General features: G+C 66.0%; 65 protein-coding genes (1 of these 65 running past the window's edge). 56 read left to right on the forward strand and 9 right to left on the reverse strand.

What is annotated here, in order from left to right:
- From E3N86_RS09960 to E3N86_RS10080, 25 genes are all read left to right on the forward strand, one after another.
- Positions 1-86, forward strand: partial view of a hypothetical protein gene (locus E3N86_RS09960; RefSeq protein ID WP_134511890.1) — the final stretch only. Its footprint begins 715 nt before the window's first position; 86 of the gene's 801 nt are visible here — the last part of the coding sequence; its start codon lies off the left edge, out of view; it ends in the stop codon at positions 84-86.
- Positions 87-620: 534 nt separating this feature from the next.
- Positions 621-929, forward strand: coding sequence for a 30S ribosomal protein S10 (rpsJ, locus tag E3N86_RS09965; RefSeq protein WP_035834607.1), 309 nt, complete (start codon positions 621-623; stop codon positions 927-929).
- A gap of 8 nt (positions 930-937) precedes the next feature.
- The gene (gene rplC / locus E3N86_RS09970) at positions 938-1,597 is read left to right on the forward strand and encodes a 50S ribosomal protein L3 (RefSeq protein WP_134373318.1); all 660 of its coding nucleotides are present in this window, start codon (positions 938-940) and stop codon (positions 1,595-1,597) included.
- Positions 1,598-1,601: 4 nt separating this feature from the next.
- Entirely contained in the window at positions 1,602-2,252 is a 651-nt protein-coding gene (gene rplD / locus E3N86_RS09975; protein ID WP_134373320.1) for a 50S ribosomal protein L4, read from the forward strand.
- Entirely contained in the window at positions 2,252-2,554 is a 303-nt protein-coding gene (rplW, locus tag E3N86_RS09980; protein ID WP_104100968.1) for a 50S ribosomal protein L23, read from the forward strand. The genes rplD and rplW overlap by 1 nt, the downstream gene beginning before the upstream one ends.
- 25 nt (positions 2,555-2,579) lie before the next feature.
- Positions 2,580-3,419, forward strand: coding sequence for a 50S ribosomal protein L2 (gene rplB / locus E3N86_RS09985; RefSeq protein WP_104100967.1), 840 nt, complete (start codon positions 2,580-2,582; stop codon positions 3,417-3,419).
- A 9-nt stretch (positions 3,420-3,428) separates the two neighbouring features.
- Entirely contained in the window at positions 3,429-3,710 is a 282-nt protein-coding gene (gene rpsS / locus E3N86_RS09990) for a 30S ribosomal protein S19 (RefSeq protein WP_104100966.1), read from the forward strand.
- A gap of 26 nt (positions 3,711-3,736) precedes the next feature.
- Positions 3,737-4,102 carry a 50S ribosomal protein L22 gene (rplV, locus tag E3N86_RS09995; RefSeq protein WP_104100965.1) on the forward strand — a complete coding sequence of 122 codons (366 nt, stop codon included), beginning with the start codon at positions 3,737-3,739 and terminating at the stop codon, positions 4,100-4,102.
- Positions 4,102-4,863 (forward strand): 30S ribosomal protein S3, encoded by a 762-nt coding sequence (gene rpsC, locus E3N86_RS10000; RefSeq protein ID WP_104100964.1) that lies wholly within the window; start codon positions 4,102-4,104, stop codon positions 4,861-4,863. The genes rplV and rpsC overlap by 1 nt, the downstream gene beginning before the upstream one ends.
- A gap of 2 nt (positions 4,864-4,865) precedes the next feature.
- Entirely contained in the window at positions 4,866-5,285 is a 420-nt protein-coding gene (gene rplP, locus E3N86_RS10005) for a 50S ribosomal protein L16 (protein WP_104100963.1), read from the forward strand.
- A complete protein-coding gene (gene rpmC / locus E3N86_RS17720; protein WP_134342141.1) occupies positions 5,285-5,623 on the forward strand; it encodes a 50S ribosomal protein L29 in 339 nt (112 codons plus the stop codon). Before rplP ends, rpmC begins: the two co-directional genes overlap by 1 nt.
- 2 nt (positions 5,624-5,625) lie before the next feature.
- Complete coding sequence (gene rpsQ / locus E3N86_RS10015; protein ID WP_104100961.1) at positions 5,626-5,925, forward strand: 30S ribosomal protein S17; 300 nt, start codon at positions 5,626-5,628, stop codon at positions 5,923-5,925.
- 33 nt (positions 5,926-5,958) lie between these two features.
- Entirely contained in the window at positions 5,959-6,327 is a 369-nt protein-coding gene (rplN, locus tag E3N86_RS10020; RefSeq protein ID WP_104100960.1) for a 50S ribosomal protein L14, read from the forward strand.
- A 3-nt stretch (positions 6,328-6,330) separates the two neighbouring features.
- Positions 6,331-6,690: a 50S ribosomal protein L24 gene (gene rplX, locus E3N86_RS10025; RefSeq protein ID WP_104171759.1), complete on the forward strand. Its 360-nt coding sequence runs from the start codon at positions 6,331-6,333 to the stop codon at positions 6,688-6,690.
- Positions 6,690-7,292 carry a 50S ribosomal protein L5 gene (gene rplE / locus E3N86_RS10030; protein WP_134511891.1) on the forward strand — a complete coding sequence of 201 codons (603 nt, stop codon included), beginning with the start codon at positions 6,690-6,692 and terminating at the stop codon, positions 7,290-7,292. The genes rplX and rplE overlap by 1 nt, the downstream gene beginning before the upstream one ends.
- A 118-nt stretch (positions 7,293-7,410) precedes the next feature.
- Positions 7,411-7,809: a 30S ribosomal protein S8 gene (gene rpsH, locus E3N86_RS10035; RefSeq protein WP_104100957.1), complete on the forward strand. Its 399-nt coding sequence runs from the start codon at positions 7,411-7,413 to the stop codon at positions 7,807-7,809.
- Positions 7,810-7,815: 6 nt separating this feature from the next.
- Positions 7,816-8,352 carry a 50S ribosomal protein L6 gene (rplF, locus tag E3N86_RS10040; RefSeq protein ID WP_104100956.1) on the forward strand — a complete coding sequence of 179 codons (537 nt, stop codon included), beginning with the start codon at positions 7,816-7,818 and terminating at the stop codon, positions 8,350-8,352.
- Positions 8,353-8,354: 2 nt separating this feature from the next.
- Positions 8,355-8,726: a 50S ribosomal protein L18 gene (gene rplR / locus E3N86_RS10045; protein WP_134342143.1), complete on the forward strand. Its 372-nt coding sequence runs from the start codon at positions 8,355-8,357 to the stop codon at positions 8,724-8,726.
- A 35-nt stretch (positions 8,727-8,761) separates the two neighbouring features.
- On the forward strand, positions 8,762-9,439 hold the full coding sequence (rpsE, locus tag E3N86_RS10050; protein WP_134511906.1) for a 30S ribosomal protein S5: 678 nt from the start codon (positions 8,762-8,764) through the stop codon (positions 9,437-9,439).
- Positions 9,439-9,621 (forward strand): 50S ribosomal protein L30, encoded by a 183-nt coding sequence (rpmD, locus tag E3N86_RS10055; protein WP_174235710.1) that lies wholly within the window; start codon positions 9,439-9,441, stop codon positions 9,619-9,621. The genes rpsE and rpmD overlap by 1 nt, the downstream gene beginning before the upstream one ends.
- Positions 9,621-10,178, forward strand: coding sequence for a 50S ribosomal protein L15 (gene rplO / locus E3N86_RS10060; protein WP_104100954.1), 558 nt, complete (start codon positions 9,621-9,623; stop codon positions 10,176-10,178). Before rpmD ends, rplO begins: the two co-directional genes overlap by 1 nt.
- A gap of 98 nt (positions 10,179-10,276) precedes the next feature.
- Positions 10,277-11,599, forward strand: coding sequence for a preprotein translocase subunit SecY (gene secY / locus E3N86_RS10065; protein ID WP_104171762.1), 1,323 nt, complete (start codon positions 10,277-10,279; stop codon positions 11,597-11,599).
- Complete coding sequence (locus E3N86_RS10070) at positions 11,596-12,255, forward strand: adenylate kinase (RefSeq protein WP_134511892.1); 660 nt, start codon at positions 11,596-11,598, stop codon at positions 12,253-12,255. Before secY ends, E3N86_RS10070 begins: the two co-directional genes overlap by 4 nt.
- 55 nt (positions 12,256-12,310) lie before the next feature.
- Positions 12,311-13,141, forward strand: a complete 831-nt coding sequence (map, locus tag E3N86_RS10075) for a type I methionyl aminopeptidase (RefSeq protein WP_134511893.1) — start codon at positions 12,311-12,313, stop codon at positions 13,139-13,141.
- A gap of 468 nt (positions 13,142-13,609) precedes the next feature.
- A complete protein-coding gene (locus E3N86_RS10080) occupies positions 13,610-13,939 on the forward strand; it encodes a PTS sugar transporter subunit IIB (protein WP_134511894.1) in 330 nt (109 codons plus the stop codon).
- 13 nt (positions 13,940-13,952) lie between these two features.
- Here the strand turns inward: E3N86_RS10080 and E3N86_RS10085 are convergent, their stop codons facing one another.
- Positions 13,953-15,875: a BglG family transcription antiterminator gene (locus E3N86_RS10085; protein ID WP_134511895.1), complete on the reverse strand. Its 1,923-nt coding sequence runs from the start codon at positions 15,873-15,875 to the stop codon at positions 13,953-13,955.
- A gap of 181 nt (positions 15,876-16,056) precedes the next feature.
- Between E3N86_RS10085 and E3N86_RS10090 the strand changes: the two genes are divergently transcribed.
- The 10 genes from E3N86_RS10090 (at position 16,057) to E3N86_RS10135 (ending at position 23,725) form a co-directional block, all read left to right on the forward strand.
- Positions 16,057-17,532, forward strand: a complete 1,476-nt coding sequence (locus E3N86_RS10090; protein ID WP_104171766.1) for a PTS mannitol transporter subunit IICB — start codon at positions 16,057-16,059, stop codon at positions 17,530-17,532.
- Complete coding sequence (locus E3N86_RS10095) at positions 17,529-17,969, forward strand: PTS sugar transporter subunit IIA (RefSeq protein WP_104171767.1); 441 nt, start codon at positions 17,529-17,531, stop codon at positions 17,967-17,969. Before E3N86_RS10090 ends, E3N86_RS10095 begins: the two co-directional genes overlap by 4 nt.
- Entirely contained in the window at positions 17,966-19,117 is a 1,152-nt protein-coding gene (locus E3N86_RS10100) for a mannitol-1-phosphate 5-dehydrogenase (protein ID WP_134511896.1), read from the forward strand. Before E3N86_RS10095 ends, E3N86_RS10100 begins: the two co-directional genes overlap by 4 nt.
- A gap of 155 nt (positions 19,118-19,272) precedes the next feature.
- A complete protein-coding gene (gene infA, locus E3N86_RS10105; protein ID WP_055965022.1) occupies positions 19,273-19,494 on the forward strand; it encodes a translation initiation factor IF-1 in 222 nt (73 codons plus the stop codon).
- 66 nt (positions 19,495-19,560) lie between these two features.
- Positions 19,561-19,674 carry a 50S ribosomal protein L36 gene (rpmJ, locus tag E3N86_RS10110; RefSeq protein ID WP_035834639.1) on the forward strand — a complete coding sequence of 38 codons (114 nt, stop codon included), beginning with the start codon at positions 19,561-19,563 and terminating at the stop codon, positions 19,672-19,674.
- Positions 19,675-19,825: 151 nt separating this feature from the next.
- A complete protein-coding gene (gene rpsM, locus E3N86_RS10115) occupies positions 19,826-20,200 on the forward strand; it encodes a 30S ribosomal protein S13 (protein ID WP_134363338.1) in 375 nt (124 codons plus the stop codon).
- A 44-nt stretch (positions 20,201-20,244) separates the two neighbouring features.
- The gene (gene rpsK / locus E3N86_RS10120; RefSeq protein WP_022883249.1) at positions 20,245-20,643 is read left to right on the forward strand and encodes a 30S ribosomal protein S11; all 399 of its coding nucleotides are present in this window, start codon (positions 20,245-20,247) and stop codon (positions 20,641-20,643) included.
- 184 nt (positions 20,644-20,827) lie between these two features.
- A complete protein-coding gene (locus E3N86_RS10125; protein ID WP_104100945.1) occupies positions 20,828-21,817 on the forward strand; it encodes a DNA-directed RNA polymerase subunit alpha in 990 nt (329 codons plus the stop codon).
- A 46-nt stretch (positions 21,818-21,863) separates the two neighbouring features.
- Positions 21,864-22,379 carry a 50S ribosomal protein L17 gene (gene rplQ, locus E3N86_RS10130; RefSeq protein ID WP_104171770.1) on the forward strand — a complete coding sequence of 172 codons (516 nt, stop codon included), beginning with the start codon at positions 21,864-21,866 and terminating at the stop codon, positions 22,377-22,379.
- A 131-nt stretch (positions 22,380-22,510) separates the two neighbouring features.
- Entirely contained in the window at positions 22,511-23,725 is a 1,215-nt protein-coding gene (locus E3N86_RS10135) for a GNAT family N-acetyltransferase (RefSeq protein ID WP_134511897.1), read from the forward strand.
- Here E3N86_RS10135 and E3N86_RS10140 read toward each other — a convergent pair.
- Positions 23,610-25,520: an acyltransferase family protein gene (locus tag E3N86_RS10140; protein ID WP_241980698.1), complete on the reverse strand. Its 1,911-nt coding sequence runs from the start codon at positions 25,518-25,520 to the stop codon at positions 23,610-23,612. The genes E3N86_RS10135 and E3N86_RS10140 overlap by 116 nt on opposite strands.
- A gap of 196 nt (positions 25,521-25,716) precedes the next feature.
- Here E3N86_RS10140 and E3N86_RS10145 point away from each other — a divergent pair, with 196 nt between their 5' ends.
- The 4 genes from E3N86_RS10145 (at position 25,717) to glmM (ending at position 29,084) form a co-directional block, all read left to right on the forward strand.
- A complete protein-coding gene (locus E3N86_RS10145; protein ID WP_134373367.1) occupies positions 25,717-26,550 on the forward strand; it encodes a tRNA pseudouridine(38-40) synthase TruA in 834 nt (277 codons plus the stop codon).
- A gap of 169 nt (positions 26,551-26,719) precedes the next feature.
- Complete coding sequence (rplM, locus tag E3N86_RS10150; RefSeq protein ID WP_104100940.1) at positions 26,720-27,166, forward strand: 50S ribosomal protein L13; 447 nt, start codon at positions 26,720-26,722, stop codon at positions 27,164-27,166.
- Between the two features lie 49 nt (positions 27,167-27,215).
- Positions 27,216-27,701 carry a 30S ribosomal protein S9 gene (rpsI, locus tag E3N86_RS10155; RefSeq protein ID WP_104100939.1) on the forward strand — a complete coding sequence of 162 codons (486 nt, stop codon included), beginning with the start codon at positions 27,216-27,218 and terminating at the stop codon, positions 27,699-27,701.
- A 21-nt stretch (positions 27,702-27,722) separates the two neighbouring features.
- Complete coding sequence (gene glmM, locus E3N86_RS10160; protein ID WP_104100938.1) at positions 27,723-29,084, forward strand: phosphoglucosamine mutase; 1,362 nt, start codon at positions 27,723-27,725, stop codon at positions 29,082-29,084.
- A 307-nt stretch (positions 29,085-29,391) separates the two neighbouring features.
- On the opposite strand, the gene coaA is transcribed toward glmM, so the two are convergent.
- On the reverse strand, positions 29,392-30,348 hold the full coding sequence (gene coaA, locus E3N86_RS10165) for a type I pantothenate kinase (RefSeq protein WP_104100937.1): 957 nt from the start codon (positions 30,346-30,348) through the stop codon (positions 29,392-29,394).
- Between the two features lie 33 nt (positions 30,349-30,381).
- On the opposite strand from coaA, the gene glmS reads away from it, so the two are divergent.
- The 10 genes from glmS to E3N86_RS10215 all read left to right on the forward strand — a co-directional run bounded on the left by glmS (position 30,382) and on the right by E3N86_RS10215 (position 38,352).
- On the forward strand, positions 30,382-32,232 hold the full coding sequence (gene glmS / locus E3N86_RS10170; protein ID WP_104100936.1) for a glutamine--fructose-6-phosphate transaminase (isomerizing): 1,851 nt from the start codon (positions 30,382-30,384) through the stop codon (positions 32,230-32,232).
- Between the two features lie 59 nt (positions 32,233-32,291).
- A complete protein-coding gene (locus E3N86_RS10175) occupies positions 32,292-32,648 on the forward strand; it encodes a holo-ACP synthase (protein WP_104100935.1) in 357 nt (118 codons plus the stop codon).
- Complete coding sequence (alr, locus tag E3N86_RS10180; RefSeq protein WP_134373339.1) at positions 32,645-33,823, forward strand: alanine racemase; 1,179 nt, start codon at positions 32,645-32,647, stop codon at positions 33,821-33,823. Before E3N86_RS10175 ends, alr begins: the two co-directional genes overlap by 4 nt.
- Positions 33,823-34,344 carry a tRNA (adenosine(37)-N6)-threonylcarbamoyltransferase complex ATPase subunit type 1 TsaE gene (tsaE, locus tag E3N86_RS10185; RefSeq protein WP_104100933.1) on the forward strand — a complete coding sequence of 174 codons (522 nt, stop codon included), beginning with the start codon at positions 33,823-33,825 and terminating at the stop codon, positions 34,342-34,344. The genes alr and tsaE overlap by 1 nt, the downstream gene beginning before the upstream one ends.
- A 155-nt stretch (positions 34,345-34,499) precedes the next feature.
- The gene (gene tsaB / locus E3N86_RS10190; protein WP_134373341.1) at positions 34,500-35,132 is read left to right on the forward strand and encodes a tRNA (adenosine(37)-N6)-threonylcarbamoyltransferase complex dimerization subunit type 1 TsaB; all 633 of its coding nucleotides are present in this window, start codon (positions 34,500-34,502) and stop codon (positions 35,130-35,132) included.
- Between the two features lie 47 nt (positions 35,133-35,179).
- Entirely contained in the window at positions 35,180-35,644 is a 465-nt protein-coding gene (gene rimI / locus E3N86_RS10195; RefSeq protein WP_241986014.1) for a ribosomal protein S18-alanine N-acetyltransferase, read from the forward strand.
- Entirely contained in the window at positions 35,641-36,753 is a 1,113-nt protein-coding gene (tsaD, locus tag E3N86_RS10200; RefSeq protein ID WP_134511900.1) for a tRNA (adenosine(37)-N6)-threonylcarbamoyltransferase complex transferase subunit TsaD, read from the forward strand. Before rimI ends, tsaD begins: the two co-directional genes overlap by 4 nt.
- 139 nt (positions 36,754-36,892) lie before the next feature.
- Positions 36,893-37,261, forward strand: a complete 369-nt coding sequence (locus E3N86_RS16850) for a DUF4190 domain-containing protein (RefSeq protein ID WP_166785071.1) — start codon at positions 36,893-36,895, stop codon at positions 37,259-37,261.
- 97 nt (positions 37,262-37,358) lie between these two features.
- Complete coding sequence (locus tag E3N86_RS10210; RefSeq protein ID WP_134511901.1) at positions 37,359-37,922, forward strand: DUF4190 domain-containing protein; 564 nt, start codon at positions 37,359-37,361, stop codon at positions 37,920-37,922.
- A 19-nt stretch (positions 37,923-37,941) separates the two neighbouring features.
- On the forward strand, positions 37,942-38,352 hold the full coding sequence (locus tag E3N86_RS10215; RefSeq protein ID WP_134511902.1) for a DUF4190 domain-containing protein: 411 nt from the start codon (positions 37,942-37,944) through the stop codon (positions 38,350-38,352).
- 25 nt (positions 38,353-38,377) lie between these two features.
- Here E3N86_RS10215 and E3N86_RS10220 read toward each other — a convergent pair whose 3' ends face one another.
- Positions 38,378-39,577, reverse strand: coding sequence for a methyltransferase domain-containing protein (locus tag E3N86_RS10220; RefSeq protein WP_134511903.1), 1,200 nt, complete (start codon positions 39,575-39,577; stop codon positions 38,378-38,380).
- Positions 39,578-39,704: 127 nt separating this feature from the next.
- Here E3N86_RS10220 and groES point away from each other — a divergent pair, with 127 nt between their 5' ends.
- The 4 genes from groES (at position 39,705) to E3N86_RS10240 (ending at position 43,231) form a co-directional block, all read left to right on the forward strand.
- A complete protein-coding gene (groES, locus tag E3N86_RS10225; RefSeq protein WP_066597535.1) occupies positions 39,705-40,001 on the forward strand; it encodes a co-chaperone GroES in 297 nt (98 codons plus the stop codon).
- A gap of 101 nt (positions 40,002-40,102) precedes the next feature.
- Entirely contained in the window at positions 40,103-41,032 is a 930-nt protein-coding gene (gene rarD / locus E3N86_RS10230; RefSeq protein WP_134342991.1) for an EamA family transporter RarD, read from the forward strand.
- 46 nt (positions 41,033-41,078) lie between these two features.
- Positions 41,079-41,810 carry an ABC transporter substrate-binding protein gene (locus tag E3N86_RS10235; protein WP_134511904.1) on the forward strand — a complete coding sequence of 244 codons (732 nt, stop codon included), beginning with the start codon at positions 41,079-41,081 and terminating at the stop codon, positions 41,808-41,810.
- A gap of 125 nt (positions 41,811-41,935) precedes the next feature.
- The gene (locus E3N86_RS10240) at positions 41,936-43,231 is read left to right on the forward strand and encodes an ABC transporter substrate-binding protein (protein ID WP_104100924.1); all 1,296 of its coding nucleotides are present in this window, start codon (positions 41,936-41,938) and stop codon (positions 43,229-43,231) included.
- Positions 43,232-43,450: 219 nt separating this feature from the next.
- Here E3N86_RS10240 and E3N86_RS10245 read toward each other — a convergent pair whose 3' ends face one another.
- Genes E3N86_RS10245 through E3N86_RS10260 form a run of 4 tightly spaced genes read right to left on the reverse strand, consistent with a single transcriptional unit; the run spans position 43,451 to position 47,394 of the window.
- The gene (locus tag E3N86_RS10245; RefSeq protein ID WP_104171787.1) at positions 43,451-44,221 is read right to left on the reverse strand and encodes an ABC transporter ATP-binding protein; all 771 of its coding nucleotides are present in this window, start codon (positions 44,219-44,221) and stop codon (positions 43,451-43,453) included.
- The gene (locus E3N86_RS10250; protein WP_104100922.1) at positions 44,218-45,132 is read right to left on the reverse strand and encodes an ABC transporter ATP-binding protein; all 915 of its coding nucleotides are present in this window, start codon (positions 45,130-45,132) and stop codon (positions 44,218-44,220) included. The genes E3N86_RS10245 and E3N86_RS10250 overlap by 4 nt, the downstream gene beginning before the upstream one ends.
- Positions 45,122-46,102, reverse strand: a complete 981-nt coding sequence (locus E3N86_RS10255) for a branched-chain amino acid ABC transporter permease (RefSeq protein ID WP_104101024.1) — start codon at positions 46,100-46,102, stop codon at positions 45,122-45,124. Before E3N86_RS10255 ends, E3N86_RS10250 begins: the two co-directional genes overlap by 11 nt.
- Positions 46,103-46,116: 14 nt before the next feature.
- Entirely contained in the window at positions 46,117-47,394 is a 1,278-nt protein-coding gene (locus E3N86_RS10260) for a branched-chain amino acid ABC transporter permease (RefSeq protein ID WP_134373349.1), read from the reverse strand.
- A 277-nt stretch (positions 47,395-47,671) separates the two neighbouring features.
- On the opposite strand from E3N86_RS10260, the gene guaB reads away from it, so the two are divergent.
- Complete coding sequence (gene guaB / locus E3N86_RS10265; RefSeq protein ID WP_134373351.1) at positions 47,672-49,174, forward strand: IMP dehydrogenase; 1,503 nt, start codon at positions 47,672-47,674, stop codon at positions 49,172-49,174.
- A gap of 16 nt (positions 49,175-49,190) precedes the next feature.
- Here guaB and E3N86_RS10270 read toward each other — a convergent pair whose 3' ends face one another.
- Positions 49,191-50,333 (reverse strand): MalY/PatB family protein, encoded by a 1,143-nt coding sequence (locus E3N86_RS10270; protein ID WP_134342992.1) that lies wholly within the window; start codon positions 50,331-50,333, stop codon positions 49,191-49,193.
- A gap of 63 nt (positions 50,334-50,396) precedes the next feature.
- On the opposite strand from E3N86_RS10270, the gene E3N86_RS10275 reads away from it, so the two are divergent.
- Positions 50,397-51,515, forward strand: coding sequence for a GuaB3 family IMP dehydrogenase-related protein (locus E3N86_RS10275; protein ID WP_104100918.1), 1,119 nt, complete (start codon positions 50,397-50,399; stop codon positions 51,513-51,515).
- A gap of 87 nt (positions 51,516-51,602) precedes the next feature.
- Positions 51,603-53,333, forward strand: a complete 1,731-nt coding sequence (locus E3N86_RS10280; protein ID WP_104100917.1) for a glycerol-3-phosphate dehydrogenase/oxidase — start codon at positions 51,603-51,605, stop codon at positions 53,331-53,333.
- Positions 53,334-53,857 lie beyond the last annotated feature (524 nt).

The following is a 53,857-nucleotide window of genomic DNA, read 5'->3' on the forward strand; positions in this document are numbered from 1 at the left end:
CGGTCGGGATGAGTCAGAGTCGGCTGCGCACTCGGCTGCTGCAGTTGGGGCTGCCGTTCGGGCGCCCGCGAATCCAGTTTCGGTGAGGTGCCGGTGGTGCGCGGGTGTTGCGCCGCTGCGCTGGTGGCGTGCCCCGCGCGGAGCGGCGCAGCACTCGCGCGAGGCGTGAATGGCGGCGGCGACGCGCCCGGGGCGAGAGCCGACCGAGCCGCGGAACGACGCGGATGTGGCGACACGCCGCCCGCGACACGCCCGGGTTGCACAATGACCCAACCCTGTGGCAGACTCTTCTAGTTCAACACTTTCGACTGCCGCGCTGCACGCGGTGTCGGGATCACTGCCAGGCAGTGCATAGCTTGTGCCGTTCGCCGTAAAAGGCGCCAGGTGCACAGTTAGGCCGCGGGTAGCAGAACATAGCTCAAACCAACAGCCGGGACAGCTGGGTAAATCCATGCCTTCCCCCACGCGCGAGTGTGGAGAAGCGGGTTGGCTCGGCATGACCGCTCCGCGGCCTTGCCGAAATTGACAGATGAACAGTGGTGCGACAGCAGCAGTGCTACTACGGCGTCCAATGCAGCCCCTCGGGATGTACGAAGCCTTGACAAGAAAGCGAGTTCGACATGGCGGGACAGAAAATCCGCATTCGACTTAAGTCGTATGACCACGAGGTCATCGACATCTCGGCGCGCAAGATCGTCGACACAGTGACCCGCGCGGGTGCGACTGTCGTCGGCCCCGTGCCGCTTCCGACCGAGAAGAACGTGGTGTGTGTCATCCGTTCCCCTCACAAGTACAAGGACAGCCGGGAGCACTTTGAAATGCGCACCCACAAGCGTCTGATCGACATCATTGACCCGACCCCGAAGGCTGTCGACTCGCTCATGCGTCTCGACCTGCCGGCCGACGTCAACATCGAGATCAAGCTCTAGGGCCCGCGATGTCTTACTCAGATACCAAGACCACCAAGGGTCTCCTCGGCAAGAAGCTCGGCATGACGCAGGTGTGGGATGAGAACAACAAGCTCGTTCCCGTCACCGTCATCGAAATCTCGCCCAACGTTGTCACCCAGATCCGCAGCAAAGACATCGACGGTTACGCCGGCGTCCAGATCGCTGCCGGGGCCATCGATCCGCGCAAGGTCAACAAGCCTTCCGCCGGACACTTCGAAAAGGCAGGCGTCACGCCTCGCCGCCACCTCACCGAGCTCCGCACTGCGGATGCCGCTGACTACGCCCTGGGCCAGGAACTCACCGTTGACGGTGTGTTCGCTGCCGGTACCAAGGTCGACGTCATGGGCACCAGCAAGGGCAAGGGTTTCGCCGGTGTTATGAAGCGTCACAACTTCAAGGGTGTTTCCTCCTCTCACGGTTCGCACCGCAACCACCGCAAGCCCGGTTCCATCGGTGCTTCCTCGACCCCGAGCCGTGTCTTCAAGGGCATGCGCATGGCCGGTCGTATGGGTGGCGAGCGCGTCACCGTGCTGAACCTCAAGGTTCACGCCGTGGATGCCGAGAAGGGCCTCCTGCTGGTCAAGGGTGCCGTTCCCGGCGCCAAGGGCCGCCTCGTATTCGTCCGCAATGCAGTGAAGGGAGCCTAGTCGTATGACTACCTCACTCGATCTCATCGACGCCAAGGGTAAGAAGGCCGGCTCCGTTGAGTTGCCCGCCGAAATCTTTGACGTTCAGACCAACATCCCGTTGATCCACCAGGTCGTCGTCGCGCAGCTCGCTGCCGCACGTCAGGGAACTCACAAGACCAAGCGTCGTGGCGAGGTTTCCGGTTCCGGCCGCAAGCCGTTCAAGCAGAAGGGAACCGGTCGCGCTCGTCAGGGCTCGATCCGCGCCCCTCAGATGACCGGTGGTGGAATCGTTCACGGACCGACCCCGCGTAACTACGAACAGCGCACCCCCAAGAAGATGATCGCGGCAGCACTGCGCGGATCCCTTTCTGACCGCGCCCGTGGCGACCGCCTGCACGTCGTGACCGCACTCTTCAGCGCCGAGACGCCCAGCACCAAGGGCGCCATCGAGCTGCTCAGCCAGATCGCCAGCAGCAAGCACGTGCTGGTCGTCCTGGAGCGCACCGACGAACTGACGCTGCGCAGCATCCGCAACCTGCCGACGGTGCACGTTCTGCCGTGGGACCAGCTGAATGCCTATGACGTTCTCGTCAGCGACGACATCGTCTTCACCAAGGGCGCGTTCGACGCGTTCGTGGCGAGCAAGACCAAGAAGGAAGAGGTGTCCGCATAATGGCTACCCCGATCAACAAGGATCCCCGCGACGTCATCATCGCTCCGGTCGTCTCTGAGAAGAGCTATGGCCTGATCGACGAAGGCAAGTACACCTTCATCGTGGACCCGCGCTCGAACAAGACCGAAATCAAGCTCGCGATCGAAAAGATCTTCAAGGTGGAGGTCGCTTCGATCAACACCATGAACCGCATCGGCAAGACGCGTCGCACGAAGTTCGGTCAGGGCAAGCGCAAGGACACCAAGCGTGCCATCGTCACGCTCAAGTCCGGTTCCATTGACATCTTCACGGCCGTCGGCTAAGCGGCGCGGACTAGAGGAATAAGAAATGGCTATTCGTAAGTTCAAGCCCACGACTCCCGGTCGTCGCGGTTCATCTGTTGCAGACTTCGCAGAGATCACCCGCTCCACGCCGGAGAAGTCCCTGCTTCGCCCCCTGTCCAAGACCGGTGGCCGTAACAACCAGGGTCGCATCACCACCCGTCACATCGGTGGTGGACACAAGCGCCAGTACCGTCTGATCGACTTCCGTCGTAACGACAAGGACGGCGTCAACGCCAAGGTTGCTCACATCGAGTACGACCCCAACCGCACGGCGCGCATCGCGCTCCTGCACTTCATGGACGGCTCCAAGCGCTACATCATCGCCCCGAACAAGCTGAACCAGGGCGACATCGTAGAGTCGGGCGCCGGCGCTGACATCAAGCCCGGCAACAACCTGCCGCTGAAGAACATCCCGACCGGTACCATCATCCACGCGGTCGAACTGCGTCCGGGCGGTGGCGCCAAGATGGCCCGCTCCGCCGGATCATCCGTTCGCCTCGTTGCGAAGGATGGCATCTACGCCCAGCTGCGCCTGCCGTCCGGAGAAATCCGCAACGTCGACGCCCGCTGCCGCGCCACGATCGGCGAGGTCGGCAACGCCGAGCAGTCGAACATCAACTGGGGTAAGGCCGGCCGGATGCGCTGGAAAGGCGTTCGCCCGACCGTTCGTGGTGTCGCCATGAACCCGGTCGACCACCCGCACGGTGGTGGTGAGGGTAAGACGTCCGGTGGACGTCACCCCGTCAGCCCTTGGGGCCAGAAAGAAGGGCGTACCCGCCACCCGAACAAGGAAAGCGACAAGCTCATCGTTCGTCGCCGTACCGTCGGCAAGAAGCGTAAGTAGGAGTAGACGATGCCACGCAGTCTCAAGAAAGGCCCGTTCGTTGACGACCACCTGCTTCGCAAGGTTGTCAAGGCGAACGAAGCCAGCAGCAAGAACGTAATCAAGACCTGGTCGCGCCGTTCGATGATCATCCCCGGCATGCTCGGGCACACCATCGCCGTGCACGACGGACGCAAGCACATCCCGGTGTTCGTCACCGAGAGCATGGTCGGGCATAAGCTCGGCGAGTTTGCGCCCACCCGCACCTTCCGTGGACACGTGAAGGACGACAAGAAGGGCCGTCGCCGCTAACGCGGGGACGTGAAGGAGGATAAGAAATGGTGGAGTCGATCGCACGCGTGCGTCACATCCGCGTTACCCCCCAGAAGGCTCGTCGCGTTGTCAACCTGATCCGCGGCAAGCAGGCCTTCGAGGCCCTGGGAATTCTGAAGTTTGCGCCGCAGGGCGCGAGCGACCCGGTGTACAAGCTGGTTGCCTCGGCAATCGCCAACGCGCGAGTCAAGGCTGATGCAGCCAACACCTTCCTCGACGAGCAGGACCTGTTCGTCAGCCAGGCGTTCGTTGACGAGGGTACGACCCTCAAGCGTTTCCAGGCCCGTGCACAGGGTCGCGCATTCCAGATCAAGAAGCGCACGAGCCACATCACGGTTGTGCTCGCCACTCCTGAGGAGGGTACGAAGTAATGGGTCAGAAAGTAAACCCCTATGGCTTCCGTCTGGGAATCACGACCGACCACGTGTCGCGTTGGTTCTCTGACAGCACGAAGCCGGGCCAGCGTTACAGCGACTTCGTCGCTGAAGACGTCAAGATCCGCCGCCTGTTGAGCACCAGTCTCGACCGCGCCGGCGTGTCCCGCATCGAGATCGAGCGCACTCGTGACCGCGTTCGCGTCGACATCCACACCGCCCGTCCGGGCATTGTGATCGGTCGCCGCGGCGCGGAGGCTGAGCGCATTCGCTCCGACCTCGAGAAGCTCACCGCCAAGCAGATCCAGCTGAACATCCTCGAGGTGAAGAACCCCGAGGTCGACGCTCAGCTGGTCGCTCAGGGCATCGCCGAGCAGCTCTCCGCTCGCGTGGCATTCCGCCGCGCGATGCGTAAGGGCCTGCAGGGTGCCCAGCGCGCCGGAGCCAAGGGTGTTCGCATCCAGGTCTCCGGTCGCCTGGGTGGCGCCGAAATGAGCCGTTCGGAGTTCTACCGCGAAGGCCGTGTGCCCCTGCACACTCTGCGCGCGAACATCGACTACGGGTTCTACGAAGCCAAGACCACCTTCGGCCGCATCGGCGTGAAGGTCTGGATCTACAAGGGCGACATCACCAACAAGGAACTCGCTCGCGAGCAGGCCAACGCTAAGTCGACCCGCCCCGAGCGTCGTGACGACCGACCGCGTCGTGCGCCCCGCGCAGAGGCAGCGGCACCGGTTGCAGCAGGAGTTGAGGCATAACCATGTTGATTCCACGCAGAGTCAAGCACCGCAAGCAGCACCACCCGGGCCGTACCGGCCACGCAACCGGTGGTACCGAGCTGTCGTTCGGTGAGTACGGCATCCAGGCCCTCACGCCCGCCTATGTGACCAACCGTCAGATCGAGTCCGCTCGTATCGCGATCACCCGTCACATGAAGCGCGGCGGCAAGGTCTGGATCAACATCTACCCGGACCGCCCGCTCACCAAGAAGCCGGCCGAAACCCGCATGGGTTCCGGTAAGGGTTCCGTCGAGTGGTGGGTTGCCAACGTCAAGCCCGGTCGCGTGCTTTTCGAACTCAGCGGTGTCACTGACATCGTCGCAAAGGAAGCGCTGACCCGCGCTATCCATAAACTGCCCTTGAAGGCACGCATCATCAAGCGCGAGGAGGGCGACGCATAATGGCGATCGGATCCAAGGAGCTCGCCTCAGTCGAGCTCGACACTTTTGAAAACGAGCGGTTGTTCGATGAGCTGAAGAAAGCGAAGGAAGAACTCTTCAACCTTCGCTTCCAGTCGGCCACCGGCCAGCTCGAGAGCCACGGCCGCCTCCGCGCGGTCAAGCGCGACATCGCTCGCATCTACACGGTTCTCCGTGAGCGCGAGTTGGGCATTCGTCCGACTCCCGCACCAGTCGAGGCTCCGGCCAAGGCTGAGAAGAAGACCAAGAAGGCCAAGCCTGCAGTGGAGTCCGTTGACGACTCCGCTGCGGCCGACGCCGCCCAGACGAAGGAGGCCTAGTCATGGCGAAGACTGACGAAAAGGTCGTCGCTGCCGAGGCTGAGGCTCTCGTTCGCGGCTACCGCAAGACGCTGCGTGGTTACGTGACCAGCGACAAGATGGACAAGACCATCGTTGTCGAGGTCGAAGACCGCGTGAAGCACCCCCTGTACGGCAAGGTCATCCGCCGTACGTCCAAGCTGAAGGCTCACGACGAGGCGAACATCGCCGGCGTCGGCGACCTGGTCCTGATCAGTGAGACCCGTCCGCTCAGCGCTTCCAAGCGCTGGCGCCTGGTCGAGATCCTCGAGAAGGCCAAGTAAGCCTCGCGCTTACTTGATAGAAGGGTATAAAAAGTGCTTCAGCAAGAATCACGACTCAAGGTTGCCGACAACACGGGTGCCAAGGAGCTGTTGACCATTCGCGTGCTCGGCGGCTCCGGCCGTCGCTACGCAGGCCTCGGCGACACCATCGTCGCCACGGTCAAGGACGCGATCCCGGGCGGCAACGTCAAGAAGGGCGACGTCGTCAAGGCCGTCGTCGTTCGCGTCAAAAAGCAGACCCGTCGTTCAGACGGTTCGTACATCAAGTTCGATGAGAACGCCGCAGTGATTTTGAAGAACGAAGGTGACCCCCGCGGCACCCGAATCTTCGGACCGGTCGGTCGCGAGCTTCGCGACAAGAAGTTCATGAAGATCATCTCGCTGGCACCGGAGGTTATCTAAATCATGGCCAGACTCAAAAAGGGTGACCTCGTAGAGGTCATCACCGGCCGCACCCAGGCCCGCGGCGGAGACCGTGGCAAGCAGGGCAAGGTCATTGCCATCCTGGTGGAGAAGAACAGGGTCCTCGTTGAGGGCATCAACTTCGTCACCAAGCACGTTCGCGTGGGCCAGACCCAGCGCGGCACCAAGACCGGCGGCATCGAGACCATGGAGGCGCCGATTCACGTGTCCAACGTGGCCCTCGTCGACCCGGAGACCAAGAAGCCGACTCGCGTCGGATTCCGCCTCGAAGAAGTAACGAAGGACGGCGTCACCAAGACGGTCCGCATCCGTTACGCCAAGAAGTCAGGGAAGGACCTCTGATGACCGACACTTCAGTTGCAGCAGCAGAAGCGCCCGTTGAGGCCGCCCTGCCGCGTCTCAAGCAGAAGTACCGCGATGAGATCATGGCCCAGCTCAGCAAGGACCTCGGCTTCACCAACGTTCACCAGATTCCGAACCTGGTCAAGATCGTTGTGAACATGGGTGTCGGCGAGGCAGCACGCGACGGCAAGATCATGGATGGCGCCGTCTCCGACCTCACCAAGATCACCGGTCAGAAGCCGCAGGTCACCAAGGCCCGTAAGTCGATCGCGCAGTTCAAACTGCGTGAAGGACAGCCCATCGGCACGCACGTCACACTTCGTGGCGACCGCATGTGGGAGTTCCTCGACCGGCTCCTGAGCCTGGCGCTTCCGCGCCTCCGCGACTTCCGTGGTCTGAGCGACAAGCAGTTCGATGGCAGCGGTAACTACACCTTCGGTCTCACCGAGCAGGTCATGTTCCACGAGATCGACCAGGACCGGATCGACCGTATCCGCGGTATGGATATCACGGTTGTGACGACGGCCAAGAACAACGAAGAAGGCCGCGCGCTGCTCAAGGCGCTGGGCTTCCCGTTCAAGACGGCCGAAAACACCAAGTAAAGTAGCTCTTTGGCTCTTGTAGTACAAATCCGGGGCTGGACAACCGTCCAGCCCCACCACGACCAAGGTCGTCACCCGTGTAACGGATGAACGAAACCAGGCGAGAAAGGCACCACAAATGACAATGACAGATCCGGTCGCAGACATGCTGACCAGACTGCGCAACGCTAACTCGGCGTTCCACGACACCGTGTCCATGCCGCACAGCAAGCTCAAAGCGAACATCGCAGACATTCTCAAGGCCCAGGGTTACATCTCGGCGTGGGATGTCAAGGATGCAGTGGTCGGCAAGACCCTCACGCTCAACCTCAAGTTCGGTCCGAACCGCGAGCGTTCCATCGTCGGCATCAAGCGGGTTTCCAAGCCCGGCCTGCGCGTGTACGCGAAGTCGACCGAAATCCCCACCGTTCTCGGTGGTCTCGGCGTTGCCATCCTGTCCACCTCCAGCGGTCTGCTCACCGACCGCCAGGCTGAGAAGAAGGGCGTAGGCGGAGAAGTTCTCGCCTACGTGTGGTAGCCGACAATGTCACGTATTGGAAGACTTCCCATCCCGATTCCCGCGGATGTCACGGTCGCCACTGAAGGCCAGCGCGTCAACGTCAAGGGTCCGAAGGGCGAGCTCGCGCTCACCGTCGCGAACCCCATCGAGGTCAAGATCGAGGACGGCCACGTCGTCGTCACGCGCCCGAACGACGAGCGCAACTCGCGTTCGCTGCACGGACTGACTCGCACGCTGATCGCAAACCAGATCATCGGGGTGACGGTGGGTTACACCAAGTCTCTCGAGATCGTCGGTACCGGTTACCGCGTCGCCCAGAAGGGCAGCTCGATCGAGTTCGCCCTCGGCTTCTCGCACCCGGTCCTCGTCGAGGCACCTGCCGGCATCACCCTCACCGTGGAGAGCGTCAACCGCCTCACGGTCGGTGGCATCGACAAGCAGGCTGTCGGCGAGGTCGCCGCCAACATCCGTAAGATTCGCAAGCCGGAGCCCTACAAGGGCAAGGGTGTGCGTTACGCCGGCGAGATTGTTCGCCGCAAGGCCGGAAAGAGTGGTAAATAACCATGGGTCTCGGAACTAGAGGTAAGAGCAAGGCCGCTGCCCGCGGACGCAGGCATGCACGTCTTCGCAAAAAGATCGAGGGGACCGCGCTTCGTCCGCGTCTCGTCGTGACCCGTTCGGCTCGCCACGTGTTCGTGCAGGTCGTCGATGACAGCAAGGGTTTCACCCTTGCTTCGGCGTCCACGCTCGAAGACGGTCTGCGCACCTTCGATGGTGACAAGACCGCCAAGGCCCGCAAGGTCGGCGAACTCGTCGCCGAGCGTGCGAAGGCCGCCGGCATCGACGCTGTCGTATTTGACCGTGGCGGAAGCAAGTACGCAGGACGCGTCGCTGCGATCGCCGATGGAGCTCGAGAGGGTGGATTGAACCTGTGAGCACTGAAACCGCTAGCACAGCAACCAAGGAGACCGTGGTGGCCGCAGAGGCACCCGTCGAAACCGCTGCCTCAACGGCACCTGCCCAGAACGAGCCTCGTGAGGCTCGTCGTGGCGGTCGTGAGCGCAACCCGAACAAGGACCGCGGAAGCCGCGATGCCGACAAGAGCCAGTTCCTGGAGCGCGTCGTCACCATCAACCGCGTTTCCAAGGTGGTGAAGGGTGGTCGTCGCTTCAGCTTCACCGCTCTCGTCGTCGTCGGTGACGGAAACGGCCTCGTCGGCGTCGGATACGGCAAGGCCCGCGAGGTGCCGACCGCCATTTCCAAGGGCGTCGAAGAAGCGAAGAAGAACTTCTTCCGCGTTCCCCGCGTCGGTCTGACGATCCCGCACCCCGTGCAGGGTGAAGCCGCAGCCGGCGTCGTCCTGCTGCGTCCCGCCGCCGCCGGTACCGGCGTTATCGCCGGTGGCCCGGTGCGCGCCGTTCTCGAGTGCGCGGGCATCCACGATGTCCTCAGCAAGTCGCTCGGTTCGTCGAACACCATCAACATCGTTCACGCCACGGTCGAGGCCCTGCACCAGCTCGAAGAGCCGCGTGCAGTTGCGGCTCGTCGTGGCCTCGCGTACGAAGACGTCGCTCCGGCGCGCTTCCTGCGTGCCGACGCCGCCGCAGCAGCAGCAGCAGCTGCAGCGGCAGCAAAGGCAGGTGCCTGATGGCTCGCCTCAAAGTGACACAGATCAAGTCCAAAATTAGTGAGAAGCAGAACCAGCGCGACACGCTTCGCAGCCTGGGTCTCAAGCGCATTGGCGCAGTCACGATTCGCGAGGACAACTCGCAGAACCGTGGCTACGTCAACACCGTTGCTCACCTCGTAAAGGTCGAGGAGATTGACTAATGGCTGACGAGAAGGAAGCTGCCACGGCAGCCGCTAAGCCCGCCACTGCACAGAAGGCAGCCCCCAAAAAGGCTGCCTCCGCCAAGGTCGCAGTGAAGGCTGCTCCGACCGAGAAGCGCGAGCAGGTTCTGAAGGTTCACCACCTTCGCCCCGCCCCCGGAGCCAAGAAGTCGCGCATGCGTGTCGGTCGTGGTGAAGGATCCAAGGGTAAGACCGCCGGCCGTGGAACCAAGGGTACGAAGGCGCGCTACAACGTGCGCATCGGGTTTGAGGGTGGCCAGATGCCGCTGCACATGCGTACTCCGAAGCTGCGCGGGTTCAAGAACCCGTTCCGCGTCGAGTACCAGGTCGTCAACCTCGAGAAGCTCGCCGAGCTTTACCCGAACGGCGGCGATGTAACCATCGCCGACCTGGTCGCCAAGGGTGCCGTTCGCGACAACGAGAAGGTCAAGGTTCTCGGCAATGGTGACATTGCGGTTAAGCTGAACATTGCAGTGGATAAGGTCTCCGGCTCAGCAGAGCAGAAGATCGTCGCTGCGGGTGGCTCAATCAAGTAAGTCCGTAGACGCTGAGCGAGCTTGTCGAGGCCACCAATCGAAATCTTTCGATGCTGGTCTCGACAAGCTCGTTTTTCACGTTATTAACTGGAGGCATTGTGTTCAGCGCCATCGCGCGGATATTCCGCACACCCGACCTGCGCAGGAAAATCGGGTTCAGCTTGGGTATCGTTGCCCTGTTCCGACTGGGCTCGTTCATCCCTGCCCCCTTCGTCGACTTCGGAAACGTTCAATCGTGTCTGGCGGCGAACCAGGACGCCAGCGGCCTCTATGAGCTCGTCAACCTCTTCAGCGGCGGCGCGCTGCTGCAACTGTCGGTCTTCGCGCTCGGCATCATGCCGTACATCACGGCCTCGATCATCGTGCAGCTCCTGCGCGTGGTCATCCCACATTTTGAGACACTGCACAAGGAAGGCGCGTCCGGACAGGGCACGCTCACCCAGTACACTCGGTACCTCACCATCGCCCTCGCGATCCTTCAGTCGACGACGCTGATCACGGTGGCCCGCAGCGGAGCGCTCTACGGCACGTCCGCCAGCGCCGAGTGCTCGCAGCTGCTCACCAACGACGCCTGGTACGCCATCATGCTCATGGTCATCACCATGACCGCCGGCACCGGCCTGATCATGTGGATGGGTGAGCTCATCACCGAGCGCGGCATCGGCAACGGCATGTCACTGTTGATCTTCACCTCGATCGCAGCCCTCTTTCCGGGATCGCTCGCCTCCATCGGGCAGCAGAAGGGCCTCGACATCCTCATGATCGTGATCGCGGTCGGTCTGGTCGTGGTCGCCGCGGTGGTCTTCGTCGAGCAGTCCCAGCGTCGCATCCCGGTGCAGTACGCCAAACGGATGGTCGGACGCCGCACCTACGGCGGGAACAACACGTACATCCCGATCAAGGTGAACATGGCCGGCGTCGTGCCCGTCATTTTCGCGTCGTCACTGCTGTACCTTCCGGCCCTGATCGCGCAGTTCAACCAGCCGGCGGCCGGACAGGCGCCGGCAGCGTGGGTCACCTGGGTCACCAACAACCTCACGCAGGGCAACGATCCGCTCTACATGGCGCTGTACTTCCTCCTCATCGTCGGATTCACCTACTTCTATGTCGCGATCACCTTCAACCCCGAAGAGGTCGCCGACAACATGAAGAAGTACGGCGGATTCATCCCGGGCATCCGTGCCGGTCGTCCGACTGCCGAGTACCTGGACTTCGTTCTCACCCGGGTGACGCTGCCCGGTGCCCTGTACCTGGGCCTGATCGCCCTGCTGCCGCTGATCGCGTTCTCCGCGATCGGAGCCGACCAGAACTTCCCGTTCGGTGGCGCCAGCATCCTGATCGTGGTCGGTGTCGGACTCGAGACGGTCAAACAGATCGACGCGCAACTCCAGCAGCGCCACTACGAAGGGCTTCTCCGATGACCCGTTTGCTGCTGATCGGCCCGCCCGGCGCGGGCAAGGGAACTCAGGCCGAGCGCCTGTCCGAGGCCTTCGACGTTCCGGCCATCTCCACCGGTGACATCTTCCGCTTCAACGTGAAGAACGACACCGAGCTGGGTCTTCAAGTCAAGGCGTTCATGGATGCCGGCGCGTACGTGCCCGATTCCCTCACCAACGCGATCGTGTCCGATCGGTTGCAGCAGCCCGACGCCACCGAGGGATTCCTGCTGGACGGCTACCCGCGCACGCAGGAGCAGGTTCTGGAACTGGACCGGTTGCTGGAGGCCGACGGTGACGCACTCGACGCCGTCGTGCTTATCGTCGCCGACACCGAAGAGGTCGTCGCCCGACTCCTCAAGCGTGCCGCCGAGCAGGGGCGTGCGGACGACACCGCTGACGTCATCCGGCACCGCCTCTCCGTCTACGAGGAGCAGACATCTCCTCTGATCGACGTTTACTCTTCCCGCGGTCTCGTGGTCACGGTCGACGGCCTCGGTGCCGTCGACGAAGTGACCGGGCGCATCCTTGCGGCTCTGACCAAGCGCGGACTCTCCGTGCCCGTCACCAGCGTGCCCGTCACTAGCGTGCCCGTCACCAGCGTGCCCGTCACCAGCGGAGACGCAGCCAGCGCCTCCTAACCCGGTCGTGCACGCCCAGCGTGCGCGTCCTCAGCAGTTTGCAGAGATCTTCACGATGAGCCTTCGACGATCCATCTACAAGTCGCCGGCGCAGATGCGGTTGATGATCGCGCCCGGACTGGCCACGGCCGCATCCCTGGATGCGGCCCGGGCGGCCATCCGGGTCGGTGCGACCACCCTCGAGCTCGACGCGGCCGCCGAGGCGGCCATTGTGGCTCGAGGCGGCCTGCCGAACTTCAAGCTGGAGCAGGGCTACCACCACACGGTCTGCGCGTCCGTCAACGAGGATGTCGTGCACGGCATCCCGGGGGCTCGCGTGCTCGCCGCCGGCGACATCGTGTCGATCGACAGCGGCGCCATCATCGACGGCTGGAACGGCGACGCGGCCTTCTCCTTCGTGATTCCGGACCCGGCCCGGCCCGAGGTCGTCGCCGAGCGCGAGAAACTGTCGCACGTCACGGAGAAGTCGCTGTGGCACGGGATCGCCCGGCTCGCGGTGGCGCGTCACCTCAACGAGGTCGGCGATGCCATCGAGGACTACGTCGAGTCTCAGGGCGACTACGGAATCCTCACCGACTACGTCGGCCACGGCATCGGCCGGTCCATGCACGAGGCCCCGCCCGTGTTCAACTATCGCGTTCGCCAGAAGGGTCCGGACGTGAAGCCCGGTCTCGTGATCGCGATCGAGCCCATGGTCGTCATGGGATCTATCGAGACGTTCGTGCGCGACGACGACTGGACCGTCGCCACCAGCGACGGCCTGGCCGCCGCGCACTGGGAGCACAGCGTGGCCGTGCACAAGGACGGCATCTGGGTGCTCACCGCCGCCGACGGCGGCGCTGCGGGGCTGGCCCCGCTCGGCATCACGCCCGTTCCGCTCCCGTAGCCGCACACGGCCCGAACCAGCCGCACACGGAACGTCGGATCTCACCGCACTGCGTGGACGCCGTTCCGCACGCGCAACGTCGTGCCCGATGCCAAACCAATTCGACGGAGATTTTGGGTTAAACACCCGTTTTCGTGCCCGAAAGCGGTGTTTTGGGCAGAATCTCCGTCGAATTCGTTCGGGGTGAGTCGACCCCGGGCTCCGGACTCGTACGAGACGGCGGTTGCAGCGCGCATCCACCCCGCGCTGCGGTCAACTTCTCGCCTGTCCGAGAAATGGACCAATCGCCACTCACCCGCCACCCGCGATCGCTCCTCACCCGCGGCAATCGGAACCCGCTCCCGGAGCCGCACACGGCCCGAACCAGCCGCGCTCGGGGGAGGGGATCTGGTCTCTCCGGGACTCCGGAGGCGGGAGGATGGAGAAGAGGGCAAACCGTCCGTCGCGGCTCAGGGAAAGAGCGATTCCATGAAGATTCTCATCGTCTGCGGTGCTGGCGCCTCCAGTGCCTTTGTTGCACATCGGGTTCGGCACACCGCCGCGGCCCGCGGTCTGGATGTCCACGTCTTCGCGGGGAGCGAATCGGATCTGCCGGCCTCCCTCGGCCCGGTCGACGTGCTTCTGGTGGGTCCCCACCTGGCACCCCGGTTTGAGAAGATCCGCCTTCAGGCCGTGCACGCCGGGGTCGGCATCGCCCTGCTGGAGGAGAGCGTCTTCGCCTCGCAGAACGGCGACGAAGCGCTCGATGCCGCGATCTATGCGTACAAGACGCGTGACTGGGCTGAAACGAAGAAGTAGCCCGACTGGTGGCCTACTGGTCCATCAGGTGCACGAGCTCGTCGATGAAGGATGCGAAGTCCACCGACCGCTTGACCAGCCGCTGCACGTCGGCCCGGTCTGAGAAGACCTCCACGAACTGGTCGAAGACGGTCTGGAAGCTCTTGCGCCCGGCGGCGCTGAAAGCGACCATCGCCACCACGTTGACGCGGTTCTCGCCCCACGCCATGGGAGTGTCGTTGATCACGACGGCGATCGAGGTACGGATTGCCGTCATCGACATCGAGTGCGGCACCGCCACGTTGTCCGTGAACGCCGTCGACGACATGAGCTCGCGCTCGATCGCGCCGTCGATGTAGCTCTCGTCGATATCGCCGTGTGCGATCATCCGTTCGCCGAGAGCGCGGATCATCGCGGTCTCGTCAGCGGCGTGGAAGTTGTGCGCGAACAGAGACTCGTCGAAGAACTGCAGCAGCTCGTCCTTGAGATCGGCGCGACGGCGAAGACGACGGATGCGGCTGGCGGCCTTCCGCACGCGGTCGATGTCGGCCTCGGTCAGGAACGGCTGGATCACGATGACGGCCTCGGCCGGCGACTGCGGTTCGATGGTGGAGAGCACGAGTTTCGCATCCAGGGCCTTCCAGTCGACGTCGCTGCGGGTGACCACCGACACAACTTCGAGCTCGTCACCGAGGACCCGCTCGATCCGTTCGCGCAGCAGCACGTGCATGTCGTAATAGTTCGGGCAGATCAGAGCGCACGTGACCAGCTCCTCGCGCCGGGACTGCTGCTGAAGGTGGGCACCGACGTGCATCGCGATGTACGCGATCTCATCGTCGTTGATCACGATCTGCTCCTGCCGCTGCAACTGGCTGGCGATGTAGACGGCGACCTCATAGATCATCGGGTAGGACGTCTTGATCGACCTGGTGAGCGGGTTGTGCGAGTACGAGCGGTCTGTCGCCCGGTTGATCAGGTTGCGCACGTGCAGCGTGAGCCTCACGATGAAGTTCTCCTCCGCGAGGTCCAGCAGGAACTCGTCCCCGGCCTGGCCGACGATCCGGCGCACGGCGTCGAGATCTTCGGGGCGGACGAAGCTCTCGATCAGAACCTGCGCCGGCTGGTCCTGCCCGGGTGTGATCACCCGGGTCTTGAGCAGGAGTGCGATGTAGTCGAGGTCACCGACACCCAGTTCGACGTGGAAGTGGCGCACGATCAGCCCGGAGAGGGCGAGGGTCATCGCGTCGGGGGAGCCGACGGATGCCGCGGTCTCGGCCACCACGGGTGAGGTGCGCCTCGTGACCCGGTCGATGGCGATGGCGACATGGAGTAGAACGTCGTTGGTGCCGTACTCGTTGACGAAATACCCCTGCGAGTCGAGCATCGCGATCAGATCCGTCTTGAACTCTCCGAGGCTCTCGGAGGCGAACTCGCGCTGGATCGCCTGGAGTTCGAGCAGACCGCGCGAACTCTCCTCGCGGAACAGCCGGCTGAGCAGCCTCCGCCGGTCGGTCTCGGAGCCGGCGAGCGTGACCACGCTGCCGTGGCGGGTGAGCGTGAGCCCGGTGGCGGGCAGTAGCTGCCGCACCTTGGTCAGGTCGGAGTCGATCGTGGAGTCGCTGACGAACAGCTCGGCGGACAGAGCGTAGACGTCGAGCCCCTCGTGGGACTCCGTGAGCCGGCGCACCAAAGCGTAAAGGCGATCCGTCGGGGTCTCGGCTTCGTCCGAGGGAATGCGCCCCCTGGCGCGGAACACGGCGAACGCCTCGAGGTCCAGCCGGTACCCGGCCGGCCCCGACTCGATGATCTCGAGCGGCCCGGCTGCCAGTTTCAGGTTCGTGACGTAGCTGCGCACGGTTCGGGGCGTGACGCCCAGGAGGTCGGCAAGCTCGCCGGCGGTAACCCAGGCCGGTGTCTGCGACAGAAAATCCAGCATCCGTGTCTGTTTGTCGCTCATCGCATGAAACTCCCAAGTAAAAAGCAAGTCTCCCACGCCGCTCCTGGCCGGATCTCTGCCACGAGATTTCCGGGGGTGCGGAAAAGTCTCTGGTGGCCCCGCACGACCACCTTGGTCAGACTTGAATAAGTCGCAACGTGACGGGGTAACTCCTCATCGCATCCCTACGAAAGGCAGAGAAATGACGACGACGTCAGCTACCAAGACCAAGAGCGGAGGAACCCGTGTGCACGTTCAGCGCTTCGGAACCTTCCTCAGCGGAATGGTCATGCCCAACATCCCTGCATTCATCGCGTGGGGATTGATCACCGCATTCTTCATTCCGACCGGTTGGACCCCGAACGCGACCTTGGAAACGCTCGTCGGACCGATGATCGTGTACTTGCTGCCGCTCCTGATCGCCAACACCGGTGGCCGGATGGTCTACGGAACGCGTGGTGCGGTCATCGCCTCGATCGCGACCATGGGTGTCATCGTGGGCAGCGAGATCCCGATGTTCATCGGCGCCATGATCGTCGGCCCGGGATCCGCGTACCTCCTGAAGAAGCTTGACAGCCTCTGGGCCGGCAAGATCAAGCCCGGGTTCGAGATGCTGGTCGACAACTTCGCGTCCGGCATCCTCGGAATGATCCTCGCGCTGGGTGCGTTCTTCGGAATCGCCCCGCTCGTGACCGGGATCAGCAATTTCCTCGAGATGATCGTCGACTGGCTCGTCTCCAACAGCCTGCTGCCCATCGCCAGCATCTTCATCGAGCCCGGCAAGATCCTGTTCCTCAACAACGCCATCAACCATGGCGTGCTCACGCCGATCGGTGTGCAGCAGGTTGCTGAAAACGGCCAGTCGGTGCTGTTCCTGCTCGAGGCGAACCCCGGCCCCGGCTTGGGCATCCTGCTCGCCTTCTCCTTCTTTGGAGTCGGCATCGCACGGGCAAGCGCACCGGGCGCCATCATCATCCACTTCTTCGGCGGCATCCACGAGATCTACTTCCCGTACGTGCTGATGAAGCCGGCACTGCTCCTCGCCGCAGTCGGCGGCGGCATGACCGGTGTCGCCATCAACGTGGCCTTCGCAACCGGCCTGCGCGCCCCAGCCTCACCCGGCAGCATCATCGCTATCCTGATCCAGACCGCCCCGGGCAGCTATGTCGGCGTCATCCTCTCCGTCATCGGCGCCGCCACGGTGTCATTCCTGATCGCAGCCGTCATCCTCCGTGCCAGCCGCAAGCGCGACCTGACCGCGGGCGATACCGGTGACATGGCCGAGGCCATCGCCAAGACCGAAGCAAACAAGGGCAAGGCCAGCACCATCCTCGGCGGCCTCGGAGCCTCCGGCACTTCGGCCACCACCGCTCGCCGTGTCAAGAACATCATCTTCGCGTGCGACGCCGGAATGGGCTCCAGCGCCATGGGCGCTTCGGTGCTGCGTAACAAGATCAAGAAGGCCGGTCTCGACGGCATCACCGTGACCAACCAGGCGATCGCGAACCTCGACGGCACGGCCGACCTGGTCATCACGCACCAGGACCTGACCGCCCGGGCCCAGTCGAAGTCTCCTGACTCGACGCATGTCTCGGTCGAGAATTTCATGAACAGCCCGAAATACGATGACGTCGTCGCCCTGATTCAGGGCCAGGCGGCCGAGGAGGTAGCGCGATGACCGACCGCATTCTGGAACTGGGCAACGTCGTGGCCGCGGGGTCGGCCACCACGAAGCTCGACGCAATCCGTGAGGCCGGCGCCCTGCTCGTCACCGCAGGCGCCGTGCGCGAAGACTACGTCGACTCGATGTTCGACCGCGAAGCCAGCGTGTCGACCTACATGGGAAATTTCCTGGCGATCCCGCACGGGACCAACGACGCCAAGGAGTCGATCGTCCGGTCGGCCCTGTCGCTCGTGCGTTACGCCGAACCGATCGATTGGAACGGCCAGCAGGTGCGTTTCGCCGTCGGGATCGCGGGGCTCAACAATGAGCACCTCGAAATCCTGCAGAAGATCGCGATCGTCTTCTCGGACGAGGACGAAGTGCAGAAATTGATTGACGCCGTCACAGCAGAGGACATCTTCATGCTCCTCGAGGAGGTAAACGCAGAATGAAGGCCATTCACTTCGGTGCAGGGAACATCGGCCGCGGATTTGTCGGCCTCCTGCTTCACGATGCCGGATACGAGGTTGTCTTCGCCGATGTGAATGTCTCCCTGATCGACGCATTGCAGGCTGCCGGCAGCTACGCCGTGCACGAGGCAGGGGAAGTGTCGACCACCCGCGTGGTCGACACTTTCCGGGCCATCAACAGCGCCACGGATGAGGCCGCACTGATCGACGAGATCGCGACGGCCGATATCGTCACCACCGCGGTCGGCCCCACCGTCCTCCGCTTCGTGGCACCGGTCATCGCGGCCGGACTGGGGCGGCGGTCGGCCGAGTTGCCGCCCCTGGCCGTGATGGCGTGCGAGAACGCCATCAACGCCACGGATGTCATCGCCGAACAGATCTGGGCCAACGTGCCGGAGCCGGAGCGAGCGGCTGTGGCCGAGCGCGTCGTCTTCGCCAACACGGCAGTCGACCGCATCGTGCCCGGCCAGGCCGAGAGCGACGGCATCGACGTAACCGTCGAGGCCTTCTACGAGTGGGTCATCGAGCAGGGCGCCTTCAACGGCGCCGTGCCGGTCATCCCGGGTGCGACTTTCGTCGACAATCTCGCGCCGTATATCGAGCGCAAGCTGTTCACGGTGAACACCGGACACGCGACCGTCGCCTACCTCGGCGGTGTCGCCGGGGCTTCCAAGATCTCCGACGCGCTCCTGGTGCCGGCGGTGCTGGACGGCGTCCGAGCGGTGCTCGAGGAAACCTCGGCCCTGCTCGTGGCCAAGCACGGCCTCGACGTAGACGCCCAGCGCGCCTATCGGGAGAAGATCCTGGTGCGCTTCGCCAACCCGTCCCTGCCCGACACGGTAGAGCGCGTCGGCCGCCAGCCGCTGCGCAAGCTCAGCCGCCACGAACGGTTCATCGGCCCTGCCGCCGAGATCGCCGAACACGGCACCCGCCCGGTCGCGCTGCTCGCAGCCGTCGAAGCCGCACTCCGGTTCGACGTCGCCGACGATGAGCAGAGCGCCCTGCTGCAACGGATGCTGCGCGACGAGACAGCCGAATCGTTCACCGCGTCGGTGTGCGGCCTGGACGCCGCGCATCCGCTGTTCGCCGACGTGGTCCTGGTCGTGGCCGCGGTGCAGAAGGCCCTCTGAGCGGAGAATCCCCCGAGGGATTATAGGGAAGAATTGCCAAAAGGCAACTCCGTACCATAGAGTAAATCCTTGGTGTCTTGTGCGCACGTATGCGGCGTATCAGTGCACCACAATCCACGCACGACCAGCAATCAATACCCTAGCGATAGTGAGTTATGGCCAAAAAAGACGGTGTCATCGAAATCGAGGGCGCGGTAGTCGAAGCTCTTCCCAACGCGATGTTTCGCGTCGAGTTGAGCAACGGCCACAAAGTTCTTGCCCACATTTCAGGCAAGATGCGTCAGCACTACATCCGTATTCTCCCTGAGGATCGTGTGATCGTGGAGCTGAGCCCGTACGACCTGACTCGCGGCCGGATCGTTTACCGCTACAAGTAGAGAGTGCTGTAAGTAACGGCCCGAGGCGTTCCTGGGGTACGAAGACAGCGAATACAAGGACACACCATGAAGGTCAAGCCCAGCGTCAAGAAGATCTGCGACAAGTGCAAGGTCATCCGCCGTAATGGCAACGTGATGGTCATCTGCGAGAACCCTCGTCACAAGCAGCGTCAGGGCTGATCTCGCCAGGCTCGATCACGGTCGAGTCGGTCGAGATGCAACTGAATACATAAAATAGCAGTGCCGGGAACCCTTCGGGGGGACACCATCGGTTGGAGGCCGATGAACAGGCACTGTCACAGACCTCCACTCATATACAGGAGAAGCCACAATGGCACGTCTAGCCGGCGTTGATATTCCTCGCGATAAGCGCGTGGAAGTTGCACTGACTTACATCTTTGGTGTTGGCCGCACGAGGGCACTCAAGACCCTCGCCGACACTGAAATCGATGGAAACATCCGAGTCAAGGACCTGAGTGACGATCAGCTCGTCGCCCTCCGTGACTACATCGAAGGAACCTTCAAGGTTGAGGGTGACCTCCGCCGTGAGGTTGCCGCTGACATCCGCCGCAAGGTCGAGATCGGCAGCTACGAGGGCATCCGCCACCGCAAGGGCCTGCCCGTTCGTGGCCAGCGCACCAAGACCAACGCTCGCACCCGCAAGGGCCCGAAGCGTACCGTAGCCGGCAAGAAGAAGGCGCGCTAGGCCTCGGCCTGGCCCGTCTCGCCTTTAGGATTCAGGAGAAATTCATGGCAGCACCAAAGTCGGCCGTTCGGAAGCCGCGCAAGAAAGAAAAGAAGAACGTCGCTGTGGGCCAGGCCCACATCAAGAGCACCTTCAACAACACCATCGTCTCGATCACTGACACCACCGGTGCGGTCATCAGCTGGGCGTCCTCGGGTGGAGTCGGCTTCAAGGGTTCGCGCAAGTCGACCCCGTTCGCCGCGCAGCTGGCTGCCGAGTCGGCTGCCCGCCAGGCGCAGGAGCACGGCATGAAGAAGGTTGACGTCTTCGTCAAGGGACCGGGATCGGGCCGCGAGACCGCGATCCGTTCGCTCCAGGCCGCCGGCCTCGAGGTCGGTTCGATCAACGACGTCACCCCCCAGGCGCACAACGGATGCCGTCCGCCCAAGCGTCGTCGCGTCTAACCAACCGGCATCTCGCCATCGGCCGGGCCCGTCACAGGACGGGCCCGGCTGTGGCGGGTCGTGGGGCATCACCCCTCCCTCGTTCGACGATGTGCTCGATTGTCGGGCTTGTCGAGAGACACACAACTCAAAACCTCGCCACGCAGGTGTCATATAGCGGACACTTAGCCGAAAGGAATCAACAGTGCTTATTGCACAGCGCCCCACGCTCACCGAAGAGAACATCTCGGAGTTCCGATCCAGGTTCGTCATCGAACCTCTTGAGCCTGGTTTCGGTTACACACTCGGCAACTCGATGCGCCGCACCCTCCTATCATCGATCCCCGGAGCCGCTGTCACCAGCATCCGGATCGACGGTGTGCTGCACGAGTTCAGCACCGTTCCCGGTGTCAAGGAAGACGTCACCGAGATCATCCTCAACATCAAGGGCCTCGTCATCTCCAGCGAGCACGACGAGCCCATCACCGCGTACCTGCGCAAGCAGGGTGCCGGCCAGGTCACGGCCGCCGACATCTCGGCTCCGGCCGGTGTCGAGGTGCACAACCCCGAGCTGGTCATCGCCACGCTGAACGACAAGGCCAAGTTCGAACTCGAACTGACCATCGAACGCGGCCGCGGCTACGTGTCGGCGACCCAGAACCGCAACGAGTACTCTGAGGCCGGCCAGATTCCGGTCGACTCGATCTACTCGCCCGTGCTCAAGGTCACCTACCGCGTCGAGGCAACTCGTGCCGGTGAGCGCACCGACTTCGACCGCCTCGTCGTTGACGTGGAGACCAAGTCGGCGATTTCGCCTCGCGACGCCATCGCATCCGCCGGTCGCACGCTGACCGAGTTGTTCGGTCTGGCCCGTGAGCTGAACACCGCCGCCGAGGGCATCGAAATTGGCCCCGCGCCGGTCGATGTCGTGCTGTCGACCGAGCTGTCGATTCCGATCGAAGACCTCGATCTGTCGGTTCGCTCGTACAACTGCCTCAAGCGCGAGGGCATCAACAACGTCAGCGAACTGGTCGCCCTCTCGGAGACCCAGCTGATGAACATCCGCAACTTCGGACAGAAGTCGGTGGATGAGGTCAAGGACAAGCTCGTTGAGCTCGGCCTGTCCCTGAAGGACTCGGTGCCCGGATTCGATGGCGCCCACTTCTACAGCGGCTACGACGAAGAAACCATCTAAAGCAGTCGTTCAGACTGACTTTCGACTTTGATACTGGAGATAACCAATGCCTACGCCCACTAAGGGAGCCCGCCTCGGAGGCGGACCGGCCCACGAGCGCCTCATGCTCGCCAACCTGGCCGCATCCCTATTCACCCACAAGTCCATCAAGACGACCGAGACGCGCGCCAAGCGCCTGCGTCCGGTCGCCGAGCGACTGATCACCTTCGCAAAGAAGGGTGACCTGCACGCCCGTCGTCGCGTGCTTGCCACTATCGGCGACAAGACCGTTGTGCACGAGCTCTTCACCGAGATCGCACCTCAGGTTGCCCTTCGTGAGGGCGGTTACACCCGCATTACGAAGCTCGGCTTCCGCAAGGGCGACAACGCTTCGATGGTGCAGATGGAGCTCGTTCTCGAGCCCGTCACCCCGAAGGTCAAGCGCTCCTCCGCCAAGGCTGCTTCCAAGCCTGCCGCGGCAGCGCCCGTTGCCGAGGCTCCGGCCGAGGTCGTCGTCGAGGATGCTGCTGTCGAAGCTGACGTCGTCGAGGATGATGTCGCTGCCGCTGAGGAATCCAAGTAAGCACCAGCGCTGTATCGGCTCAGCTGAATCGCTGTGTTGAATTGAGAGGGGCCCGACTTCGGTCGGGTCCCTCTCTTTGTGCCCCGGCGACGGGCTAGCGCCCACGCGGGGCCCCGGCTACGATGTCGGCCATGGAACGCCCGACCGGAACCCAGAATCAGGGCCCGCGGCGGCGTGCAGCCCTGACGCCCGACGCGCCGGGGCCCGCCCACCCTGAGATCGCCCGGTGGCGTCCGGCAACGGTGTCGGACGCCGACGATCTGTGGCGGTTCACCCGAGCGGTCGGCAAGGCGGACCATCCATACCACCTGACGACGCGGGAGGGAATCGAGCGGGATTTCGGTCTGTCGTACTTCCATCCGGAGCGGGATTCCCTGATCGGGTTCGCCGCCGACGGCACCCTCGTGGCGATGGGAATGGTGATGGCGCCGCCGCGCGAGACGCTGGCCCGCGCGATCCTGGTCGGCGGGGTGCACCCCGACTACCGCGGACGCGGAATCGGCCGCGAGCTGCTCGCGTGGCAGCTGGGCCGGGCCGAGCAGCAGCTCGCCACCGACGATCCCTCGGTTCCACGCTGGATCCTCGCCTACACCGACGAGACCGCGTACCGCAGCACCCGTCTGTTCCGGCGCCTCGGCATGGAATGCGCCCGATACTTCCAGTCCCTCGAGCGGCGCCTCGACGAGCCGATCCCCGAGATCGACCTTCCGGTTGACATCCGCGTCATCCGGTATACCTCGGAGCTCTCTGCGGCCGTTCACGAAGCGCGCGACTCGTCGTTCCGGGATCACTGGGCCAGCCAGCCGATGAGCGACGATGCTTGGGACTCCTTCGTGACGAGTCGCAAATTCCGCCCCGACCTCTCATACCTGGCCCTCGCGGCCGGCCCCGACGGCACCCCGAAGGTCGTGGGCTTCACCCTGGCCACGGTCAACGAGGACGACTGGCTGAACCAGGGCTACACCGGCAGCCACGTTGACCTCGTCGGCGTCATCGACGGATGGCGGGGTAAACACATCGCCCTGACCCTGCTCGGCACGCATCTGCATGCCGCACGCACCGAGGGTCTGGCCCGGGCGACCCTGGTCGTCGACTCCGAAAGTCCGACCGGCGCGCTGAACCTGTACCTCGGCATGGGTTTCACGCCCACCACCCGCAGTCTCGCCTTCACCATTGAGCTCAAGTCCCACCCGGGACCCGCACCCGCCGACCCGGCCGACCCGGCCTTGGTCACGGCAGCAGCGGCGGCCGGAAAGAGGGTGACCCGGCAGGGTCGGGCAGGCGATACGCCTCGAGGCCCGGCTGCGGCGGCGGCTCGGCGAGCCGTTCCAGAGCGGCCCGGATGACGTCGGCATAGATCCGACCGCCGGCCGGACCGGGATGGATGTTGTCGTTTGCGAGCACATCCGTGTGCGAGGCGATCGCCGTGCTCCAATCGGCCAGCTCGACCGTGCGGTGCCGGGCAGCGTACTCGGCCAGGCTGGCGTTGACCCCGGCCGTCCAGTCACGTTCGGCGAAGGCGGTGATCAGGATCAGCTCCCGGTCCGGGCCGATTACCGCGCGGATGGCCGCCAGCTGACTCGAACGGATCGGCCCGTTGGTGCCGAGGCCCACGACGACCACCGGCCGGAGCGTGCCGGCCTCGGCTTGGGTGGCCAGGATGTCGGGGGCAGCCCCCATGCCCCGTGAGACGGTGGCATCGATCGCGATCCCCGGGAAGCCGGCCTGCAGCTCGGGGACCGAGGCGAGCATCACCGAGTCGCCCACGGCCGTGATCAGGTCCCCGGGCGCCGCGCGTTCAATGGCGCTGACGGCCGGCCGGGACGCGCGCCGTGCGTTCTGCACGGCCTGCCGCTGCGCAGCATCCAGTGCCTTCTGGCCGCGTTCGATCTCGCTCTGGGCGCTCGTCTGGGCGGGAGCGGTGAGCAGCGCCGCGGTCGTGCCGGTCGCCAGAAACAGCGCGGCGGCGCCGAACAGGCCGAACCAGACGAGCCTGCCGGGCATGCGGATCGTGCGCGCACCGCTCGTGCTCTGCCGCAGGCGACGGATGCTGCCGCGCACCCCCTTCGTGCGCACGGGAAGTTCCAGCCAGCGGTACGATCCACCGGCCGCCAGCAGCGTCAGCGCGCCCGCCAGCACCCCGACTCCGATGCTCGTCAGCACGGTCGGCGACGCGGCGGCCGCCGGCCACGCCCCCTGGGCGAGCACGAGCACCGGCCAGTGCCACAGATAGATGCCGTAGGAGCGTTCACCCAGGTAGCGCAGCGGCGCGGTATCCAGCGCCTGGCCGAAGCCTGGCCCGCGCACGGCCGCCCAGATCACGACCGCGGTCAGCAGGCTCACCAGCATCAGTCCGCCTCGATAGGTCGCCAGGCCGGTGTCGGGCAGGGCGAACGCCGCCGCCAGAACCCCGGCCAGGGCGAGCCGACCCAGCCACGGCCGCCAGCGGTCGCGCAGGGCGGCGAGGCGGGGTGCCGTGCCGCCCGGGAGGCCCGAACGGCGCAGCAGCAGCGCGAGCGCGGCACCGGTGAAGAGCCCGAAGCTGTGCGTGTCCGAGCCGTAGTACACCCGGGTGGGGTCGGCGGGGTCGTACAGTAGCCCCATCCAGACGGCAGAGGCCAGGGCCAGGCCGGCGACGAGTGCCAGGCGAAGCCGGCCGCTCCTCACCAGCAGCAGGCCGAGGAGAGCGAACGGCCAGACCAGGTAGAACTGCTCCTCCACCGCCAGCGACCACAGGTTGCGGAACAGTTCCGGCGCCGTGGCGCTGAAGTAACTCGCCGACCCGGCGATCGATACCCAGTTGTAGCCGAAGGTGATCGCGCCGAGCAGCTGCCAGCCGAGGCCCACCAGCACGTCGCCGCCGATCAGCCAGGCGGCAGTGCACAGGATCAGCACCAGCGGGACCAGTGGCGGCACCAGGCGCAGCGCCCGCCGTTTCCAGAATCGACCGAGCGCGATCCGCGAGGTTTCGTCCCGTTCGGTGATGAGGAGGCCCGTGATCAGGAACCCGCTGATCACGAAGAAGACGTCGACCCCGATGAATCCGCCGGGAAGGACCGCGGGGAAGAAGTGGAACACCACGACCAGAACGACGGCGATGCCACGCAGGCCGTCGAGACCGGCCAGGCGTTTGGTGGGCACGTTCACGGAGTCCGGATGAGGGTCAGAGGGCGGGGGCGGCAGATTTTCATGACAGGTGGGGACCGAAGTCCGGGTTCTACGATAACCCGGACCGGACCGTACACTTACCTCCGTGATTCTTCCCCCGGCGCCCGACGAGACCCAAGCAGCGGGCACCACCCGGATCAGGCTCGACATCGCCTATGACGGCACCGGCATGAGCGGCTGGGCGACGCAGCCGGGCCTCCGCACCGTGCAGGGTCAGATCGAGGCCGGGCTGGCCGGCATCCTGCACAGCCACCCGCCGACCCCGATCCTGACCGTGGCCGGGAGAACGGATGCCGGTGTGCACGCGACCGGGCAGGTCGCCCACTTCGATCTGAACCCCGACCAGGCCGACGGCCTCGTGCGCATCTCCCGCGGCAAGGGGCGGCCCCCGACGCCCCTGGCGGTCATGGTGCAGCGGCGGCTCAGCGGCATCCTCGTCACCCAGCCCGAAATCGTGATCACATCCTCCGTGCTCGCCCCGCCCGGGTTCGACGCCCGGTTCTCCGCGCTTTACCGGCGCTACGAGTACCGGATCGCCGACTCCGTCGTCGGGCACGACCCGCTGCAGCGGTTCCGCACCACCTGGCACGGCTTCGCTCTCGACGTGGACGCTATGGACGCGGCTGCCGCGACGCTGATCGGCCTGCACGACTTCGCCACCTACTGCAAGCCGCGGCCCGGGGCCACCACGATCCGCACCCTGCAGGAGTTCCGCTGGTACCGCGATCCGGATGGTGTGCTCGTCGCATCCGTTCAGGCTGACGCCTTCTGCCACAGCATGGTGCGCGCGCTGGTCGGGGCCTGCGTCGCGGTGGGGGAGGGGCGGCTGTCCGGGGACCGCCTCGTCGACCTCCGGATCGAGCGGGCCCGCACCAGCGAGTTCAAGGTGATGCCCGCCCAGGGTCTCACGCTGCTTCAGGTCGGCTATCCGGCCGACGAACTGCTCGCCGTGCGGGCCCGCGAAACGCGCGCGCGCCGGGAGCTCATCGACGACACCGAGTAATGGTTGAATTGCGCTGCCGGGCCGACGGCGTTAGTGTTATTCCTTGGTGTCTGTGCGTTGCAGCCAGACACACGAACGTGAGCCCTCCATCGATCGTGTTCCCTCTCTGGGAACACACCCGGAGCGGGATTCACGAACACCTCCGTTCGAACAAGAAAGCAGCTCAATAGTGACGCGCACTTACACTCCCAAGGCAAGCGAAGTCCAGCACGACTGGGTCGTCATCGACGCCACAGATATCGTGCTCGGTCGTCTTGCCAGCCACGCCGCCATTCTCCTTCGCGGGAAGCACAAGGCAACGTTCTCTCCCCACATGGATATGGGCGACTTCGTCATCATCATCAACGCCGAGAAGATTGCCCTTACCGGCAAGAAGCTCGACCTGAAGATGGCGTACCGCCACTCCGGTTACCCGGGCGGCCTCACGGCCACCAACTACTCGGAGATGCTCGAGAAGCACCCGACCCGCGCGGTCGAGAAGGCCATCCGTGGCATGCTGCCGAAGAACACGCTCGGCCGCGCCCAGCTGGCCAAGCTCAAGGTCTACGCCGGCCCGGAGCACCCGCACGCCGCGCAGCAGCCGAAGCCGTACACCCTCGCCCAGGTCGCTCAGTAGCGCCGGCCCCCAGACTTTTCGATTCTAAGAAAAAAGGATTCACACCATCGTGGCGAAAATCGCAGATCAGATTGACCAGGCTCCGGAGAGCTACTCGACCGAGACTCCGACCGAGACTGTAACCAAGGCGCCCCGCGCCATCCTCAATGTCCCCGGCGCAGCCGTCGGACGTCGCAAGCAGGCCATCGCCCGCGTGCGCATCGTCCCCGGCTCCGGCACGATCACCGTCAACGGCCGCGAATTCGGGGACTACTTCCCGAACAAGCTGCACCAGCAGCTCATCAACGACCCGTTCAAGGTGCTCGACCTCATCGGCAGCTACGACGTCATCGCCCGCATCACCGGTGGTGGCCCCTCCGGCCAGGCCGGTGCCCTGCGTCTCGGTATCGCGCGTTCGTTGAACCAGATCGACGAAGAGAACAACCGCGCCATCCTCAAGAAGGCCGGCTTCCTCAACCGTGACGCTCGCGTCAAGGAGCGTAAGAAGGCCGGACTCAAGAAGGCCCGTAAGGCTCCTCAGTTCTCCAAGCGTTAAGTCGATTGGCACCGTAGAAAAATGCCTCGACTATTTGGCACGGACGGCGTCCGGGGTCTGGCCAACCGTGATCTCACGGCTGGCCTGGCTCTGGCCCTCGCCCAGGCCAGTGCGGCGGTCCTCACTCAGGGCCGCCGCGCGGAGTTGCGTCGCGCAGAGGGCCGTCGGCCCGTTGCGGTGCTCGCCCGGGATCCTCGGATCTCCGGTGAATTCATTTCGGCCGCGGTCGCGGCCGGACTGGCGAGCTCCGGTGTGGACGTGCTCGACGCGGGCGTCATTCCGACGCCCGCCGCGGCTTTCTTGATCGCCGATATCGGCGCAGACTTCGGCGTGATGATTTCCGCCTCGCACAACCCCGCTCCCGACAACGGCATCAAGTTCTTTGCCTTCGGGGGAACCAAACTTCCCGACGACGTTGAGGACCGCATCGAAGAGCACCTGTCGCTCGACATGCTCACGCCGATCGGCGGAGACGTCGGTCGCATCAGCCGCTTCGCGGACGCCGAGGACCGCTATGTCGTGCACCTGCTCGGAACGCTGCCGCACCGCCTGGATGGCATCCACGTCGTGCTCGACTGCGCGCACGGCGCCGCCGCCGGCGTATCGCCGCAGGTCTTCACGGATGCCGGTGCCACGCTCACGGTCATCGGAGCCGACCCCGACGGCAACAACATCAACGACGGGGTGGGCTCCACCCACCTCGACAATCTCTCCCGTGCCGTCCTCGAGGCCGGTGCCGACGTCGGAATCGCCCACGACGGCGACGCGGACCGGTGCCTGGCCGTCGACCGCGACGGCAACATCATCGACGGTGACCAGATCATGGCGATCCTCGCTGTCTCCATGGCCGAGCGCGGGGTTCTGAAGGACCGCACGCTCGTGGCCACGGTGATGAGCAATCTCGGTTTGCGTAAGGCCATGGCGGCCAACGACATCCGCATGATTGAGGCCAAGGTCGGCGATCGGTACGTGCTCGAAGAGCTCAACGTCGACGGGCTGTCCCTCGGCGGCGAACAATCCGGTCATGTGATCATGACCAAGTTCGCCACGACCGGTGACGGCATCCTGACCGGGCTGCACCTGGTCGCCGAGATGGCACGCACCGGCAAGACCCTCGCAGAGCTCGCCTCGGTGATGACGGTCTACCCGCAGATCCTGGTCAACGTGCGCGGCATCGACCATCACGGGCTGAAATCGAACGAGGTCATCGCGGAGGCTATCCGTGCCGCTGAGGCCGAGCTCGGGGACACCGGACGGGTGCTGCTGCGACCGTCGGGCACCGAGCCCATGGTGCGCGTCATGGTCGAAGCGGCTGATCAGGGCACCGCCGACCGGCTCGCGAACGAGCTGGCCGACATCGTGCGCCTGCAGCTCGCCCTCTAGAGAGTTCTCGCCGCGGCCGCACCCGCGGCCGCACCCTCGTTCTCGGCCGCGGGCCCCGCGCCCTCGTTTTCGGCTGCGCCCCGCGCGCCCGCTCCGCCCCGCGCCCCTGACGAATTCGACGGAGATTGTGGCCGAATCGTTCCGAAACAGCCAGAGAAACCGGCTTTTCGCCAAAATCTCGGTCGAATTGGTTCACGGCCGGAGTGCCCGGACGTCGAGGGTGCCCGGACGTCGAGGGTGCCCGGACGTCGAGGGTGCCTGTGCGGTGACACCCGGCGGAGCGCACTGTGCGGTGACACACGGCGGGTCACACCTTGCGCAGCAGCACCTTGGAGACGGAGTGGTTCGGATCCTTGCGCAGCACGAGGGTCGCCCGAGATCGGGTCGGACGGATGTTGCGCAGCAGGTTCGGTTCGTTGATCTCGGTCCAGATTTCCCGGGCCCGGCTCCGCGCCTCGGCCTCGGTCATACTCGCGTACCGGTGGAAGTACGACTTCGGATTACTGAATGCGCCGCGCTGCAGCTTGAGAAAGCGCTCCTCGTACCAGCGAGCGATGTCCTGCGTGCGGGCGTCCACGTATACGGTGAAGTCGAAGAGGTCGCTGACGGCGAGGCCGTGGCCCGGTCCGGGCGGCTGCAGCACGTTGAGACCCTCGACGATCAGGATGTCCGGCTGCCGCACCACGATCTGGGCGTCGGGCACGATGTCATAGCTGAGGTGTGAGTAGAACGGCGACCGCACTTCGGCGGCACCGCTCTTGACCGCGGCCACGAAGCGTAGCAGGGCCCGCCGGTCGTAGGACTCGGGGAACCCTTTTCGGTCCATCAGGCCCCGGCGGGTGAGTTCGGCGTTGGGCAGCAGGAAACCGTCGGTGGTCACCAACTCGACCCGCGGGGTGTCCTCCCAGCGGGCCAGCAGCTCCCTCAGCAAGCGGCCGATGGTGGACTTGCCCACCGCGACCGATCCGGCGACCCCGATCACGAACGGCGTGCGCTGGGCGCGCTCCCCGAGGAAGTCGCTCGTGGCGCGGTGCAGCTGCCGTGCACCGGCGGCGTAGAGGTTGAGCAGGCGGCTGAGCGGCAGGTAGACATCCGTCACCTCACTGAGGTCGAGCGGCTCACCCAGCCCCCGCAACTGCACGATCTCCGTCTCCCGCAGCGGAAGCCGGGTGGTTGGCGCGAGGGCGGCCCAGTCAGCCCGGTCCAGTTCGACGAAAGGAGTGCTGTGGCCGTTGTTCCAGGGACTCGCAACCGGATCGGACATTTCACCGAGCTTACTCGGACTAATATCGCAGTCATGTGTGGAATCGTTGGTTACGTCGGAGATAACAAGAGCGTTCAGGTCCTGATGGGAGGTCTGCGGCGACTCGAGTACCGGGGGTACGACTCCGCGGGGATCGCTGTCATCGACAGCGAGGGTGCTCTCAATACCGCTAAGCGAGCGGGCAAGCTGGCCGTTCTGGCCGCCGAGCTTGAGGCGAACCCGATCAATAATGGGAACACCGGGATCGGACACACTCGGTGGGCCACCCACGGGGCGCCGAATGACGTGAATGCGCACCCGCACCTGGGTGACAACGGCAAGCTGGCCCTTATTCACAACGGAATTATTGAAAACTTCTCCGTGCTCAAGGACGAACTCCTCGCCGAGGGATTCACCTTCGAGAGTGAGACCGACACCGAGGTCGCCGCGATCCTGCTTGGCCGGGAATACCAGCGCGTCGGCGACCTGGGCGAAGCGTTCCGCGCTGTCGTCTCCCGCCTCGACGGTGCCTTCACCCTGCTCGCCGTCCACCAAGACCAGCCCGGCATCGTCGTCGGCGCCCGCCGCAACTCCCCGCTCGTGATCGGCCTGGGCGACGGAGAGAACTTCCTCGGCTCCGACGTCGCCGCTTTCGTCGAGTACACCCGCCGCGCGGTCGCCATCGGCCAGGACCAGATCGTCACGATCACGCCGGACCTCGTCACCGTGACCGACTTCGACGGCAACGCCGTCGAAGTGGAAGAGTTCGACATCGCCTGGGATGCCTCCGCGTCCGAGAAGGGCGGCTGGTCCAGCTTCATGGCCAAGGAGGTCTCCGAGCAGCCGGATGCCGTGCGCAACACCCTGCGCGGGCGCATCCATGAGGGCCAGGCCGTCGTTCCCGAGCTGACCGAATTCGGAGACGACGTGCTCGCCGGCATCCGTCGCATCGTGGTCGTCGCCTGCGGCACCGCGGCGAACGCCGGCTACGTCGCCAAGTACGCCATCGAGAAGTGGACCCGGGTTCCGGTCGACATCGAACTCAGCCACGAGTTCCGTTACCGCGACCCGGTGCTGAACCCCGAGACCCTGGTCATCTCGATCAGCCAGTCCGGCGAAACCATGGACACGCTGATGGCGGTCAAGTTCGCCCGGGAAGCGGGCGCGAAGGCCATCTCGATCTGCAACACGCAGGGTGCCACCATCCCCCGCGAGTCGGACGCCGTCATCTACACCCACGCCGGCCCGGAGGTCGCCGTGGCCTCAACCAAGGGCTTCACTGCCCAGATCGCCGCCCTCTACCTCTTCGGCCTGCATTTGGCCCGGGTGCGCGGCAGCCTCAGCGAAGCCGAGTGCGCCGTGCAGATCGCCGAGCTCCAGGCCATCCCGGACAAGCTGGCGACCACGCTGCTGCAGGAGTCGACCGTGCACGAGCTGGCCACCTGGATGGCCGACACGCGTGCCGTGCTCTTCCTCGGCCGCCACGTGGGCTTCCCGATTGCGCTCGAGGGTGCGCTCAAGCTCAAGGAGCTCGCGTACATCCACGCGGAGGGCTTCGCCGCCGGTGAGCTCAAGCACGGCCCGATCGCGCTGATCGAGCCCGGCCAGCCGGTCTTCGTCGTCGTGCCGAGCCCACGCGGCTCCGCGCACCTGCACCCCAAGGTGGTCTCGAACATCCAGGAGATCCGAGCCCGCGGCGCGCGCATCATCGCGATCGCCGAAGAAGGGGATGTCGCGGTGCTGCCGTTCGCGGACACCGTCATCCGCATCCCGCTGGCCTCGCCGCTGTTCGAACCGCTCCTCGCGGTCGTGCCGCTGCAGATTTTCGCCATGGAACTCGCCACGGTGAAGGGCCTCGACGTCGACCAGCCGCGCAACCTGGCGAAGTCCGTCACGGTCGAGTAGCGCCAGTCCTCGAGTCGGAGTAGCCGGAGGGTGCAGCACAGGGTGCAAGGGTTGACCGGATGATCCGGGGCATCGGGGTCGACATCGTCGACCTCGCTCGCTTCGAACGGCAGGTCTTGCGCACGCCTGGGCTTATTCCGCGGCTTTTCACGGAAGCCGAGCGCGGGTTGCCGATGCACTCCTTGGCCGCGCGCTTCGCGGCCAAGGAGGCACTGATCAAAGCGCTCGGCGACAGTGCCGGTGCCAGCTGGCAGGAGATGGACGTCGTGACCGACGCGCACGGCAACCCGGGATTCGTGCTTCACGGGGCTACCGCGGCGGCACTGACGGCCCGCGGCATTGACACAGTGCACTTGACCATGACTCACGACGCCGGGGTGGCCTGTGCGTTCGTGGTCGCGGAGGGCGGGGCATGACCGGATACCGCGAGGCCGTCGTCGACCTGGGCGCGGTCTACGCCAACGTCGCGCACCTCAGGCAAGTGGCCGGCACCCCGCACCTGATGGCCGTCGTCAAGGCGAACGCCTACGGCCATGGGGCAGTGCCGGTCGCCCGCACCGCGCTCGCCGCGGGCGCCGACTGGCTCGGGGTGGCCGACGTCGACGAGGCGCTCGAGCTGCGGGCCGCCGGCATCGACGCGCCCGTCCTGGCCTGGCTGCACGATCCGGATGCGGATTTCACCGTCGCCATCACCCGGAGCATCACCCTCGGGCTGTCCTCGGCGCGGCAGCTGCGCCAGGTCGCCGAGGCCGCCGCCGCTCTCGGTCGCGTGGCCGACGTGCACCTCAAGCTCGAGACCGGGCTCAACCGCAACGGCGTGAACGAACCGGACTGGGCCGAGACGTTCGCTCTGGCGGCCCAGCTCGAGCAGGCCGGCCGCCTGACCGTGACCGGCATTTTCAGCCACTTGTCGAATGCGTCCCCGGTCGACGACGCCGAGGCGATCGAGCGCTTCGAACGCGGTGTCGCTCTCGCCGCCGACACCGGGCTGGCCCCGTCTCTGATCCACCTGGCGTCCACCGCGGCGGCGCTGCGCGTGCCGGCCGCCCGCTTCTCGATGGTGCGGGTGGGCATCGGCATCTACGGTCTGTCGCCGTTCGCGGACCAGACGTCGCGGGATTTGGGCCTCACCCCGGCGATGACGCTGCGGGGGCGCGTCGCCGCCGTGCGCCGCGTGGCTGCGGGGGCCGGGGTGTCCTACGACTACCTGTGGCGGGCACCGGTCGACGGCTACCTCGCCCTCGTGCCACTCGGCTACGCGGACGGCGTGCCCCGCCAGGCCTCCGGAACCGCGTGGGTCGACATCTCTGGACACTCGCATCCGCTGGTCGGGCGCATCGCGATGGATCAGTTCGTCGTCAGCGTCGGCCAGGAACGCGTGACGGTCGGCGACGAGGTCGTACTGTTCGGCAACCCGGAGACCGGTGTGCCGAGCGCGACCGACTGGGCCGACGCCGCCGGCACCATCAACTACGAGATCGTTACCCGGATCGGCCGCCGGGTTACCCGCAGCTACCGGAACGCGGTCGACGGCGCGGCGGGCGGCACGCGGCCCGGCGGCGGCGTTCGGCCCGGCGGCGGTTCGCGCTGATGCGCGCCGTCATCCCCGACGCCGACAGCATGCACGAGTTCGGCCGCACGGTCGCGGGGCTGCTGCAGGCCGGCGACCTGATCGTGCTGACCGGGCCCCTCGGCGCCGGAAAGACGACCTTCACCCGCGGCCTGGGGGAGGGTCTGCAGGTGCGCGGCTCGGTCACCAGCCCCACCTTCGTGCTGGCCCGCACCCACCCCAGCACGATCGGCGGACCCCCGCTCGTGCACGTCGACGCCTACCGGCTCGGAAGCGCCCTCGAGCTGGATGACCTCGACATCGATTTCGTTCGGTCGATCGTCGTGGTCGAGTGGGGTCGCGGGATGCTCAACGGTATCGCCGACTCCTGGCTCGATATCGAGATCGAACGGCCCGTCGGGGCCTCGCAGGCGGCCGCATCCGTCGTCGCCGACGAGGCCGAGGTGCTTGACCTCGACGAGCCGCGCACGGTCACGGTCACCCCGCACGGCCCCCGCTGGCCGAACGAATTCGACGGAGATTTTGCTCCTACGGGCCCATAGTGGGCCCGATCCGGCTCCAGAGCCCAAAATCTCCGTCGAATTCGTTCAGGGCGGCCGACGAGCAGGCTTGGCGGAGCAGGATCGGCAGCACAGCCCGTCGGCGGCACAGCGCATTAGCGGCACAGCGCATCGGACACAGCGAATAGGCTGGTGAGGTGCTTCTCGCCATCGATACTTCCGCCGGAACGAGCGTCGCGGTCGTGGATCTCGCCCGAGGCGTCATCGCCGAACACGCCACCGACGACACTATGCGCCACGCCGAGGTGGTCGGCCGCCTGATCGCCGACTGCCTCAGCGACGCGGCCGTGCCGATCAGCGGCCTCTCCGCGGTGGTCGGCGGCATGGGTCCCGGCCCCTTCACCGGTCTCCGTGTGGGCATCGCCGCCGCGCGGGTCTTCGCGCTGGGCGCCGGGGTGCCCTTCGTGCCCGTCGTCAGCCACGATGCGCTCGCCTTCGGCCGCTACCAGGCCGGCCACACCGGCCCGCTCGTCGTCGTCACCGACGCCCGTCGCCGCGAGGTGAACTGGTCCGTGTACAGCGGGGCGGATGCCGTGGGTCTCCCGATCCGGGTCGACGGTCCTGGTGTGGCCCGGCCAGCCGTGCTGCGGGAGCCCGGCTGGGCGCACGCTGGGGTGCCCCGCTTCGACGCGGTCGCCGTGTCTGCCGGGGAGCTGGGGCAGGTTGCCGAGCTGATGTGGGCCCACCAGCGCCCGTTCGCCGCCGATACGGCGCTCTACCTGCGCTCGCCGGATGTCACCGTGTCCAACGGCCCGAAACGGGTGAGTTGATAATGTGGCAGCTGCGGCGCGCCCGAGCCGCCGATGTGGACGCCATCATGGCGCTTGAGACCCGTATCTTCGTCAACGACGCGTGGTCCGCCGAGGCGATGGCCCAGGACGTGGTCAACCCGAACTGCTACTACCTGGTGGCCTTCCTCCCCGATGAGCCCGACCGGATCGAGGGCTACGCCGGGCTGCAGGCCCTGCAGGGAGCGCGCGAGGGCGACATTCAGACCATCGCGGTCACCCAAGAGGCCCGCGGCCACGGCCTCGGCCGAACCCTGATGCTCAGCCTGATCGCCGAGGCCCGGAAGCGGGGCGTGCGCGAGGTGTTCCTCGAGGTGCGCGCCGACAACCCGCCGGCCCAGGAACTCTACCGCCGACTCGGCTTCGAGGAGTTGGGCATCCGCCCTGGCTACTACCAGCCCGACAACGTCGACGCGATCGTGATGCGACTGCACGTGCCTGACGCCGAGATGCAGATGACACCGGCAGAGGCCGCACTGGAGGCCACCGAATGACCGCCCTGAACGCGCAGACCACCCTGAACGCGATGACCGCGCAGAACCGCGCCAACCCGCTCGTGCTCGGCATCGAGACCTCCTGCGACGAGACCGGAATCGGAATCGTGCGCGGAACCACCCTGCTCTCCAACACGATCGCGTCGTCGATGGACGAACACGCCCGCTACGGCGGAGTCGTGCCGGAGGTGGCCGCGCGCGCACACCTTGAGGAGCTCGTTCCGGCGATCCGGGCGGCCGCGCTGGAGGCCGGCATCCGTTTGGAGGACATCGATGCGGTGGCCGTGACCTGCGGCCCCGGTCTGGCCGGCGCGCTCATGGTCGGGGTCGGCGCGGCCAAGGCACTCGCCATCTCGCTCGGCAAACCGATCTACGCGGTCAACCACCTCGTCGGTCACGTCGGGGCCGATGTGCTTCGACTCGGCGCAGACGACTCCACGAAGCCGCTGGAATACCCCACCGTTGCGCTCCTCGTCAGCGGCGGTCACACCTCACTGCTGCTGGTGCGCGATCTGGTCTCCGACGTCGAACTGCTCGGCGAGACCATCGACGACGCGGCCGGCGAGGCCTTCGACAAGGTGGCCCGCCTGCTCGGCCTGCCCTACCCGGGCGGACCCCAGATCGACCGGGCCGCGCGGGAAGGCAATCCCGCCGCCATCCGTTTCCCCCGCGGTCTCAGCCAGCCCAAGGACATGGCGAAACACCGGTACGACTTCTCGTTCTCCGGGCTCAAGACCTCGGTCGCGCGCTGGGTCGAGCAGAGACGCGACGCGGATGAGTCGGTGCCGCTGGCCGACGTGGCCGCCAGTTTCCGAGAGGCGGTCGTCGACATCCTCCTGACCAAGTCAGTCGCGGCCTGCGTCGACCTCGGTGTGCCGAGGCTCCTGCTCGGGGGCGGCGTGATCGCCAACGCCCGGCTGCGTCAGGTGGCCCAGGAGCGCACGGATGCCGCCGGCATCGCCCTGCGCATCCCGCCTCTGTCGCTCTGCACCGACAACGGTGCCATGATCGCGGCCCTCGGGGCGCAGCTGATCATGGCCGGACATGCGCCTTCGTCACTGGAGTTCGGGGCGGACTCCACCCTTCCGGTCTCCGAGATCCAGGTCTGAAACCCCCTCCCACCGGTATTTCGCCACCGGACGGGTATTCTGGCTTCGGCAGGCGACGTTTGTTCGTGCGATCAACACCTTGTCCGACTGGGAGCCAGATTGGCAGCTCAGATGCACCATTCCCGAAGGAGCAATCGACATGACCGACCCCAACGAGCCGCCGGTTAACCCGCCCAAGTTCCAGCCGCCGGCGGCGCAGGCCGCTCCGGCCTACGCCCAGCCGGGCTACCCCCAGTCCTACGCGCCGCAGGGCCCGTCCGAGAAGTACAACGTGCTGTCCATTGTGTCGCTCGTGACCTCGGTGCTCGGGATCTCCCTGGTCGGCATCATCACCGGCCACATCAGTCTGAGCCAGATCGGGAAGACTGGAGAAAAGGGACGGGGACTCGCGATTGCCGGCCTCATTGTCGGCTACGCCGGCCTGGCGGCTCAGCTCCTGGCCGTCGTCCTGCTGATCCCGTTGATGATCGCGATCGCGAACGACCCGACCCTGCTCAATACCTACTGACCCGGTGGCCACGGGCAGAAATTCCGCGCGTCGATGACCCGTGACCCGATATGCAATTAGCGACGCCACCCCGTTGTCCGGAAAGGAATGAATTCGCATGAGCGATTCCAACAACCCCAGCAACTCTGACGTGCCCCGCGTGCCTGACGTGCCCCAGGTGCCCGGCGTGCCGGAGGTGCCTGACGTGCCGCAGGTCCCCGATATCCCGCGCGACGAGCAGGGGGCGTCCGCCGCCCCGCCGGCGTACAACGGCCCGACCCCGCCGGCCTCCGTCCCGCCCGCCTACGGCGCCGCGACCCCGCCGCCCGGCTACGGCACCCCGGCGGTGACCCAGGCGCCTGCCCATGGCGACGCGTATTCGTCGCCCTTCGGTGCGGTCGCCGCGAAGCAGCCGATTTTCAGCATCTTGGCGCTGGTCGCCGGCGTTATCGGCGTGCTCGGCTCGCCGATCGTGTTCCTCCCGATTGTGGGTGGCATCCTTGGACTGTTCATCCCCGCCGCCGCGGTCGTCCTGGGCTTCCTCGGTAAGTCGAAGGAGCCGCAGGCGAGGGGCTTCTGGCTGACCGGGCTGATCACGGGGTTCATCGGCGTCGGTCTGGCACTGGTCAGTATCGTGATCTGGTCTGTCTTCTTCGCCACCATCCCCACCTCGTCGTACTGAGCGGAAGATAGCAGCGGGGATGGTTGGGGAGGAACGGGACTGGTCCCGCAACGATGACTTCCGGGTCGACCTCACCCGGCCTCCGGCGCCCGCTCCGGGGGAGCTGGACTACGCGTCGACCATCACAGCCCCTACCGAATGGGTGCCGTACGTCTACACCGACAGCGAGCTGACCGCGCAGGCAGGCCAGGGCGGGCTGTCCATCGCATCGCTCGTCTTCGGGCTGCTGGGGCTGCTGATCGCGGTCTTCGGCGTCTGGGGTGCGGCGCTCTCCCTGGCCGCGGTCGTGCTGGCCGTGATGGCCCGCGTGACCGAGCGCCGTGCCAGCACCGCGTGGGCCTACGGGCTGTGGACCGGGCTGGCCGGGCTGGTCCTCGCGGTCGGGTGGGTGTTGATCGTCACACAGGTGCTGACGGTCGTGCCCGGCTGAGCCATGCTGTCCTTCGCCGCTGGCCTCAGTCGAGTGGCGGAATCCGCTCCACCAGCAGAGCCACCCGGTGGCCGGCGGCCCGGGTGAGCACGAGCGTCGCCGACTCGGGGCCTTTGAGCTTCAGTCGGGTGCGCAGGGTGGCCGGGTCGACGTCCACGCCGCGTTTCTTGATCTCGAGAGTGCCGATGCGGCGTTCTTGTAGGCCCAGCCGCAGCTTCTTCTCGTCGACCGGCAGCACCTCGAGCACCCGGAATGCGGTGGCGAAGGGCGTGCGTTGCAGGGTCTCGGAGGTGAGGTACGCGATCCCCTCGCTCAGCATCGACGCGTCGAGCGACCGGGCCAGGTCCCCGATCAGACGGGCACGGATGATCGCGCCGTCCGGCTCGTACAGGTAGTCGCCCAGCACTCCCACCGGGGCATCCGTGCTGTCGTGGGGCGCGGTCAGTTCGTGGATCCCGGTCCGGCCGAGCAGCAGGGCGGAGCGACGAATGCCGGCGCGCGCCAGTGCTCCGAACCACAGCCCCATCTCCACGAGCTTGCCGTCCACGGAGACCCACTGAGACTCGGCCTCCGCGGGGATCAGCTCGCGGTCGTGGCCCGGCCCGAGCTTGACGCCGACGGGCATCCGCTCACTGAGACCGAAGACAAAATCGAGGTGCGGGGAGTAGTCCTCCGGCCGGGTCAGGCGCGAGGTGTTGGAGTGCCCGGCGGTGCGCCGGGCCGGGTCGAGCCAGGCGGCGTCGAAGCCGGCCAGATCGACGTCTTCCGCGGACGAGTGCAGCACGCTCGCGTTCTCGAACGGAGCCAGGTTGTAGCTGGCGACGGTCGCGGTCACCTCGTCGGCGTCCACCCCCGTCACCGTGAGGTCCATGGCGGCCAGGGCCATGGCGTCGCCTCCGATGCCGCAGCCGAGGTCGACGACCCGGTTCAGGGACGCGCCCGCGAAGCGGCCGGCGTGCAGCGCCGCCACCCGCAGCCGGGTGGCCTGCTCGAGGCCGGCCTCCGTAAACAGCATGCGGCCGGCGAACTCGCCGAACTTGGGCACGGCCCTGGCTCGGAGCCGGGACTGGCTGAGCACCGCGGTGACCAGCTCGGGGCTGTGTCCGGCCTTGCGGAGTTCGCTCACCACCCGCACGACGTCGGCGGCCGCGTCGTACGGCGGCAACGAGTCCAGCAGGCGCAAACCGCCCGGCGATAACAGCTCGACGAGCTCTGAGCGTTCCATCGTGTAAACCTATCAACACGACGCATCTGGCACTCACGTTGCGTGAGTGCCAGATGCGCCCTAAACTCGTCTTGGCACTCTCGCTGTGAGTCTGCTAACTATGTCTTAGCTAAGAAAGAGGTCAACCGTGTCGGTCTCCATCAAGCCGCTCGAGGATCGCATCGTCATCAAGCAGGTCGACGCAGAGCAGACCACCGCATCAGGTCTGGTCATTCCTGACACCGCCAAGGAAAAGCCCCAGGAGGGCGAAGTTGTCGCAGTCGGCCCCGGCCGCATTGACGACAACGGCAACCGCATTCCACTCGACGTCGCCGTCGGCGACAAGGTGATCTACTCCAAGTACGGTGGAACCGAAGTCAAGTTCGGTGGTGAGGACCTCCTCGTCCTGTCGGCCCGCGACGTGCTCGCAGTCGTCGTTCGCTAGCCACACCCACGCAACGATAGAATCCCGGATGGCCCTGGCCATCCGGGATTCGTCGTTAAGAAAGGTCCGCTGTGGCGCAAGACCCTCTTCCACCCGGGAAAATCCGCGCGGCCCGCCCGGCGCGGTCGGAGCAGAGCAAGGGACTGATCTACGCGGTCCTCGCCTACACCCTCTGGGGCACGCTGCCGCTCTACTTTCTGCTCCTCGCGCCCAGTGGTGCCTTCGAGATCGTGGCCTGGCGGGTTCTCTTCTCCCTGGTGTTCTGCGCACTGCTGATCACGGTCACGCGCAAGTGGAAGTCCTTCCTCGCGCTGCTGCGGAGGCCTCGCATCGTGTTCACCATGGGTCTGGCCGGCCTGCTGATCTTCGTCAACTGGCAGACCTACGTCTTCGCCGCCCTCAGCGGCCACGTGGTCGAGGCAGCCCTCGGCTACTTCATCAACCCGATCGTGACCGTGTTCCTCGGCGTCATTCTGCTGCGCGAGAGGCTGCGCCTGCTGCAGTGGGTGGCCGTGGGAATCAGCCTCGGGGCCGTCGTCGTGCTCACCGTCGGCTACGGCTCGCTGCCGTGGGTGTCGCTCATCCTCGCGTTCTCGTTCGGATTCTACGGATTGATCAAGAAAAGGGTCGGCCGCGACGTCGATGCCGTCGCCGGACTCACCCTCGAAACGGTCTGGCTCGCACCCATCGCCGTGGTGCAGCTGATCGTGGTGGCCTCTGTCTCCGGTCTCACCTTCGGAAGCGTGTCCATCTGGCATACCGTGGGGCTGCTGGCAGCAGGTGTTGTGACCGCTGTGCCGCTGTTGTTCTTCGCCGCCGCGGCCCGGCGCCTGCCTCTGACATACATGGGTCTGATCCAGTACTTCGCTCCGATCCTGCAGTTCCTGGTCGGCGTCTTCGTGCTGCTCGAGCCCATGCCGCCCGAGCGCTGGGTCGGTTTCGCACTGGTCTGGGTGGCGCTGGTCGTTCTCACGACCGACATGGTCCTCACCGGACGCGCGCCCCGGCGTGCGTCCCTTGAACCGGTCTGAGCCCCGCTACGCTCGGGGACGCACCTCGTATGTGAAAGGACACCGGATGCGCACTGCGTCGACTTCCCTGCCCGTCATCCTCGTCGGGGCGCTCGCCTGCGTGCTCCTGCTGTCCGGATGTAGGGCTGAGGTCGCGCCGCCCGCAGTCGAGCCCGCTGCCGCCGCGTCCGTCGTGGTGGCTCCGTCCGGTGACGGGACCGTGCGCCTCGGAACTCTGTTCCCCATGACGGGCCCGGCGGCGGCCAGTGGTGCGGCACAGGTGGCCGGCTCCGAACTGGCCGCCCGGGAGATCACCGAGCAGGGCCGAATTCTCGGGACTCCGATCGAGATCATCCACCGCGACTCCGCCGTCGACCCGGCGACGTCGCTGACCGACTTGTTGGCTCGTGGCGTCGACGTCGTGCTGTGGGACGCCACCGTTCCGATGCCGGGCGATCTGGCCGCCGCCGTCGCGGCGGCGCCGGTGGTACTGCTGTGGCTCGGCGACTTCGCGAACGGAGGCACGCCGCTGGCCGCCAGTGACGGCTTCGCTGCGCGCCTGCGCACCCTCGATCCAGGGCTGGTCGACACTGCCGGCGGCGGTGAAGCCTATGACGGAGTCGTCCTGAGCGCCCTGGCCGCAGCACGGGCCGGAGACGACGGTGCGGCGTCGATCAGGCCCGCTCTCGACCAGGTCAGTACCGGGGCGTTCGCCTGCGCATCCTGGGGAGAATGTGCGGCCGCGCTGGCTGATGCGCAACAGATCGCTTATCAGGGCGTCACCGGCCGCCGATCGTAACGATTTGGTCTGCGTTACACGGATGTAACCCGGTTGCCTTGTTTCGCGCGATTCCTGTCAATAATGTGACAGAACGGCAGTCAATCGACCGCTGTCATTTCTCATTCCTAGTCCCAAGGAGCAACATGAGCGTATTCGCGAAGGCCTCGGCCTCCCGCTCAGTTCGGGCAGTCGTCACTGGAGTCGCCTTGGTCGGCGTCAGTGCACTTCTGCTCACCGGCTGCAGCAGCAACACCACTGAGCCGGCTGCATCGGAAGCCCCCGCCGCGAGCGGAGACGCCCAGGCCATCACGGCCGGCGACCGTGACCTGACCCTGAAGGTCGGCACCATCCTTCCCCAGAGTGGCGCCCTGGCCTTCCTCGGCCCGCCCGAAGAGGCCGGCGTCGCCCTGGCCGTCAAGGACATCAACGACGCGAACCTCGGATTGACCGTTGAGGCCATCTTCCGTGACTCCGGCGACACCACGACGGACACCGCGACCGGTTCGGTGACCGACCTTCTCTCGCAGAAGGTTTCCGCCATCATCGGCGCGGCATCCTCCGGCGTCTCCAAGACCGTGATCGACCAGATCACCGGCGCGGGCGTCGTGCAGTTCTCCCCGGCCAACACCTCGGCGGACTTCACGAAGTACGCCGACAAGGACCTCTACTGGCGCACCGCCCCGTCCGACCTGCTGCAGGGTGAAGTCCTGGGCACCCAGATCGCCGACGACGGCAACAGCACCCTCGGCCTGATCGTGCTCAACGACTCTTACGGCACCGGCCTGGCCGAGTCCACGACGACCGCCTTCGAGGCTGCGGGCGGCGAGGTTGTCGCCACGTCCCTGTTCAACGAGGGTGACTCCAACTTCGCCGCTCAGATCTCCGAAGTGACCGCCGCCAACCCCGACGCGATCGCCCTGATCACGTTCGACCAGGCCAAGGTCATCACCCCCGCACTGGTCGGCTCCGGCTTCCCCGGTGGCAACCTGTACTTCGTGGACGGCAACCTGTCCGACTACAGCAAGGACTTCGACGCCGGCATCATCACCGGTGCCAAGGGCACGCTGCCCGGCCTCGACGTAGGAACCCTCGGCGACTTCACCGATCGTCTCAAGGAGATCGACCCCACCCTGACCGACTTCAGCTACGCGGCAGAATCTTACGACGCCGTCATGCTCGTCGCGCTGGCCGCCTACGCGGCCAACGACGTCTCAGGTGAGGCCATCTCCAAGCACCTCCGCCAGGTCTCTGGGGGAACCGGCGACGGCACCACGGTCTCCGACTTCACCGCGGCGGCTAAAGCCCTCGCGGCCGGCGACCAGGTCGACTACGAGGGCTTCTCCGGCCCGGTCACGTTCGATGAGAACGGCGACCCGACCGAGGCAACCATCGGCGTCTACGAGTACCTCGAAGACAACACGTACAAGCGCATCAACTAGTCACGATTCGTCGCTGACCGGCATTCGATCTGGAAGGGCCCCGACTTCGGTCGGGGCCCTTCTTCGTGCGCCCGGTGACGGCCGTCACCCGGTGACGCCCCTCTCCCGGACACGATCGGCGTCACCGGACACGGAGCACCGGACACACGGAAGCGGCGCCCGAAGATCTCGGGCGCCGCTTCGTCGTGCGGGGCGTGCAGTCGGTGCTGGCGGCTCCGGCTAGTCGTCCTGGCCGAGGGTGCCGAGGTAGAGGCCGATCACCTTGGGATCGTTCAGCAGCTCGCGGCCGGTGCCCGTGTAGGCGTCACGGCCCTGGTCGAGCACGTAACCGCGGTCGCAGATCTGCAGGCACCGGCGCGCATTCTGCTCCACCATGATCGTGGTCACGCCGGCCTTGTTGATCTCCTTGACACGCAGGAACGCCTCGTCCTGGCGCACGGGGGAGAGGCCTGCGCTCGGCTCGTCGAGCAGCAGTACGTGCGGGCCCATCATCAGCGCCCGCGACATGGCCACCATCTGGCGTTCCCCGCCGGACAGCGATCCGGCGCGCTGCTGCAGACGCTTCCCGAGCTCCGGGAAGATCTCCGTGACGAACTCGAGGCGTTCGGTCAGGCCTTTCGGCTTCAGGAACATGCCCATCTCCAGGTTTTCCTGGATCGTGAGCGTGGGGAAGACGTTGTTCGTCTGGGGCACGAAACCGACGCCCTTGGCCACGAGCTTGTTCGCCTTGAGGTTGGTGATGTTCTCGCCGCGAAGCAGGATCTCACCCTCCCGGACCTTGACCTGGCCGAAGATCGACTTGAGCAGCGTGGACTTGCCGGCGCCGTTCGGGCCGATGATCCCGATCAGCTCGCCGTCGTAGGCGGTCAGGGAGCAGGCGTTGAGGATGTTGACGCCCGGCAGGTAGCCGGCCGTCACCGTCTTGACCTCGACGACGGGCTGCCCGGTGGGCGTGTAAGCCGGCGCGGCGGCAGGGCTGGTGTTCGTCAATCGAGCAACTCCTTAATGGCTTCCACACGTTCTGTTTCGGCGGCCGGATCCTCGCCGAGGTCCTCGTCGTGGTGCTGACCCAGGTAGGCGTCGATCACGGCGGGGTTACGCATCACCTCGTGCGGGTCGCCCTCGGCGACCACGCGGCCTTCGGCCATCACGATGACCCAGTCGGCGATGTGGCGCACCATATGCATGTCGTGTTCGACGAACAGAACCGTCATGCCCTCCGCCTTCAGGTTGAGGATGTGGTCCAGTAGCGACTGCGTCAGTGCCGGGTTCACCCCGGCCATCGGCTCGTCGAGCATCACCAGGCTCGGCTCGCTCATCAGCGCCCGTGCCATCTCGAGCAGCTTGCGCTGCCCGCCGGAGAGGCTTGCGGCGTAGTCGTCCTTCTTGGTGTCGAGCTTGAACCGTTCGAGGATATCGAGGGCCTGCACCCTGTTCGCCTCCTCCTGTTTGGCCCAGAAGAAGGGGAAGATCGCCCGGAACAGGTTCTCGCCGGCCTGGCCCTTGGCGCCGAGCAGCATGTTGTCCATGACGGTCAGCAGGCCGAGCGCCTTGGTGAGCTGGAAAGTGCGCACCTGGCCCATCCGGGCCACCTTGAACGCGGGCATCCCCGACAGGGGGCGACCTTCGAAGGTCCACGACCCGGTGTCAGGCTTGTCAAAGCCCGTCAGCAGGTTGAACAGGGTGGTCTTGCCGGCTCCGTTGGGCCCGATCAGCGCCGTGATGGCGCCGCGCGGGATCTCGACGTGGTCGACGTCGACGGCCTTGAGACCGCCGAAGGTTCGACTCACGCCGTCGGCAACCAGGATCGGGTCGCGCTTCTTGCAGCCCGGTTCGGCCTCGCCGATGTGCAGGTCGGTCGACTTGACCGGCTTGTTGCTGGGAACGGTGTTATTTGACAAAGGCCAACTCCTTCTTGTTTCCGAAGATGCCTTGCGGTCTGAAGATGACTATAAGCATGATCGCCACTCCGACCAGGATGAAGCGCAGCTGGCCGGCCTGAATGCTGGTGATGAAAGGGATCCAGCCTGCCTCCACCGCTCGGGCGATGAACCCGGAGAAGAAGGAGAGCAGAACCCAGAAGACCATCGAGCCGATGACCGGCCCGAGAATCGTCGACGCGCCGCCGAGCAGGAGGATCGCGTAGATGAAGAACGTCAGGGACGTCTGATAATTCGAGGGCACCACCGCACGGGGAAGCACAAAGATCATTCCGGCGATCGTGCCGAACACGCCACCGAGAATCAGAGACTGCATCTTGTAGGAGTAGACGTTCTTGCCGAGCGCGCGCACAGCATCCTCGTCTTCACGGATTCCCTTGATCACGCGACCCCACGGGCTGCGCATGATCTGCCAGGTGAACAGGCAGGCGAGGGCCACGATCGACCAGGCCACGATGCGCAGCCACCAGTCGTACTCGTTGTACTCGAAGGGGCCGAAGCCGTAGCGCCCCTCCGGGATCGGGTTGAGGCCGGCGAAACCGCCCTTGTAGCCGCTCAGGCCGTTCGCGGAACCCGTGATGGACTGGAACGTGTTCGTCGTGAACAGGAGGCGCACGATCTCGGCCGCCGCGATCGTCACGATCGCGAGGTAGTCCGCGCGCAGGCGGAGCGTCGGGATGCCCAGGACCAGGGCGAAAACGACGGATGCGCCGACCCCCACCAGCACGGCACCCCAGACGGGGAAACCGAAGCTGAGGGTGGAGATGGCGAACCCGTAGGCTCCGAGGGCCATGAAGCCGGCCTGGCCGAAGTTCAGGAGGCCGGTGTATCCGAAGTGGATCGCCAGCCCGAGAGCCGCGAGGGCGTAGGCGGCGGTGGTCGGGCTGATCAGCTCGACGGCTGCGTTGCTAAAGATTGCTCCCCAGTCGATCATCGGATGCCCTTCTAGCCAATTCTCTCTTTGCGACCCAGGATGCCTTGCGGCCGAAGCAGCAGCACCAGGATCAACACGACAAGTGCACCGACGTATTTAAGGTCGGAGGGAAGCAACAGCGTCGACAGTTCGACGAACAGGCCGACGATGATCGAACCGATCAGGGCGCCGAAAGCGGTGCCAAGACCGCCGAGGGTCACGGCCGCGAAGACGAGCAGCAGGATCTGGAAACCCATATCCCAGCTGACGCCCGGTCGGAAGTAGGCCCACAGAATTCCGCTGAGGCCGGCGAGGGCCCCACCGAGCACCCAGACGATCCGGATGACGCCGTCGACGTCGATCCCGCTGGCCGAGGCCAGGCTGGGATTGTCGGAGACCGCGCGGGTGGCCTTGCCGATGCGGGTGCGCAACAGGAAGTAGGAAACGGCCAACAGCACCACGATGCTGATGCCCATGCTGGCCACGTCGATCATCGAGAGCCGGATCGGACCCAGCTGCATGTCGGCGAGGCCGGATCCCGGAAGCTGGCTCGTTCCGCCGCCGACGAAGATCTGGAACAGGTAGCGCAGGGCGAGCGAGAGGCCGATGCTCACGATCATCAGTGGGATCAGACCGACGCCCTTGCGGCGCAGCGGCTTCCAGATCACCGCGTCCAGGCTCCAGCCGAAGCCCGCGCTCAGCGCGACGGCGATGATGATCGCCAGCCAGATCGGCAGGCCGAGCGTGACCGAGAAGAGGAGGGACATCAGCGCGCCGAAGGTGATCATCTCCGCATGCGCGAAGTTGCTCAGCCCGGTGGTGCCGAAGATCAGGGACAGCCCGATCGCGGCGAGGGCCAGGAGCAGACCGAAGTTCAGCCCGTTGACGAACCGATTGATGAACTGGTCAAAGAAGCTCACCGTCGTGCGCGTGCCCTCACCGAGGAAGAAGTTGACCGACTTCACCTTCGTGAGCGCGAATTCCGCCTCGATCACGCTGCCGCCCTTGGCGACGACGACGCCCTCGGGGAGGGTCTCCTCATCGAGGGTGACGGTGTAGGCGGCCTTCTCGGGCACGCCGACCTTCCACTTGCCGTCGGCACCCGTTTCCACGGATGCTTCATAGCCGGCCCCCTCGACGGTGATCAGCACATTGTCGAGCGGTTTCTGGTCGAACTGCACATTGCCGGTGAGTACGAACTCGTACTGATCGGTTCCGACCTCATCGGCATGAGCCGGACTGGCCGAGACGGTGGCGAATGTGGACATAGTCAGGGCTGCGAAGAGCAGGCCGAAAAAGATCACCAGCATTCTGGGTGAGAATCTGCGAACAGCTTCAGGGGAATTCACTGCACCTCCATGGCGGCACCGTTGGGTCTGTGACCGAGCGTGCCCCGGGTCTCACCTACCAACATCTTTGTTGACAGTAAGTGAAGATTATGTCGCATATGTTCCGACGACGGCCGACACTCCCTAGATTCTCTGCTGAGGAATGCGCAGAGCGCAACGTCGCTTAACATTGAGAAGCCGGTAATCGAGTTGGATGGCCGCGTTTTCTCCACTTTCCTGCATTGTTAAAAGGGGTTTCATGGATCAGCCAGATCCGTTCGGTTTCACCGGGCTTACGTACGACGACGTCCTTCTTCTTCCGGGGCACACCGACGTCATTCCCAGTGAAGCCGGGACAATGTCTCGGTTGACGCGCCGGATCAGCGTGGCCACGCCGCTGCTGTCCAGCGCGATGGACACCGTCACCGAGACCCGGATGGCCATCGCGATGGCCCGTGAGGGTGGCCTCGGCGTGCTGCACCGCAACCTCTCGATCGCGGACCAGGCCGAGCAGGTCGACCTCGTCAAACGCAGCGAATCCGGCATGATTACCAATCCGGTAACAACTTCGCCCGACGCCACCGTTGCGGAGGTCGACGCCCTCTGCGGGCAGTACCGGATCAGCGGTCTTCCCGTCGTCGACGCCGACGGCGTGCTCGTGGGCATCATCACAAACCGGGACATGCGGTTCGTCTCCACCACCAAAAAGCACACGACCCGGGTGCGCGAGGTGATGACGACGGCACCGCTGATCACGGGCAAGGTCGGCATGGCCCCGATGGACGCCGTCGCCATCTTCGCCACCCACAAGATCGAGAAGCTTCCCCTCGTGGACGACCACGGCCGCCTGACGGGCCTGATCACGGTCAAGGACTTCGACAAGAGCGAGGAATACCCCTTCGCCACCAAGGACGATGCCGGACGACTGCGCGTCGGCGCGGCTATCGGCTTCTTCGGCGACGCCTGGCAGCGCGCCACCGCACTTCTCGAGGCAGGCGTCGACGTGCTCGTGGTCGACACCGCCAACGGCGACAGCGCCGGGGTGCTCGAGATCATCCGTCGCCTGAAGTCCGACCCTGCCTTCGAGGAGGTCGACGTGATTGGCGGCAACGTGGCCACCCGCTCCGGCGCCCAGGCCCTCATCGACGCCGGCGCCGACGCGATCAAGGTCGGGGTCGGCCCCGGCTCGATCTGCACCACCCGCATCGTCGCCGGCGTCGGCGTGCCGCAGATCACCGCCGTCTACCAGGCGTCGCTCGCGGCCCGGGAGACCGGCATCCCGGTCATCGCCGACGGCGGGCTGCAGTATTCCGGCGACATCGCCAAGGCACTGGTCGCCGGCGCGGACACCGTCATGCTCGGCTCCCTGCTCGCCGGCTGTGACGAGAGCCCCGGCGAGCTCGTCTTCGTCAACGGCAAGCAGTTCAAGACCTACCGCGGCATGGGCTCGCTCGGCGCGCTGCAGAGCCGTGGCACGAAGACCTCCTACTCCAAGGACCGCTACTTCCAGTCGGATGTCCCCTCCGACGACAAACTCATCCCGGAAGGCATCGAGGGCCAGGTCCCGTATCGCGGACCGGTATCCGCCGTGGCCTACCAGCTGATCGGCGGCCTGCGCCAGTCCATGTTCTACGTGGGCGCGCGCACGATCGACGAGCTCAAACAGAAAGGTAAGTTCGTTCGGATCACGTCCGCCGGGCTCAAGGAGTCGCACCCGCACGACGTGCAGATCGTGGTCGAGGCGCCCAACTACCGCCGCTGACAGTACTCGAGGGCGACTAGGCGGCCGCGGCCAGCCGGGAGACCGCTTCCGCGAGCACCTCAGGTGAACACCCGAAGTTGAGACGCGCGAAGCCCCGGCCCGGTTCGCCGAACATCGGGCCGGGGCTGAGCGCGACCCGGGCCTGCTCGAGTGCGACCAGCGCCGGGTCGTCACCCCAGCCGAGGCTCCGCAGGTCAAGCCAGGCCAGGTAGCCGGCCCCTGGCTGCCGGTAGCCGACCCCGGGCAGTTGCGCGTCGAGCAGCGCGGCGAGCTCGTGCCGATTGTCGTCGAGGGCCGCGATCACCCCGTCCAGCCACGGCTCCCCGTCGCGGAACGCCGCGATGCCGGCGATCAGCCCGAACTGGCTTGTGCGCCAGGACACCTCCTGGGGCAGGGCGGCGAGCTCGGCGCGCATCCGTTCGCCGGCGGTGACGAGAAGCGCGCATTTGAGGCCGGCCAGGTTCCAGGCCTTGCTCGCGCTCGTCACGCAGACGCCGTGGTCGGCGGCCTCGGTGGAGACCGTGAGGTAGGGCGTGAAAGCGGCGTCGGTGTAGGTCAGCGGGGCGTGGACCTCGTCGCTGACGACCGTGACGCCGTAATGGGCGGCGAGCTCGGACAGCGCCGTAAGGTCCTGGACGGTGTGCGGATGCCCGATCGGGTTGTGCGGGTTGCAGAGCAGCACGCAGCGCACGCCCGATCGGAAGGCGCGCTCGAGGCCGTCCAGGTCGAGGGTCCAGCCGGTCTGACCGGCGAGGAGTGGCACGGCGTGCGGCACCCCGCCGGCCTCGGGCACGAGGTCGAAGAACGGCGGGTAGACCGGGGGAGTGATCACAACCCGGTCGCCGGGCCTGATCAGCATTCGCAGGGTCTCCACGATGGCCACGCTGACATCTGTCGTCGTGGTCACCTGCTCCGGGTCGACCTGCCAGCCCCAGCGGCGACCGGCGAACCCCGCGAAGGCCGCGCCAAGCCCGTTGACCGGTGCGACATACCCGGTGTCGCTGCGCCGCACCGCCGCTGTCAACGCGTCCCGGATAGGTTCGGCGAGCGGAAAGTCGGACTCGGCGACGAAGAGCGGCAGCACATCGGCGGGAAAACTGCGCCATTTCATGCTGGTGCGCTCGCGCAGGAAGGACAGAGGGTCGGCGGTGACGTCCATCACCTCAGGATGCACCCCGCGGCATCCGTCGTCGAGGAGCGCCGCGGCACCTAAACTGAAATCATGGAAATCGAGATCGGCCGCTCCAAGCGCGCCCGCCGCGTGTACGCCTTCGACGACATCGCGATTGTGCCCAGCCGGCGCACCCGCGACCCGGAGGATGTGTCGGTCGACTGGACCATCGACGCGTATCAATTCTCGATCCCGTTCCTCGCGGCGCCGATGGACTCCGTGGTCTCCCCGCAGACGGCCATCATGATGGGTCAGCTCGGCGGCGTCGGCGTGCTCGACCTCGAGGGCCTCTGGACCCGCTATGACAACCCCGAGCCGCTCCTCGCCGAGATCCGCGAGCTGCCCGCCGACCGGGCCACCGCGCGCATGCAGGAGATGTACTCCGAGCCGATCAAGCCTGAGCTCGTCACCGCCCGCCTCGCGGAGATCCGCGCGGCCGGCGTGACTGTGGCCGGCGCCCTGTCGCCGCAGCGCACGCAGGAATTGTACGAGACCGTCGTCGCCGCCGGCGTCGACCTGTTCGTCATCCGCGGAACCACCGTTTCTGCCGAGCACGTCTCGCAGAACCAGGAACCCCTCAACCTCAAGAAGTTCATCTACGAACTCGACGTACCCGTGATCGTGGGCGGGGCGGCGACCTACACCGCGGCCCTGCACCTCATGCGCACGGGTGCGGCCGGCGTGCTCGTCGGCTTCGGCGGCGGCGCGGCCTCGACCACGCGCGCCTCCCTCGGCATCCACGCGCCCATGGCCACGGCCGTGGCCGATGTCGCCGGTGCCCGTCGGGACTACATGGACGAGTCCGGTGGACGCTACGTGCACGTCATCGCTGACGGCGGCCTCAACACCTCCGGCGACATCGTCAAGGCCATCGCCTGCGGCGCCGACGCCGTCATGCTCGGCACCGCGCTGGCCCGGGCGACGGATGCCCCCGGCGGCGGCTTCCACTGGGGTGCCGAGGTGCACCACTCGAAGCTGCCCCGCGGCAAGCGGGTCGAGGTGGGCGCCCTGGCGCCGCTCGAGACCATCCTGTATGGCCCGACGCCGATCGCCGACGGCACCGCGAACCTCGTCGGCGCGCTGCGCCGGTCGATGGCGACCACCGGTTACTCCGACCTGAAGGAATTCCAGCGCGTCGAGGTGGTCGTCGCCCCGTACCGGGGGAATTAGACGGTTGTCGCGCCGCACCGAGTGAACTAGCGTCGGTATGAATTAGCGTCAGGTAAGCACCACACCATCCGGAATGGGAGTGAGCACATGGCACCAGGTAATTCGGCGTCGCGATCCACGAAACTGGGTCCGGAGGAACGAGCTGCGGCCCTCGAACGGCTGAAGGGCAAAGAGCTCGACATCCTCGTGGTCGGCGGCGGCATCGTCGGCACCGGAGCCGCCCTGGACGCGGTCACCCGCGGCCTGAGCGTGGGAATCCTCGAGGCCAGGGACTGGGCGTCGGGAACGTCGAGCCGGTCGTCCAAGCTGGTGCACGGCGGCATCCGCTACCTGGAACAGGCCGACTTCCGGTTGGTGCGCGAGGCTCTGACGGAGCGTGGCCTGCTCCTGCAGCGCATCGCCCCGCACCTGGTGAAGCCGGTGCGGTTCCTGTACCCGCTCAGGAAGCGCGTCACCGAGCGCTTCTACGTGGGCGCCGGCATGCTCCTCTACGACCTGTTTTCATATACCGGCGGGCGCGCCCCCGGTGTGCCGCACCACCGCCACCTGTCCAAGCGGCAGGTGAAGGGGCTTCTGCCCAGCCTGAACACCGACACGATCGTCGGCGGCATCACCTACTACGACGGGCAGGTCGACGACGCGCTCTACGTGGCCTCGCTCGTGCGCACCGCGTCGTTCTACGGGGCGCACGCGGCCAGCCGGGTGCGGGTCGAAGGATTCATCAAGGTGGGTGAGCGGGTGGTCGGCGTGCACGCCCACGACCTGCAGACCGATGAACGGTTCGAGGTGCGGGCCCGGCAGGTCGTGAACGCCACCGGGGTCTGGACCGACGACACGCAGCGCATGGTCGGCGAACGCGGCACGTTCAAGGTGCGCGCGTCGAAAGGCATCCACCTGGTCGTGCCCCGGGACCGGTTCCAGTCGGCCATGGGGCTGCTGCTGCGCACCGAGAAGAGCGTCCTGTTCGTGATCCCCTGGGGACGACACTGGCTGATCGGCACGACCGACACGGACTGGCATCTGGACAAGGCGCACCCGGCCGCCACCGCCGCCGACATCGACTACCTGCTCGAACACGTGAACGCCGTGCTCCGGGTGCCGCTGACCCGGGAGGACGTCGAGGGAGTCTACGCCGGCCTGCGGCCGCTCCTGGCCGGGGAGTCGGAGAGCACCTCGAAGCTGTCCCGCGAACACCTCGTCGGACACTCCGTGCCCGGCCTGGTGGTGATCGCGGGCGGAAAGTGGACCACGTACCGGGTGATGGCGAAGGATGCGATCGATGCGGCCGTCGACGCCTTCGACGAACGGGTCCCGGCCTCCACCACGGCGGAGATCCCGCTGCTCGGCGCCGAGGGCTACCAGGCCGCCTGGAACAAGCGCGGCCGGATCGCGCGGGCGTTCGGCCTGCACACCGTCCGCGTCGAGCACCTGCTGAACCGCTACGGCACCCTGACCGACGAGCTTCTCGACCTGATCCGCAAGACCCCGTCACTGGCGGACCCGCTGCCGGGGGCCGACGACTACATCGAGGCGGAGGTCGTGTACGCGGCCACGCATCTGGGCGCCCTGCACCTCGAGGACGTGCTGGCTCGCCGCACTCGCATCTCGATCGAGGCCTGGGACCGCGGCGTCTCGGCGGCGCCCGTGGCCGCGCGGCTGATGGCCGGGGTGCTCGGCTGGGACGAAGCCCGGGAGACGCGCGAAGTGGGCACCTACCTCAAGCGGGTGGCGGCGGAACGCGCGTCGCAGCAGCAGCCCGACGATGAGTCCGCCGACCGCGTGCGGCTCGAGGCTCCGGACATCGCCGCCACGAAATAGGAGCGAGCCTCTCCTGCCGCCACCCTCGCCCGGCGTCCACTCCCTGCCTCCGCTTGTCCGCTCGCACCCCGCCGGTGCGTGAACGAATTCGACGGAGATTCTGCCCTGTGGGGCCTGAAAAATGCCCGACAGCGCCGTTCAGAGCCAAATCTCCGTCGAATTGGTTGGGCCGGCCGAGCGCACGCGTGTGGCCAACTCAGGACATCCGTCGCCTGGGCTGCCCGCCCGACACGGACCAGAGCAGAACTCGTGCGGGTGCCCGGGCCCGGCCGGACGGATCTCCTGCGTTAGCCGCAACACCGAGCGGATGTGCCGCAGCGCCTTTGTGGTTCGGGCATCCGCCAGACACTCAGCCCCAGCCCGTACCAATTCGACGGAGATTTTGGCCCGTGCGGGGCAGAAAGCGCCCGACAGCGCCGTTCAGAGCCAAATCTCCGTCGAATTGGTGAGAGCAGTGGGCGGCGCGGCGGCGCGGCGGCGGGCGGCGGGCTGCGGGGCTGCGGGGCCGCGGGGCTGGCGGCGCG

The sequence above is a fragment of the Cryobacterium sp. Hz7 genome, assembly GCF_004402815.1.
Lineage (GTDB): Bacteria > Actinomycetota > Actinomycetes > Actinomycetales > Microbacteriaceae > Cryobacterium > Cryobacterium sandaracinum.

What these genes read in the sequence shown, in the direction of transcription:
- rplB (WP_104100967.1), top strand. Translation starts at nt 2,580, where the DNA reads ATGGCTATTCGTAAGTTCAAGCCCACGACTCCCGGTCGTCGCGGTTCA.
- E3N86_RS10090 (WP_104171766.1), top strand. Translation starts at nt 16,057, where the DNA reads ATGACGACGACGTCAGCTACCAAGACCAAGAGCGGAGGAACCCGTGTG.
- rpsC (WP_104100964.1), top strand. Translation starts at nt 4,102, where the DNA reads ATGGGTCAGAAAGTAAACCCCTATGGCTTCCGTCTGGGAATCACGACC.
- tsaD (WP_134511900.1), top strand. Translation starts at nt 35,641, where the DNA reads ATGACCGCCCTGAACGCGCAGACCACCCTGAACGCGATGACCGCGCAG.
- E3N86_RS10145 (WP_134373367.1), top strand. Translation starts at nt 25,717, where the DNA reads ATGAGCGGCTGGGCGACGCAGCCGGGCCTCCGCACCGTGCAGGGTCAG.
- rplV (WP_104100965.1), top strand. Translation starts at nt 3,737, where the DNA reads ATGGTGGAGTCGATCGCACGCGTGCGTCACATCCGCGTTACCCCCCAG.
- rplP (WP_104100963.1), top strand. Translation starts at nt 4,866, where the DNA reads ATGTTGATTCCACGCAGAGTCAAGCACCGCAAGCAGCACCACCCGGGC.
- E3N86_RS10220 (WP_134511903.1), bottom strand. Translation starts at nt 39,577, where the DNA reads ATGGAACGCTCAGAGCTCGTCGAGCTGTTATCGCCGGGCGGTTTGCGC.
- E3N86_RS10070 (WP_134511892.1), top strand. Translation starts at nt 11,596, where the DNA reads ATGACCCGTTTGCTGCTGATCGGCCCGCCCGGCGCGGGCAAGGGAACT.
- rpsM (WP_134363338.1), top strand. Translation starts at nt 19,826, where the DNA reads ATGGCACGTCTAGCCGGCGTTGATATTCCTCGCGATAAGCGCGTGGAA.
- rpsJ (WP_035834607.1), top strand. Translation starts at nt 621, where the DNA reads ATGGCGGGACAGAAAATCCGCATTCGACTTAAGTCGTATGACCACGAG.
- E3N86_RS10100 (WP_134511896.1), top strand. Translation starts at nt 17,966, where the DNA reads ATGAAGGCCATTCACTTCGGTGCAGGGAACATCGGCCGCGGATTTGTC.
- rpsH (WP_104100957.1), top strand. Translation starts at nt 7,411, where the DNA reads ATGACAATGACAGATCCGGTCGCAGACATGCTGACCAGACTGCGCAAC.
- rpsQ (WP_104100961.1), top strand. Translation starts at nt 5,626, where the DNA reads ATGGCGAAGACTGACGAAAAGGTCGTCGCTGCCGAGGCTGAGGCTCTC.
- infA (WP_055965022.1), top strand. Translation starts at nt 19,273, where the DNA reads ATGGCCAAAAAAGACGGTGTCATCGAAATCGAGGGCGCGGTAGTCGAA.
- E3N86_RS16850 (WP_166785071.1), top strand. Translation starts at nt 36,893, where the DNA reads ATGACCGACCCCAACGAGCCGCCGGTTAACCCGCCCAAGTTCCAGCCG.
- E3N86_RS10135 (WP_134511897.1), top strand. Translation starts at nt 22,511, where the DNA reads ATGGAACGCCCGACCGGAACCCAGAATCAGGGCCCGCGGCGGCGTGCA.
- rplR (WP_134342143.1), top strand. Translation starts at nt 8,355, where the DNA reads ATGGGTCTCGGAACTAGAGGTAAGAGCAAGGCCGCTGCCCGCGGACGC.
- guaB (WP_134373351.1), top strand. Translation starts at nt 47,672, where the DNA reads ATGGATCAGCCAGATCCGTTCGGTTTCACCGGGCTTACGTACGACGAC.
- glmM (WP_104100938.1), top strand. Translation starts at nt 27,723, where the DNA reads ATGCCTCGACTATTTGGCACGGACGGCGTCCGGGGTCTGGCCAACCGT.
- coaA (WP_104100937.1), bottom strand. Translation starts at nt 30,348, where the DNA reads ATGTCCGATCCGGTTGCGAGTCCCTGGAACAACGGCCACAGCACTCCT.
- rpsS (WP_104100966.1), top strand. Translation starts at nt 3,429, where the DNA reads ATGCCACGCAGTCTCAAGAAAGGCCCGTTCGTTGACGACCACCTGCTT.
- rplC (WP_134373318.1), top strand. Translation starts at nt 938, where the DNA reads ATGTCTTACTCAGATACCAAGACCACCAAGGGTCTCCTCGGCAAGAAG.
- rplO (WP_104100954.1), top strand. Translation starts at nt 9,621, where the DNA reads ATGGCTGACGAGAAGGAAGCTGCCACGGCAGCCGCTAAGCCCGCCACT.
- E3N86_RS10085 (WP_134511895.1), bottom strand. Translation starts at nt 15,875, where the DNA reads ATGAGCGACAAACAGACACGGATGCTGGATTTTCTGTCGCAGACACCG.
- E3N86_RS10215 (WP_134511902.1), top strand. Translation starts at nt 37,942, where the DNA reads ATGGTTGGGGAGGAACGGGACTGGTCCCGCAACGATGACTTCCGGGTC.
- rplX (WP_104171759.1), top strand. Translation starts at nt 6,331, where the DNA reads ATGGCCAGACTCAAAAAGGGTGACCTCGTAGAGGTCATCACCGGCCGC.
- E3N86_RS10235 (WP_134511904.1), top strand. Translation starts at nt 41,079, where the DNA reads ATGCGCACTGCGTCGACTTCCCTGCCCGTCATCCTCGTCGGGGCGCTC.
- rpsK (WP_022883249.1), top strand. Translation starts at nt 20,245, where the DNA reads ATGGCAGCACCAAAGTCGGCCGTTCGGAAGCCGCGCAAGAAAGAAAAG.
- glmS (WP_104100936.1), top strand. Translation starts at nt 30,382, where the DNA reads ATGTGTGGAATCGTTGGTTACGTCGGAGATAACAAGAGCGTTCAGGTC.
- E3N86_RS10270 (WP_134342992.1), bottom strand. Translation starts at nt 50,333, where the DNA reads ATGGACGTCACCGCCGACCCTCTGTCCTTCCTGCGCGAGCGCACCAGC.
- E3N86_RS10210 (WP_134511901.1), top strand. Translation starts at nt 37,359, where the DNA reads ATGAGCGATTCCAACAACCCCAGCAACTCTGACGTGCCCCGCGTGCCT.
- map (WP_134511893.1), top strand. Translation starts at nt 12,311, where the DNA reads ATGAGCCTTCGACGATCCATCTACAAGTCGCCGGCGCAGATGCGGTTG.
- E3N86_RS10260 (WP_134373349.1), bottom strand. Translation starts at nt 47,394, where the DNA reads ATGCTGGTGATCTTTTTCGGCCTGCTCTTCGCAGCCCTGACTATGTCC.
- E3N86_RS10240 (WP_104100924.1), top strand. Translation starts at nt 41,936, where the DNA reads ATGAGCGTATTCGCGAAGGCCTCGGCCTCCCGCTCAGTTCGGGCAGTC.
- rpmD (WP_174235710.1), top strand. Translation starts at nt 9,439, where the DNA reads ATGGCTCGCCTCAAAGTGACACAGATCAAGTCCAAAATTAGTGAGAAG.
- E3N86_RS10275 (WP_104100918.1), top strand. Translation starts at nt 50,397, where the DNA reads ATGGAAATCGAGATCGGCCGCTCCAAGCGCGCCCGCCGCGTGTACGCC.
- rimI (WP_241986014.1), top strand. Translation starts at nt 35,180, where the DNA reads ATGGCGCTTGAGACCCGTATCTTCGTCAACGACGCGTGGTCCGCCGAG.
- rplE (WP_134511891.1), top strand. Translation starts at nt 6,690, where the DNA reads ATGACCGACACTTCAGTTGCAGCAGCAGAAGCGCCCGTTGAGGCCGCC.
- rplW (WP_104100968.1), top strand. Translation starts at nt 2,252, where the DNA reads ATGGCTACCCCGATCAACAAGGATCCCCGCGACGTCATCATCGCTCCG.
- E3N86_RS10080 (WP_134511894.1), top strand. Translation starts at nt 13,610, where the DNA reads ATGAAGATTCTCATCGTCTGCGGTGCTGGCGCCTCCAGTGCCTTTGTT.
- alr (WP_134373339.1), top strand. Translation starts at nt 32,645, where the DNA reads ATGACCGGATACCGCGAGGCCGTCGTCGACCTGGGCGCGGTCTACGCC.
- rpmC (WP_134342141.1), top strand. Translation starts at nt 5,285, where the DNA reads ATGGCGATCGGATCCAAGGAGCTCGCCTCAGTCGAGCTCGACACTTTT.
- rplD (WP_134373320.1), top strand. Translation starts at nt 1,602, where the DNA reads ATGACTACCTCACTCGATCTCATCGACGCCAAGGGTAAGAAGGCCGGC.
- rplF (WP_104100956.1), top strand. Translation starts at nt 7,816, where the DNA reads ATGTCACGTATTGGAAGACTTCCCATCCCGATTCCCGCGGATGTCACG.
- E3N86_RS10175 (WP_104100935.1), top strand. Translation starts at nt 32,292, where the DNA reads ATGATCCGGGGCATCGGGGTCGACATCGTCGACCTCGCTCGCTTCGAA.
- rplQ (WP_104171770.1), top strand. Translation starts at nt 21,864, where the DNA reads ATGCCTACGCCCACTAAGGGAGCCCGCCTCGGAGGCGGACCGGCCCAC.
- E3N86_RS10095 (WP_104171767.1), top strand. Translation starts at nt 17,529, where the DNA reads ATGACCGACCGCATTCTGGAACTGGGCAACGTCGTGGCCGCGGGGTCG.
- E3N86_RS10280 (WP_104100917.1), top strand. Translation starts at nt 51,603, where the DNA reads ATGGCACCAGGTAATTCGGCGTCGCGATCCACGAAACTGGGTCCGGAG.
- rpmJ (WP_035834639.1), top strand. Translation starts at nt 19,561, where the DNA reads ATGAAGGTCAAGCCCAGCGTCAAGAAGATCTGCGACAAGTGCAAGGTC.
- tsaE (WP_104100933.1), top strand. Translation starts at nt 33,823, where the DNA reads ATGCGCGCCGTCATCCCCGACGCCGACAGCATGCACGAGTTCGGCCGC.